General features: G+C 53.8%; 45 protein-coding genes, 1 rRNA gene and 1 riboswitch (1 of these 47 running past the window's edge). Of the genes, 32 read left to right on the top strand and 14 right to left on the bottom strand.

Annotated features, from left to right (window positions below):
* The 4 genes in view from RBI05_RS08105 to RBI05_RS08090 are tightly spaced (at most 37 nt apart) and all read left to right on the top strand, a layout consistent with a single transcriptional unit that may run on beyond the window.
* Positions 1-83: the end of a hypothetical protein gene (locus tag RBI05_RS08105; RefSeq protein WP_150459430.1), read on the top strand. Its footprint begins 262 nt before the window's first position; 83 of the gene's 345 nt are visible here — the last part of the coding sequence; the start codon falls outside the window, past its left edge; its stop codon occupies positions 81-83.
* 37 nt (positions 84-120) lie between these two features.
* Positions 121-2,316 carry a peptidase domain-containing ABC transporter gene (locus tag RBI05_RS08100; protein ID WP_310550720.1) on the top strand — a complete coding sequence of 732 codons (2,196 nt, stop codon included), beginning with the start codon at positions 121-123 and terminating at the stop codon, positions 2,314-2,316.
* Positions 2,317-2,330: 14 nt separating this feature from the next.
* Positions 2,331-3,986 carry an HlyD family efflux transporter periplasmic adaptor subunit gene (locus RBI05_RS08095; RefSeq protein WP_310550719.1) on the top strand — a complete coding sequence of 552 codons (1,656 nt, stop codon included), beginning with the start codon at positions 2,331-2,333 and terminating at the stop codon, positions 3,984-3,986.
* A gap of 16 nt (positions 3,987-4,002) precedes the next feature.
* Positions 4,003-5,286, top strand: a complete 1,284-nt coding sequence (locus tag RBI05_RS08090) for a TolC family protein (RefSeq protein WP_310550718.1) — start codon at positions 4,003-4,005, stop codon at positions 5,284-5,286.
* A 399-nt stretch (positions 5,287-5,685) separates the two neighbouring features.
* Here the strand turns inward: RBI05_RS08090 and RBI05_RS08085 are convergent, their stop codons facing one another.
* On the bottom strand, positions 5,686-6,177 hold the full coding sequence (locus RBI05_RS08085; protein WP_150459426.1) for a DinB family protein: 492 nt from the start codon (positions 6,175-6,177) through the stop codon (positions 5,686-5,688).
* 117 nt (positions 6,178-6,294) lie between these two features.
* Between RBI05_RS08085 and RBI05_RS08080 the strand changes: the two genes are divergently transcribed.
* On the top strand, positions 6,295-7,245 hold the full coding sequence (locus RBI05_RS08080; RefSeq protein WP_310550717.1) for a helix-turn-helix transcriptional regulator: 951 nt from the start codon (positions 6,295-6,297) through the stop codon (positions 7,243-7,245).
* A 240-nt stretch (positions 7,246-7,485) separates the two neighbouring features.
* Here RBI05_RS08080 and gcvPB read toward each other — a convergent pair whose 3' ends face one another.
* The 3 genes from gcvPB to gcvT are packed head-to-tail and all read right to left on the bottom strand — an operon-like array spanning position 7,486 to position 11,448.
* Positions 7,486-8,961, bottom strand: coding sequence for an aminomethyl-transferring glycine dehydrogenase subunit GcvPB (gene gcvPB, locus RBI05_RS08075; protein WP_310550716.1), 1,476 nt, complete (start codon positions 8,959-8,961; stop codon positions 7,486-7,488).
* The gene (gcvPA, locus tag RBI05_RS08070) at positions 8,958-10,310 is read right to left on the bottom strand and encodes an aminomethyl-transferring glycine dehydrogenase subunit GcvPA (protein ID WP_310550715.1); all 1,353 of its coding nucleotides are present in this window, start codon (positions 10,308-10,310) and stop codon (positions 8,958-8,960) included. The genes gcvPB and gcvPA overlap by 4 nt, the downstream gene beginning before the upstream one ends.
* Positions 10,311-10,317: 7 nt before the next feature.
* Positions 10,318-11,448, bottom strand: a complete 1,131-nt coding sequence (gcvT, locus tag RBI05_RS08065; RefSeq protein WP_310550714.1) for a glycine cleavage system aminomethyltransferase GcvT — start codon at positions 11,446-11,448, stop codon at positions 10,318-10,320.
* Positions 11,449-11,710: 262 nt separating this feature from the next.
* Positions 11,711-11,812, bottom strand: a riboswitch (glycine riboswitch).
* Positions 11,813-12,058: 246 nt separating this feature from the next.
* On the opposite strand from gcvT, the gene gcvH reads away from it, so the two are divergent.
* Complete coding sequence (gene gcvH, locus RBI05_RS08060) at positions 12,059-12,451, top strand: glycine cleavage system protein GcvH (protein WP_310550713.1); 393 nt, start codon at positions 12,059-12,061, stop codon at positions 12,449-12,451.
* Between the two features lie 158 nt (positions 12,452-12,609).
* Here the strand turns inward: gcvH and RBI05_RS08055 are convergent, their stop codons facing one another.
* Genes RBI05_RS08055 through RBI05_RS08040 form a run of 4 tightly spaced genes read right to left on the bottom strand, consistent with a single transcriptional unit; the run spans position 12,610 to position 16,449 of the window.
* Positions 12,610-13,350 (bottom strand): class I SAM-dependent methyltransferase, encoded by a 741-nt coding sequence (locus RBI05_RS08055; RefSeq protein WP_310550712.1) that lies wholly within the window; start codon positions 13,348-13,350, stop codon positions 12,610-12,612.
* Positions 13,340-14,713, bottom strand: a complete 1,374-nt coding sequence (locus tag RBI05_RS08050; protein WP_310550711.1) for a nucleotide sugar dehydrogenase — start codon at positions 14,711-14,713, stop codon at positions 13,340-13,342. The genes RBI05_RS08055 and RBI05_RS08050 overlap by 11 nt, the downstream gene beginning before the upstream one ends.
* Positions 14,714-14,744: 31 nt before the next feature.
* Positions 14,745-15,755: a polysaccharide biosynthesis protein gene (locus RBI05_RS08045; RefSeq protein WP_310550710.1), complete on the bottom strand. Its 1,011-nt coding sequence runs from the start codon at positions 15,753-15,755 to the stop codon at positions 14,745-14,747.
* Complete coding sequence (locus RBI05_RS08040) at positions 15,748-16,449, bottom strand: glycosyltransferase (RefSeq protein WP_310550709.1); 702 nt, start codon at positions 16,447-16,449, stop codon at positions 15,748-15,750. The genes RBI05_RS08045 and RBI05_RS08040 overlap by 8 nt, the downstream gene beginning before the upstream one ends.
* A 271-nt stretch (positions 16,450-16,720) precedes the next feature.
* Between RBI05_RS08040 and RBI05_RS08035 the strand changes: the two genes are divergently transcribed.
* Positions 16,721-17,524: a GT-D fold domain-containing glycosyltransferase gene (locus tag RBI05_RS08035; protein ID WP_310550708.1), complete on the top strand. Its 804-nt coding sequence runs from the start codon at positions 16,721-16,723 to the stop codon at positions 17,522-17,524.
* Between the two features lie 114 nt (positions 17,525-17,638).
* Here RBI05_RS08035 and RBI05_RS08030 read toward each other — a convergent pair whose 3' ends face one another.
* Positions 17,639-18,529, bottom strand: coding sequence for a flagellar motor protein MotB (locus RBI05_RS08030; protein WP_408638317.1), 891 nt, complete (start codon positions 18,527-18,529; stop codon positions 17,639-17,641).
* Complete coding sequence (locus tag RBI05_RS08025; protein ID WP_150459416.1) at positions 18,526-19,308, bottom strand: flagellar motor protein; 783 nt, start codon at positions 19,306-19,308, stop codon at positions 18,526-18,528. The genes RBI05_RS08030 and RBI05_RS08025 overlap by 4 nt, the downstream gene beginning before the upstream one ends.
* 213 nt (positions 19,309-19,521) lie before the next feature.
* Between RBI05_RS08025 and uvrB the strand changes: the two genes are divergently transcribed.
* Together uvrB and uvrA are read left to right on the top strand one after the other, a co-directional pair.
* Positions 19,522-21,513: an excinuclease ABC subunit UvrB gene (uvrB, locus tag RBI05_RS08020; RefSeq protein WP_310550707.1), complete on the top strand. Its 1,992-nt coding sequence runs from the start codon at positions 19,522-19,524 to the stop codon at positions 21,511-21,513.
* 42 nt (positions 21,514-21,555) lie between these two features.
* Complete coding sequence (uvrA, locus tag RBI05_RS08015; RefSeq protein ID WP_310550706.1) at positions 21,556-24,417, top strand: excinuclease ABC subunit UvrA; 2,862 nt, start codon at positions 21,556-21,558, stop codon at positions 24,415-24,417.
* A 188-nt stretch (positions 24,418-24,605) separates the two neighbouring features.
* Here uvrA and rfbC read toward each other — a convergent pair whose 3' ends face one another.
* On the bottom strand, positions 24,606-25,163 hold the full coding sequence (gene rfbC, locus RBI05_RS08010; protein ID WP_310550705.1) for a dTDP-4-dehydrorhamnose 3,5-epimerase: 558 nt from the start codon (positions 25,161-25,163) through the stop codon (positions 24,606-24,608).
* 37 nt (positions 25,164-25,200) lie between these two features.
* A complete protein-coding gene (gene rfbA, locus RBI05_RS08005; RefSeq protein WP_150459765.1) occupies positions 25,201-26,079 on the bottom strand; it encodes a glucose-1-phosphate thymidylyltransferase RfbA in 879 nt (292 codons plus the stop codon).
* A gap of 231 nt (positions 26,080-26,310) precedes the next feature.
* Between rfbA and RBI05_RS08000 the strand changes: the two genes are divergently transcribed.
* The 3 genes from RBI05_RS08000 to RBI05_RS07990 all read left to right on the top strand — a co-directional run bounded on the left by RBI05_RS08000 (position 26,311) and on the right by RBI05_RS07990 (position 31,200).
* Positions 26,311-28,866: a U32 family peptidase gene (locus RBI05_RS08000; protein WP_310550704.1), complete on the top strand. Its 2,556-nt coding sequence runs from the start codon at positions 26,311-26,313 to the stop codon at positions 28,864-28,866.
* A gap of 179 nt (positions 28,867-29,045) precedes the next feature.
* Positions 29,046-29,936: a UTP--glucose-1-phosphate uridylyltransferase GalU gene (galU, locus tag RBI05_RS07995; protein ID WP_150459763.1), complete on the top strand. Its 891-nt coding sequence runs from the start codon at positions 29,046-29,048 to the stop codon at positions 29,934-29,936.
* Positions 29,937-30,033: 97 nt separating this feature from the next.
* A complete protein-coding gene (locus tag RBI05_RS07990; RefSeq protein WP_310550703.1) occupies positions 30,034-31,200 on the top strand; it encodes a glycerol dehydrogenase in 1,167 nt (388 codons plus the stop codon).
* A gap of 154 nt (positions 31,201-31,354) precedes the next feature.
* Here RBI05_RS07990 and RBI05_RS07985 read toward each other — a convergent pair whose 3' ends face one another.
* The gene (locus RBI05_RS07985) at positions 31,355-34,006 is read right to left on the bottom strand and encodes an O-antigen ligase family protein (protein WP_310550702.1); all 2,652 of its coding nucleotides are present in this window, start codon (positions 34,004-34,006) and stop codon (positions 31,355-31,357) included.
* A gap of 320 nt (positions 34,007-34,326) precedes the next feature.
* Between RBI05_RS07985 and rfbB (RBI05_RS07980) the strand changes: the two genes are divergently transcribed.
* From rfbB (RBI05_RS07980) to RBI05_RS07935, 10 genes are read left to right on the top strand one after another with little or no spacing between them, the layout of a single operon-like run.
* On the top strand, positions 34,327-35,337 hold the full coding sequence (rfbB, locus tag RBI05_RS07980; protein ID WP_310550701.1) for a dTDP-glucose 4,6-dehydratase: 1,011 nt from the start codon (positions 34,327-34,329) through the stop codon (positions 35,335-35,337).
* Between the two features lie 29 nt (positions 35,338-35,366).
* Positions 35,367-35,912, top strand: coding sequence for a GNAT family N-acetyltransferase (locus tag RBI05_RS07975; RefSeq protein WP_310550700.1), 546 nt, complete (start codon positions 35,367-35,369; stop codon positions 35,910-35,912).
* Position 35,913: 1 nt separating this feature from the next.
* On the top strand, positions 35,914-37,539 hold the full coding sequence (locus RBI05_RS07970) for an HAD-IIIC family phosphatase (protein WP_310550699.1): 1,626 nt from the start codon (positions 35,914-35,916) through the stop codon (positions 37,537-37,539).
* Complete coding sequence (locus RBI05_RS07965) at positions 37,533-37,925, top strand: VOC family protein (protein WP_310550698.1); 393 nt, start codon at positions 37,533-37,535, stop codon at positions 37,923-37,925. Before RBI05_RS07970 ends, RBI05_RS07965 begins: the two co-directional genes overlap by 7 nt.
* A 1-nt stretch (position 37,926) precedes the next feature.
* On the top strand, positions 37,927-38,145 hold the full coding sequence (locus RBI05_RS07960) for an acyl carrier protein (protein ID WP_310550697.1): 219 nt from the start codon (positions 37,927-37,929) through the stop codon (positions 38,143-38,145).
* A 35-nt stretch (positions 38,146-38,180) separates the two neighbouring features.
* On the top strand, positions 38,181-39,314 hold the full coding sequence (locus tag RBI05_RS07955) for a DegT/DnrJ/EryC1/StrS family aminotransferase (protein WP_310550696.1): 1,134 nt from the start codon (positions 38,181-38,183) through the stop codon (positions 39,312-39,314).
* Positions 39,315-39,323: 9 nt separating this feature from the next.
* Positions 39,324-40,109 carry an ABC transporter permease gene (locus tag RBI05_RS07950; protein WP_310550695.1) on the top strand — a complete coding sequence of 262 codons (786 nt, stop codon included), beginning with the start codon at positions 39,324-39,326 and terminating at the stop codon, positions 40,107-40,109.
* A 12-nt stretch (positions 40,110-40,121) separates the two neighbouring features.
* On the top strand, positions 40,122-40,874 hold the full coding sequence (locus RBI05_RS07945; RefSeq protein ID WP_310550694.1) for an ABC transporter ATP-binding protein: 753 nt from the start codon (positions 40,122-40,124) through the stop codon (positions 40,872-40,874).
* A gap of 13 nt (positions 40,875-40,887) precedes the next feature.
* Entirely contained in the window at positions 40,888-41,742 is an 855-nt protein-coding gene (rfbD, locus tag RBI05_RS07940) for a dTDP-4-dehydrorhamnose reductase (protein WP_310550692.1), read from the top strand.
* A complete protein-coding gene (locus RBI05_RS07935; protein ID WP_310550691.1) occupies positions 41,735-43,510 on the top strand; it encodes a glycosyltransferase family protein in 1,776 nt (591 codons plus the stop codon). The genes rfbD (RBI05_RS07940) and RBI05_RS07935 overlap by 8 nt, the downstream gene beginning before the upstream one ends.
* A 68-nt stretch (positions 43,511-43,578) precedes the next feature.
* On the opposite strand, the gene RBI05_RS07930 is transcribed toward RBI05_RS07935, so the two are convergent.
* On the bottom strand, positions 43,579-44,658 hold the full coding sequence (locus tag RBI05_RS07930; protein WP_310550806.1) for an acyltransferase family protein: 1,080 nt from the start codon (positions 44,656-44,658) through the stop codon (positions 43,579-43,581).
* Between the two features lie 189 nt (positions 44,659-44,847).
* Here RBI05_RS07930 and rfbB (RBI05_RS07925) point away from each other — a divergent pair, with 189 nt between their 5' ends.
* From rfbB (RBI05_RS07925) to RBI05_RS07880, 10 genes are all read left to right on the top strand, one after another.
* Entirely contained in the window at positions 44,848-45,873 is a 1,026-nt protein-coding gene (gene rfbB / locus RBI05_RS07925; protein ID WP_310550690.1) for a dTDP-glucose 4,6-dehydratase, read from the top strand.
* Positions 45,863-46,747, top strand: a complete 885-nt coding sequence (gene rfbD, locus RBI05_RS07920; protein WP_310550689.1) for a dTDP-4-dehydrorhamnose reductase — start codon at positions 45,863-45,865, stop codon at positions 46,745-46,747. Before rfbB (RBI05_RS07925) ends, rfbD (RBI05_RS07920) begins: the two co-directional genes overlap by 11 nt.
* A 78-nt stretch (positions 46,748-46,825) precedes the next feature.
* On the top strand, positions 46,826-47,785 hold the full coding sequence (locus RBI05_RS07915) for a glycosyltransferase family 2 protein (RefSeq protein WP_310550688.1): 960 nt from the start codon (positions 46,826-46,828) through the stop codon (positions 47,783-47,785).
* Between the two features lie 107 nt (positions 47,786-47,892).
* On the top strand, positions 47,893-48,846 hold the full coding sequence (locus tag RBI05_RS07910) for a glycosyltransferase family 2 protein (protein ID WP_150459283.1): 954 nt from the start codon (positions 47,893-47,895) through the stop codon (positions 48,844-48,846).
* A complete protein-coding gene (locus RBI05_RS07905) occupies positions 48,843-50,243 on the top strand; it encodes an undecaprenyl-phosphate glucose phosphotransferase (RefSeq protein WP_310550687.1) in 1,401 nt (466 codons plus the stop codon). The genes RBI05_RS07910 and RBI05_RS07905 overlap by 4 nt, the downstream gene beginning before the upstream one ends.
* A gap of 290 nt (positions 50,244-50,533) precedes the next feature.
* Positions 50,534-51,256 carry a heptaprenylglyceryl phosphate synthase gene (pcrB, locus tag RBI05_RS07900; RefSeq protein WP_310550686.1) on the top strand — a complete coding sequence of 241 codons (723 nt, stop codon included), beginning with the start codon at positions 50,534-50,536 and terminating at the stop codon, positions 51,254-51,256.
* Between the two features lie 43 nt (positions 51,257-51,299).
* Positions 51,300-53,663, top strand: coding sequence for a DNA helicase PcrA (pcrA, locus tag RBI05_RS07895; RefSeq protein ID WP_310550685.1), 2,364 nt, complete (start codon positions 51,300-51,302; stop codon positions 53,661-53,663).
* 123 nt (positions 53,664-53,786) lie between these two features.
* Positions 53,787-55,808, top strand: coding sequence for an NAD-dependent DNA ligase LigA (gene ligA, locus RBI05_RS07890; protein ID WP_310550684.1), 2,022 nt, complete (start codon positions 53,787-53,789; stop codon positions 55,806-55,808).
* Positions 55,805-56,692 (top strand): aldo/keto reductase, encoded by an 888-nt coding sequence (locus RBI05_RS07885; RefSeq protein ID WP_150459278.1) that lies wholly within the window; start codon positions 55,805-55,807, stop codon positions 56,690-56,692. Before ligA ends, RBI05_RS07885 begins: the two co-directional genes overlap by 4 nt.
* Positions 56,693-57,494: 802 nt before the next feature.
* A 16S ribosomal RNA gene (locus RBI05_RS07880) occupies positions 57,495-57,671 on the top strand; the annotation flags it as partial.

The raw sequence follows: 57,671 nt of genomic DNA, 5'->3' as shown, positions 1-57,671 counted from the left end.
AGGTGGTTGACCTGCTGCTATTCGGTGTTGGGCTTGCTTTAATGTTCAATCCCCTTATTCGAAGCATATCTAAAAAGAAGTAACGATCTATCGATAATTAGAGTTTTGGAAGCGGCGGTGATGGAGCTGTTCAACAAGTATATTTGCATCAAACAACATGATTACAAAGATTGCGGTGCGGCTTGTCTGGCAACAGTCTGTAAGCAGTATGGACTCAAAATTCCGATTTCCAAAATACGGGAAGTCGCAGGAACAGACAATCAAGGTACCAGCGCCTATGGCCTGGTTAAAGCCTCTGAAGAATTAGGCTTTACCGTAAAGGCGGTTAAAGGAAATCGAGAGTCTCTGTTCAGCGAATTCCCGTTGCCGGCCATCGCCCACGTAGTAGTCGATGAACGGCTGCTGCATTATGTAGTCATCCATAAAGTTGATAAAAACCTGATCACCCTGGCTGATCCAGCGAAGGGAATACTGAAGCTCCCGCCGGAGGAGTTTCTCAAAATCTGGACTGGCGTTCTTATATTAATGGTTCCTACCCCTCAATTCCAGAAGGGGAACCAGACTAAAGGGCTATTCTCCCGTTTTTTTGGGCTGTTAATCCCGCAGCGGCGAATGCTCTTTGGCATTTTTCTTTCTTCAATGCTGTTTACGGTACTGGGGATTTTATCGGCGTTTTATTTTCAATTGCTGATCGATGAAATTCTTCCTTATAGCCTAAGCAGAACGCTGCACATTGTGTCGATTGGTGTAATTGTATTGTTTATATTCAAGGTTCTTTTGAATGCATTTCGGAGTCATATTTTGCTTACCCTCAGTCAAAATCTGGATATTTCGCTGATTTTGGGCTACTACCACCATGTCCTTAAGCTGCCCATGAATTTCTTCGGAACTCGCAAGACCGGCGAAATTATATCTCGGCTTATGGATGCTTCCAAGGTAAGGGATGCGATTTCTACCGCTACGCTAACGGTGATGATCGATACCATTATGGTTGTGGCCGGTGGGGTTATCTTATATGTCCAGAGTCCGCTTCTTTTTGGCATAACCGTACTGATGATTCCGTTGTACCTTTTGTTAGTCTGGGGATTTCACAAGCCTTTTGACCGTCTCAATCGGGAACAGATGGAGAAGAATTCTCAATTGACTTCTTACATCGTAGAGTCGATCGAGGGCATCGAGACCGTCAAAGCTTACCGTGCCGAAGCACAGGCTGGATTTGAGACCGAACAGAAATTTGTCGGTTTTCTGAAATCCGTTTTTCGGCTGGGGTTAATCAACAATATCCAGAGTTCTTTAAAGGCGACTGTGCAGATGATTGGCGGAGTGATTATTCTCTGGGTAGGCGCTGTCCAGGTTATTCAAGGCGATCTGTCCATCGGACAATTAATTGCTTACAATTCGCTCCTGGCTTATTTTCTGGAGCCTATTCAGAATTTGATCAACCTTCAGCCCACCCTTCAGACGGCAGTCGTAGCTGCAGACCGTCTAAGCGAAATTCTGGATCTCGAAGCGGAGAAACAAAATGACGAGGACAAAAAAATACGGCCGGAGCGTCTAAGGGGAGATGTTGATTTTCGAGGAGTCAGCTTCCGGTATGGAACCCGTTCTCTGGTCCTTGAGGATATTAGCCTTACCATCAATCAGGGAGAGAAAATTGCGTTGGTTGGTGAAAGCGGCTCCGGCAAGACCACTCTGATTAAATTGCTGATGCAGTTCTATTTGCATGAAAAAGGAGATATCCTGATTGGCAATTACAACATCAAGGATATTCATTTGGATCGATTAAGAGACCGGATTGCTTATATCTCGCAAGAGACCTTCTTCTTCAGCGGAACGATTCGGGAAAATCTCTGCCTGGGCGCTGCGGCAGACTATAATCTGGAGCAATTAATAGAAGCTTGTGAAATTGCACAGGCACATGAATTCATTAATCAACTGCCATTACGGTATCAGACGATTCTGGAGGAGAATGGAGCCAATTTATCCGGGGGTCAAAGACAACGGCTGGCGATAGCCCGAGCTCTGTTGCGACAACCGGATATTCTGATTTTGGATGAAGCGACAAGCAATTTGGATTCGACTACCGAAAAAGCCGTGTCCGAAACGATAAATAGCCTGGATGATATGAGCATGATTATTATCGCGCACCGGCTCAGTACCATTATGCGTTGCGACCGTATCTATGTTATGGATAAGGGACGGATACTGGAGGCGGGGAGTCACCATCAGCTTTTGCAGTGCCGAGGGAAATATTACAGTCTTTGGAAAGATCAGTTGCCGGAGAATGAACAGAAGCTTGTGCTGGCGGGCGGATAAGGTGGCCGAATAGAATGGACATAAAAATAAGAGAGCTTAGCGAAATGACAGACAGTCGGGAGATGCTTGAATCTAAGACACATCCCTTCATAACCGTTTTTCTGGTTATTGTGATGCTGCTGCTAGGGACGGTCTTGGTGTGGTCCTATTACGGCAGTATTGATGTGACTGCTAAGGCTGCGGCTGTGGCAAGATCCAATGAGAAGGTCAGCACCGTCCAGTCTGCTTCGCTGGGAAAAGTCACCGTTGTTAAAGTGAAAGAAGGCGAACAGATCCATAAAGGCGATGTGTTACTTGCACTTGATACCAAGGATCTTGCTCTTCAACTTCGCAACCAGAGCGACGAGGCGGACAAATGTATCCAGAAGCTGAACTTGCTTAAACGCTATCGTCACAGTATCGATAACCTGCACAATGAATTTTCGGAGTCCGATCCGGCAGAAGATGAGTATTACGACGGTGTAGAACAGTTCTTGCTGGAGTACCGCCAATTGCAGGACAGTCTTGCTGCCTCAGCGCTAGAAATAGAATCGGCTATCCACACTAACGAGAGCTCCCGAGCTCTGCTAAACAATGATCTGCAGACCAGCCAGGCTAAGCGGAGCGAGCAGGAATCCGAATTACAGCGTAAAATCAGTTGGCTCGAGACGGAGTTGACGCGGGAGAAACAGTTGGCTCAGTCTGTGAAAAGTAATCAAATTATCATCGAGACGAAGGATGCGAAGCGAAATCAGCAGTATGCCACCTATGCGGAAAAGCGTAAGCAATTGCTCAAGAATGCCGAGGAGAAAACGACTGACTTCAAAATACTGGAGAGTCTGGGGGAACGCCTCGTTTCAGGCGAAGAACTGATGAAGGCTCAAAGAGATATGGAGGCGGCCCAAGGACAGATACAGCAGCTGTATGAAGAAGAACTTTCAGGTATTGAGAACAATGTTGCAGATATGGAAGCTCAGTTGATTGAGATGAACAGCCAGTTGAGTACACTGAGACACCAAGCTTCGAGTAAATCCGAAATCGAAATCTATCATCTCCAAGAGGACAAACTGGGCAAAGAACTGGAGGATCTGAACAGCCAGCAAGTGATGGCTATGAACGCTGAAAATACTGCATTAAGTAAACTAAAGGCAGATCGAATTGTTCAGATCCAGAACCTCATTCAGGAGGAAGAGACCAAGCTAACCGCTCTGCAGAGCAATGTGGATCAACTCAAGCTGGAGATCGGAAATCATACGCTGGTGTCTCCTATTGACGGAACCATTAAGGTGATCAAAGAAATCAACGCAGGCGATGTAGTACAACCCGGAGAACCTTTAATGGCGGTTATTCCGATGAATGAATCCATGTATAAGATGAGTCTGGCAGTGCCCAATTCAGAAGCCGGAAAAATAAAGGTAGGCGACCCGGTGAAGTTTAATTTTGCAGCATTCCCCAAACAAAGCTTTGGTTCTTTAAGTGGAACGATAACTTCAATAGGAACCGACTCCGTTATTCAACAGGATGGGCTGAGCTATTATCTCGTTGAGGCGGCTCTGCCAAACAAATACTTGAAGAATCATAAAGGAGAACGGGGGGAAGTCCGTCTTGGTATGGAAGCACAGGCTTATATTTTGACAGATACCAAGCGGGTTATCGATTTTGTTCTGGAAAAAATCAGTTTCAAGCAATAGCAGGGGAGTGATAAAAGTGATCCGGCCGAGCAGGAGAACGAGTATATGGCTCTGTCTGATTCTGCTGATCGTGTTCTCGTCCAGCGCATATGCCGAGGAGGGGACGATCCGCAAGCTGTCGCTAGACGAGGCGACTCAGCTCGCACTTCAAAGCTTCAGCGAAATGAAGCAGACGAAATGGGAGTTGGCCGCAAGTGAAGCGGAGATGTCTTACGTTCAATCCGAGAAAAACAAGCTGGCATCCGCTAATGTGGAGACTAAGGCACCCCTGCTTACCGTAAATGCGGATGACTATTTTGCAGAAATCAAAGACTGGGACGACCTGGAGGAAGAAGAGCAAAATGCAATTCTTCAGTCGATAAATCTTCAAATTGCCATTAACCGTTCCATTAATCAGTGGATTCAATATCAGAATGGAATACAGAACGCGGCGAATCAACAAGAGAAGAATCAACAGCTGGAGACCTACGATGCACGGCTTCGAGAGTTGAACTGCAACCAGTCTTTGGCTTCTTTGGCTGTAATGAAAGCAGAACCGTTAATCCGCTATAAGGTAAAGCTCCAGTATATTGGGTTGAAGATGGCCTCGTCTGAAATGGAATTTGTCCAAGAGAGCTTTGAAGACAGCCAGAAGCTAGCTTCGGATGCGGCTGTCCTCTACAAAGCGGGAAGATTGTCCAGAAGCGGACTGGAGAAAATACAGCGCCAGGCCAGGGCCAAACAGGGCGAGCTTGAGTCCAAGAGGAACTCTTACCAGATCCAACTCTCTCAATTTAAGCGAGGACTCGGAATGAATGCCGATCTTCCGCTTGAATTGGACAACTTAATCATTGCCAATCCCTCCTCGCCTGATTTGAAGATTGCTGTTGATCTAGACCGAAATTATGACATCAAGCAAATGGACGCTAAAATCAAACTGGCAAAGAGTAATTTGGATGCTGCCGGGAAGGGGACAACAGAAATGAAAAATTATTATACAGTCCTTTGGTCTCAAGCAGTTGAGCAGAGAAACACTCTTAGAGTTGAATTGGGAAGTGCAGTGGAGGCATACCAGGCAGAAGCGGCCACCCTTTATTATCAATTTCAAAATGCCTCCTCAGAAGCAGAGGATGCTTCTGAGGAGGCTCAGGATGCCTACCGCTTGTATGTCTCTAAACGGATATCGTTTGCCAAACTGGAACAAGCGAATCAATCGCAGCGTGAGGCTGAGTATAAACTGGATCAATTCCGCTATCAATATCTGCTTCAGACAGAGAGAATGAAGCTGGCTGCTGAAGGAGTGATCATTTCGGAGAAGTGATGACAGACTCTATATTATGCCATGATGTGTCTGAACCTGCAATATCCTGCCGGGACCTTTTGCTTCTGGACCGAAGCGTTCACAATGGAGCACAGGGCGCAGCCTGCTTTGCAGGAGGGGAAGAGAAATCAAGAGAACGAGCCGTCACACCGTTGACCGATTCTCTGTCCTATCGTTGGGATTGCTCACGGTGATCGCGGTGAGGGAAGCGGTTCGGCTGCGCTGACGGTACCCGCTGTCTTTAAGCCGCTTATCGTTTAGCTTCGCCAATCGGTCTTCAGGTTACCATCGCGGCACAGATCAAGAGACCCGGACCTTGTCGTCCGGGTCTTTTGATTTTAAGATGCTTGAAGGCTATCTGGAATCCCAAGGCAAGGGGTATGACAAGGATAGGGATGCTTAATACAAGTCGGACATGCTGACCGGATAACCGAGCAGCTTCATCCGGTCGAAGAGCTGCGCCCGGTGATGCTGGGCGTGGGTAATGATTTCAATCAGCCACTTGGCCTGGACCGTGGGATGGTTCACATAGAACGGAGCCGTGGCTTTGTGCAGGAACTCGTCGTCGCTTAAAGCGTTCATGTAATCTTGAAGCAGGGCGGCTCCGGATTCGAACCGGGCGGTCAGCCGGGCGGCATCGGTGCCGGTGCTCGCTTCGATCTCCGCTTCCAGCGCCCGGACCGGCTCGGCCGGGCTTTCGCGCAGAATCAGCAGATCGACTTCGGGGATGGCGACCAGGTGCTGGGCCAGTTCGCGGAGGGTGCGCATATTCTCCTGCGGCCGCTGTTCCCAGTGCTCGGCTGAAATCCGGCTCAGCAGCTGGCCGGTGGTACGGATGATAAGGGACAATTCTTCAAATAAGAGAGCCTGAATTTCCTGAACGGCTTGCATGTGCAGTCACGCCTTTCCTGAATGGGCTGAGGGTGAAGGGGATGCCTTCCCTATCAGTGTAGCCTATAATGGTGACAAGTATAGTCATAATTGGGCAAAAAGAAAGAAGGGATTGCGATGTCCAAGTCCAAACGGCTGCTGGAGCTGATGCTGACCGTTAACCGCAAACGGAAGTTCACGGTCAAGGAATTGGCCCGGGAATTCCGGGTGTCGCCCCGGACGATGATGCGGGATCTTCAAGAGCTGGAGGAGCTCGGCGTCCCCCTGTATTCCGAGGTCGGGGCCCACGGGGGATACCGGGTCCTGAATGAACGGATTTTGCCGCCGATTGCTTTCACGGAGGAGGAAGCCGTCTCGCTGTTTTTTGCCAGTCATGCGCTCCGGCATTACACCGCGGTTCCGTTCCGTGCGGAAGCTTCCTCGGCTTTGGGCAAATTCTATCACTATATGTCCGCCGATGTCCGGGAGCGGATTGACCAGATGAGGAACCGCGTGGATTTCGTCATACCGCCCAGGCAGGCGGAGGCGCCGCATCTGCCGCTTCTGCTGAAGGCGGCCATCTCGTCGAAGGTGCTGCGGATCGGGTACCGTTCTTCGGGTCACACGGCGGAACGCGACATCCAGCCCATCGGCATCTATGCCAACAGCGGGCTGTGGTACTGTCCGGCGTACTGCTTCCTGCGGCAGGGCGTCCGCCTCTTCCGCTGCGACCGGATAGAGACGGCCCGGGAAGTAGAGGACGGGCCTGTGTCTCTTGATCTCAGGGAAACTCATCTCGGCAACTGGCATGAGGTCTCTGGCGGAGAGGGAGCGCTTCTTCGCTGCCGGGCCGAGCTTACGGAGGAAGGGGTTCGTGTCTGCCAGGCCGAGCTGGGCGCGCGAGGGGGAGTTACGGTTCGCCAAGACGGCAGCGGCCTGCTGGACAGCGAGATACCGGGCAGCGAGCTGGACTACTTCGCCCGCCTGTTTGCCGGCCTCGGGCCGAGCGCTCTGGTGAAGGAGCCGCCGGAGCTGATCGCGGCCGTCCGGCGCCTTTTGCTGGAAACGCTGGAACGATATAAGAAATAGGCCGAAGGGAGGGGACGGAATGATACTCCGATTCGTGGAACTCATCATTCCCTTTGCCGCGCTTGCGCTCTGGGTGTATTGGATGTGGCGGCTCATAAAATGGCTGCGCGGCAGACGGTGAGAGGGCACCGGGAATCGCCTGCCCGGCATGAATCACAAAGGACCGTCCGGGGGACGGTCCTTTTGCTGGAATCGGAAGGAGCCGGCATTGGCTGAATTCCCGTGCAGTTGTCCCCGGCCTCAGCCGCAGGAACAGTTCAGCACCGGCTTGCGGGCAGCCTGAGTCTCGTCGAGCCGGCTGATTTCGGTCGTATGCGGGGCGTTCCGCACCCTCTCGGGGTTCGTTCTGGCTTCCTCGGCGATGGCAATCAGCGTGTCGATGAAGCCGTCGAGCGTCTCCTTGCTCTCGGTCTCGGTCGGCTCGATCATCAGGCACTCCTCGACGGTCAGAGGGAAGTAGACGGTCGGCGGATGATAGCCGAAATCCAGCAGCCGTTTGGCGACATCGAGCGTGCGGACCCCGTACGCTTTCAGATTTTTGCCGGAGAGAACGAATTCGTGCTTGCACAGCCCCGGATAGGGCGCATCGAAATGCGGCGCCAGTCTGGCGAGCATGTAATTGGCGTTCAGCACGGCGTTCTCGGAGACTTCGCGCAGGCCGTCCGGTCCATAGGTGCGGATGTAGGTATAAGCGCGGACCAGAATGCCGAAGTTGCCGTAAAAAGCTTTCACCCGGCCGATGGAATCCCGCCCCCCGTGATTCAGCGTGAAGGTTCCGTCCTCCCGGCGGGAGACGGACGGCGCGGGCAGGAACGGAATCAGCTTCGCCTTGACGCCGACCGGTCCGGCCCCGGGTCCGCCGCCGCCGTGCGGGGTGCTCATCGTTTTGTGCAGATTGAGATGCACGACGTCAAAGCCCATGTCGCCCGGACGGGTAATGCCCATAATGGCGTTCGAGTTGGCGCCGTCGTAATACAGCAGGCCGCCGGCCTCGTGAACAATCGCCGCGATCTCGGTAATCTGTGTCTCGAACAGACCGAGCGTGCTCGGGTTGGTCAGCATCAGCGCAGCGGTATCGGGGCCGACGGCGGCGCGCAGCGCCTCCAGGTCCACCATGCCGGCCGCATCCGAGGCAATTGTAACGGTCGTCAGGCCCGCCGCCGAAGCGCTGGCGGGATTCGTGCCGTGCGAGGAGTCGGGCACAATTACCTTGGTCCGCTGCTCGCCCCGGCTCTCGTGGTAGGCGCGGATCATCATGAGTCCGGTCCATTCGCCGTGGGCCCCGGCTGCGGGCTGGAGCGAAACGGCGTCCATGCCGGTCAGCGCGGCGATATCGCGCTGGAGCGTATGCATCAGCTCAAGCGCGCCCTGGAGCGTCTCTTCCGGCTGATACGGGTGAATGCGGGCGAAGCCGGGGAACCGGGCGACATCCTCGTTGATCTTCGGATTGTATTTCATCGTGCAGGAGCCAAGCGGATAAAATCCGTTGTCCACGCCAAAGTTCCGGCGGGACAGCGCCGTGTAATGCCGGATAACATCGACCTCCGACACCTCCGGCAGCGCGGCGGGGGCGCTGCGCATAAGCTCCGCCGGAATCAGCGACTCCAGCTCCTCCTCCCCGGGAACATCGCAGACGGGCAGGGAATACGCCGTCCGTCCGGGCTTGCTCAGCTCGAAGATCAGGCTCTGTTCGGGTTTCTGCAATTCCTTACTCATAGACAGCCCTCCAATGCGCTGGCAAATTCATCGATTTCAGTCCGGGTCCGCTTCTCGGTGACGGCAATCAGCATATGGCCGGCAAGCTCGGGGTAATCCCGGCCCAGATCATAGCCGCCCAGGAAGCCCGCTTGGGCGAGCTTCGAGCCGACGGCGGACAGGTCCGTGCCTTCCGGCAGCTTCACGGCGAACTCGTTGAAGAACGGAATGTTGAAGGCCAGAGTCACGCCGGGGACGGCGGATAGCCGCTTGGCGGCATAATGGCTTTTGCGGATGTTCAGCTCGCACGCCTCCCGCAGCCCTTCCCGGCCCATCACCGACAGATACACCGAGGCGCAGAGGGCGAGCAGGGCTTGGTTGGAGCAGATGTTGCTGGTCGCCTTCTCGCGGCGGATATGCTGCTCCCGCGCCTGGAGCGTCAGCACGAAGCCGCGCTTGCCGCTGCGGTCGACCGTCTGGCCGACAATGCGGCCCGGCATGCGCCGCATCAGAGGCTCGGCGATGGCGAAGTAGCCGCAGGTCGGTCCGCCGAGCGAGGCGCTGATGCCGAGCGGCTGGGCGTCGCCGACGACGATGTCGGCGCCGAGGCGGCCCGGCGCTTCCAGCAGGCCGAGCGCCAGCGGGTTCGCGCTGACGACCAGCAGCGCCTTGGCGCGGTGCGCCAGCTTCTCCATGGCGGCGAGATCCTCGATGCCCCCGAAGAAGTTCGGGTACTGGACGAGGACGGCGGCCGTCCGGTCGTCGATCGCTTCAGCCAGCGCTGCGGCATCGGTGACGCCGTCCGCGGCCCGGACGGGGACGATCTCCAGGCCCAGCCCGCGGGCGGTCGTGGCCAGCACGCCCCGGGCCTCCGGATGCACGGCGTCGGAGATGACGATCCGCGTCCGCCGGGTCTGGCCCGAGGCGAGCACCGCCGCCTCCGCGAGCGCCGTCGCGCCGTCGTACATGCTGGCATTGGCGACCTTCATGCCGGTCAGCTCGCAGATGTAGGACTGGAATTCAAAGATCGCCTGCAGCTCGCCCTGGCTGATCTCCGGCTGATACGGCGTGTAGGCGGTATAGAATTCCGAGCGGGAAATGACATGGTTGATAACGACCGGGATGTGATGGTCGTACAGTCCGGCTCCCAGGAAGCTGACATGGGAATCGAAATGGGCGTTGCGTCCGGCCAGCCGGTTCATATGGCGCAGCAGGGCGTATTCATCCAGCGCTTCCGACAGGGGAAGCCTTCCTTGGTAGCGTACGGCCTCGGGAATATCGGCGAACAAATCGTCCACGGTCTGAACCCCGATGGTTCCCAGCATGGCGCTGCGGTCTTCTTCGGTCATCGGCAAATAACGGTGTCTCATGCAGGACTCACTCCTTGGATCGAATGGATGGAACAGGCTGTGCCCGGTAAAAAGGGGTCTTCACGACTTCCGCCTTCAGGCGTCTGCCGCGGATCTCCACCTCGACGGCGCTGCCGATGGCGGCATAGGCGGCCTCGATCAGCGCCAGCCCCAGGCTGCGCTTCAGGGTCGGCGACTGGGTGCCGGTCGTCACCTCGCCGATGCGCCGGCCGTCCGCGTAGACCGGATAATGGCAGCGCGGAATGCCGCGGTCGATCATCTCCAGACCGACCAGGCGGCGGGGCGGGCCGCCTTCCTTCTGGGCGGCGAGCGCCTCGCGGCCGATGAACTCGCCTTTGCCGAGCTTGACGAACGGGCCGAGGCCCGCCTCCAGCGGAGAGATGTCCGGCGACAGCTCCTGTCCGTAGAGCGGCAGCCTGGCCTCGAAGCGGAGCGTGTCGCGGGCGCCGAGCCCGGCCGGCAGCAGCCCGTGCTCCCGGCCGGCTTCCAGAAGGCCGGTCCAGAGTGCGACGGCTCCGGCGGCCGGCGCGTACAGCTCGAAGCCGTCCTCGCCGGTGTAGCCGGTGCGGGAGAGCAGGACGGGGACGCCGCACACCGTCGCCCCCTCCAGGAAGCGGAACGGCTTCAGGGCGGCGGGGTCGGCGTCCGTTACGGCCGAGAGAATCGCGGACGCCGCCGGACCCTGGAGAGCGAGCAATGCCGTCTCCTCCGAGGCATCCCGAAGACTCGGGCCTCCCTCCGCCGGGAGATGGAGCTTCAGCCACTCGAAATCCTTGACGGTATTGGAGGCGTTCACGACCAGCATATAGCGGCCTTCGCCCAGACGGTACACCAGCAGATCATCCACGGTGCCGCCGTCCGGGTAGCAGAGCAGCGAGTATTGGGCCTGCCCGTCTTCAAGCCCGCTGACATCATTCGTGGTCATCCGCTGAAGGTACGCTTCCGCGCCTTCTCCGGTAACGAGGAACTCGCCCATGTGCGAGACGTCGAACAGCCCGGCAGCGGTGCGAACCGCTTCATGTTCTTTCTGGATGCCGACGAACTGCACGGGCAGCTCCCAGCCTCCGAAGTCGATGCACCGGGCATCCGGGAAGGCGTCGGCCTGCGCGCGCAGGGGCGTTTTTTTCAGGTGGTCCATGTGTTCACTCTCCTCCGCGATTTAGAATGGCATGCCAAAAAGGACAGGCAAAAGAAGGAGGCGCCTCTGGCGCGCTCGCGCTTCTTTCGCTCTGTCCCTTGTACCTGAGAGTTGCCCCGCTGCCTCACGGCCCCTGCCTGCCGGACGCTCTGCGTCCGGGCGGGCAATCGGCTCCGCCTGGCATAGATGCGGGTTTCCCCGTTGGTGACCGCTTCTCCCCCATGCCTAAGGCTGCATCGGGCGGCGGTGCTCTCCAGAGATGCGTCCGGTACAGGTCCTTTTGCCTGAGAGATTCACCCGGCTTGCATCCGGGCTTACTCCTTCGGCGCCGCCTTCAGCAAGCGGTCTCTCCCTGCACCCTCATTCGCCTGACCTATGTGATTCTTCTCACTCCATTAAACCCGCCTTTCCCGTATGCTGTCAACGAGAAGAGGAGAAATGTTCGTGATTTTTTTGTGGTATCCGCTTTCAATCAGCTGAATCGCACAAGGTCTGGCAGCTGCCTGTCAGCTTTTCCGTACGTTATCCGGGCGTTGACGGTTGACACGGCGGAAGGGTATCCCGTAGTCTTAGTTTGATGAAATTCACGAGTGAAGGGACGGCGTAGGAAATGAGCGAAGTGTTGGATCACCTCCGGTACAGCGAAGAACACGAGTGGGCGCAGCAGGGCGAAGGACGGACCGTCCGTGTAGGCATCACCGACCATGCCCAGCATCTGCTCGGAGATATCGTATTTGTCGAATTCCCGGAGGTCGGCGCGGCGGTGACGGCGGGCGACAGCATCGGCAGCATCGAATCGGTCAAGACGGTCTCCGAGCTGTATACCCCGGTATCGGGAACGGTGACCCGGATCAACGAGGAGCTGGAGAACCGTCCCGAGCTGCTGAACGAGCAGCCTTACGGCGAAGGCTGGATCTATGAGCTGGAGCTGGACGGGGAGTTTGAGGCGGCGGTGGCGTCTCTTCTGGACGCAGCGGCCTACAAGGAAATCATCGGCGAATAAGACGCGGATCATCACGGAAGAAGGCTTCGGACCCGGAGAGTGCGGGACCGAAGCCTTCTTGGGAGGGAGAAGGAACTGGATGGCGTGTAGAAGGACTGCCGCCGGGGCGCGGTTTCGGGAGACGGGGAATGAAGGCGCAAGGCGGTGTCGCCGTATGCCTACTCGTCTCTCTCTTCGAGCTGCTTCAGGCGGGCGGCGGCTCTGTCGAGCGCGGCTTTGCGCTGGTTCATCCGGCGCTGCTGCTCCTGCTCGATCCGCAGGAACTCGGCTTCGTCCAGCTCCATCCACCGGCGCAGCCGGTCCGCTCCCGGAGCCGGAGGCGAAGCCGGACGTCCGCGTTTGGCGCCTGCGTAGCAGAGATACTTGTGCCTCACTTCCAGCGCGCACTCGCGGAACTCCGGGTAGAGCAGGCGGGAGAGGCTGCCCGCGTAGAACGTCTGCTTGTGGTCATGATAGGGATGGTAGCCATAGGGCACGGTGACGATCAGCTTGCCGCCTCTGGCCAGCAGCCCGGAGGCGCGGGCGATCAGCCGCCCGGGGTGGGCAAAGTGTTCGAGGATTTCTCCGAGAATCACGGTATCGAACCGGTGCTCCCCGGCCGTGAAATCCAGAATGCTGGCCAGCTGGAAGGCGACATGATCGCGGACCGGCTTCGATTCCCGGGCACGTTCGGCTCTTGCGAAGCGGAGACTGGCTGCGTCGAGATCGATGCCGGTGACGGAGAACCCCTCCCGGGCGAGCAGGATCGAGGCGATTCCCTGGCTGCAGCCGACATCCAGAACCCGGCTGCCCGAAGCTTGGGCGCAGATCCAGTGGATGCGGGATCGCGTAGCTTCATGCGAATCCTCGGAGTTGATCTGTCCGTAATAGCGTTCGCTGACCCGGTCGTTATTGGGCATGGTTCTCCTCCCCGCCGGCGCGTCCGCCGCCCAAGAGAACGATCCGTCCGCCCCGGCAGCCGCGCGTGGCGTTGCGGGTATCCAGGATAAGCGGCGCATGATCGGCCATCGCCTGGTAGTCGACTCCGCTGTGATCGGTCGTAATGACCACAAGATCGGCATCGGCCCAGACGGCGGGGCCGCCCTTCAGCGAAGCGAAGGTCTTCTTGCCGAGCCGGAACGAGGCGACATAAGGGTCCGCATAGGAGACGGCGGCTCCCTTCCGGCGCAGCAGCCGGAACAGGTCCAGAGCGGGAGATTCCCGCACGTCGTCGATATCTTTTTTGTAGGCGATCCCCGAGAGGAGGATGTGCGCTCCCCGGAGCTTCAGACCCCGTTTCTTCAGCAGTTCCTGAATCCGCCGGACAAGGCGGTGAGGCTGTCCGCGGTTGATCCGGTCCGCCAATTCGATAAAAGCAACCGGCAGGCCGAGCGACTTGGACTTCCAGGAGAGGTAGAGGGGGTCCACCGGAATGCAGTGGCCGCCGATGCCGGGACCCGGATAGAAGGGAAGGAAGCCGAACGGTTTGGTCGCGGCGGCATCCAGCACCTCCCATACGCTGATTCCAAGCCGTTCGCACACGGGCGCAAGTTCATTGACGAGTCCGATATTGACGCTGCGGAAGGTGTTCTCGAACAGCTTGGCCGTCTCGGCCACAGCCGGAGAGCTGACCGGAACCACCCGGTCCAGGAAGGAAGCGTAGAAGGCCGTTCCGGCTTCCAAGCAGCGGGCCGTGACGCCGCCGACGATTTTGGGCGTATTGGTGACGCTGTAATGAAGACTGCCGGGGTCCACCCGCTCGGGAGAGTAGCAGAGGCAGTAGTCCTCTCCCGCCTTCCAGCCTCTGGCCCGCTCAATCGCCGTCCGGATCAGCTCGTCGGTCGTACCGGGATAGGTGGTGCTCTCCAGAACGACGAGGCATCCGCGGCGCAGATGGGGAATCGCTCCGTCCAGCGCGGAGCGGATGAACGAAATGTCCGGGCGGTGCCTTCCGTCGAGCGGGGTAGGCACGCAGAGAATCGCGATATCGGCTTCGGCCAGCGCGGCAAAATCGGTGCCGGGCCAAAAGCCTCCCCCGGAACCGGGGGATTGGCCGCCGTCGGCGGCCAGGACGGAGACCAGCGCCCCGTCGCTGACATCGAGACAGTAGGAATGGCCGCTGCGGAGCGCAGCGACCTTGCCGGCGTCGATATCGACGCCGCGCACCCGGTAGCCCGCCCGGGCGATGGCCGCGGCCATCGGCAGTCCGACATAGCCGAGCCCGATTACGGCTGCGACGGCGGAGCGGCCCCGGATTTTATCTTGAAGCATGTCGATTGTCATGTTGAAGACCTCCTGTCGGTTTACTTCAGGACTAGCGCCGGGCCTGGCGGATGAATCCTTCGGCCCGCAGCAGGGCGGCGATTTCGGAACGGTTCATCAGCCGGCCGTCCGAGCGGTACTGCGGGAAGCCGGCCTTCGGCAGTCCGCCGTAAGCGGCTGTCAGGGCTTCGCCCGGCGACGGGGGCAGGATGACGAAATAACGGCTGTCATAGATCCGGGCCGACGGCGCCTCATAGGGCGAGATCAGCACCTCGTGCAGCTTCTCGCCGGGGCGTATGCCCGTCTCGCGGACCGGCAGCCCGGCCGCTCCGTCTCCGGCGGAGGCCTCTGCGAGCACGGCGGCGAGGTCGGCGATCCGGCAGCCGTTCATCCGCATGACGAAGGTCTCGCCGCCGACCGAAGCCTCGGCCGCCTTCAGCAGCAGCCCGATCGCTTCGGTCAGCGTCAGGAAGAACCGCGTCATGCCGGCGTCCGTTAGCGTCAGCTCCTTGCCCTCGGCGATCTGGCGCAGGAACAGCGGCACGACGCTGCCGCTCGTGCCGAGCACGTTGCCGCCGCGGATGCAGACGAACCGGGTTCCGGGGCTCCAGCCGTTCGCACGGATGGTCAGCTTCTCCCCGATCGCCTTCGTCATGCCGTAGACGTTGACGGGATCGACCGCCTTGTCGGTTGAGACGTCGATCACCTTACGGACGCCGCAGTCGATGGCGGCCCGGATGACATTCTCCGTGCCGAGCACGTTGGTCTTAAGCGTCTCCTGCGGCTGGAATTCGCAGACCGGCACATGCTTCAGCGCCGCCAGGTGGAAGACATAGTGGACGCCCCGGCAGGCGTCCAGAACCGCCTGGGCGTCGCGGACATCGCCGATGATGAACTTCAACCGGGGATCGCCGCCGAAGGCGCGGTTCATTGCAACCTGGGCGCTCTCGCCCCGGGAATAGATCCGAATTTCGGCAGGCTGCCGCTCCAGCAGCGCGGCCGCAAGCTTTTGCCCCCAGGAGCCTGTCCCCCCTGTAATCAGAATCGTGGACCCTCTAAACACATCCATCCCCTCCCATGAATGAGGCCAGCACGGCCTGAATCTCCTCCGGTGCCAGCCGGCCCTTGGCCGGAACCTTCTTGCGCGAGACGTTGGCCCCATGCACGACATTGACGTAATTGCGCGGCGTCAGAATCTCGTGCGGAAGCTTCGGCACATTGCCGTGTCCGCCGCCCGGAATGATAATGCGGTGGCCGGCGGCATAGTCGGAAGACGAATAGAGAAATACATAGAACTGCGGGCAGGGATGGAAGATAGGGGCCATCGCTCCCTCTTCCGCGTCCCACAAATACCCGTTCTGGTTGATGAGCGCGACCGTTCCGGGCTGCGGTTCATACTCGCAGAGCTGCCGGATATACGTCTTGTGGACGAGATCGTCGGAATCCAGCCGCGCAATGAACAGCTCGTCGGTCCCCGCGGCATACGCGGCGACGCGCCGGGCGCATTCCCGGGTTTCGGCGAACAGGAAGGAATCCGGCAGACCTCCGGTGGCGGCCAGCTCCGCACGGACGGCTTCTCCGCTGCCCGCGGCCACCTTGCCGGTCACCAGAAATTCCTGCTCCTCCTGGGCCAGCAGACTCTTCAGCGTGAACCTCCTGAATATTCCGACCCGCTCCGCAATCCACTCGCGCGTCAGCCGGTTCGGATTCATGCCGTAATTGTTGAAATTGATCTCAACGACAACTCGGCGCCTCATGCGCATCCCTCGCTTTCAGTAGGATCACAGCCAGCATATGAAGAGTTGAGAGATTCGGCATGTACGAATGCACGCGAAGCAGAAAGAAGGCGCCGAAATGAGCAGCCGCACACGAATGCCCGAAGGGTCTTTCATAGAATAGGGAGACGACAAAAGGGAGGGATGCGCATTGAAGCCGTGGACCGTGCCCGGTCAGGAACCGGGCGAAAGAGAGCGCCCAGGCGCGGACAAGGAAGGAGAGCAGAGGCCAAGGTCGGAATCGGAGTCTGAGATGAAGAGCGGGATAGAGGCCGAGATGAAGATAGAGGCCGAGATAGAGAACAAGATAGAGACCCGAATAACGGGAATAGAGAAGAAGACGGAGGGGCCGGGAATCTATCTGGAGCTTGCGGACGTGCTGGATGTGCTGGAACAGGCGCTGGAGCAGAGGACCCCGCTGTCTCTGGTGCGGATCGGGGACGGAGAGAATCTGGTGCTCGCCCAGGATACGGTGTGGCCGCTCCGCCGGGTGCTGGCAGAACGCTGGGCCGTGAAGGCGAACCGGGGCCAGAAGGGGCTGACGCTGCCCAATCTGCGGCTTCGGGACGAGGTGGCGGAAGCGGTCCGAAGAGCGGATGTGGTCGGCATTCTGCCGGAGGACGATGATACGATCAAGGCGCCGGCCGACCTGAAAAGAGCGCTGACCGACCGTGTCTTCGCCCATCACCGCCTGAACCCGCCCGTCGCCTGCCATGCCTGCGTCAACCGCGAGCTGGCCGTCACGCCCCGGTTCTGGGAGCTGCTGCGCGGCCGGAGGGTGCTGATCGTGACCGCGCTGGCCGAGGAACTGCGCGCGCTGCTGGCGGCGGAGCCCTACGGGCTCGATGTGGCCGGCACCTATGTATTCACCGGCAATGCCCAAATGGAGGAGGCTCTGGCCTTCATCGAGGCTGCGGCCGAAGACTTTGACGTTGCGCTCTTCTCCTGCGGCGTTAATGCCGTTGTGCTCGCCCAGCAGACGGCCGAGCGGACGGGCAGGGTGGCCATCGACTTCGGGAAGGCGATCCGCATTCTTTTGTACGGCAAACCGAATTGAGGAAGAGAGTGGCCCCTCTCCCCGGGAGTTCTTGATTGGTTATTGGACCCGGTTATATTCATACCAAGAAGCCGGGGCCAAGTCGATGGGATGACTTGGCCCCGGCTTCTCGTTCTATTCCTCCTGCAGCTGCCGCAGCACGATGATCTCGACGCGGCGGTTCTTCTGCTTCCCTGCCGGCGTGCCGTTGTCGGCGGCCGGGCGGGTGTCGGCGTATCCGGCGTATTGAAAGCCTGCGGGGTCCAGCCCTTCCCGCTCCAGAAAGAAGCGAAGCACGGACAGCGCCCGCGCGCCGGACAGCTCCCAATTATCCCGGTAAGGGGATGAAGCCATCACCGGCGTATTGTCGGTATGGCCTTCAATGCTGACGATGGCTCCAAGACCCCGGAACAGGCCCGACAACTGGCGGAGCGCGGGATAAGCGCCGCTCTTAAGCTCGGCCTGGCCGCTGTCGAAGAGGAAGCGGTCGCTCAGCGTAATGGCAATGCCCTGCGGCTTGTCCTGCACAAAGATCTCGTCGCCCAGATTGTTGGCGTTGATATATTGGGTAATAACCCCCATAAGCTCGGCCAGCTTCTCTTCCTGCTTGCGAAAAGCCAGCTCCCGCTCCGTCGGCGGAGCGGAGCCCCCGGCAGCGGCTCCGCCGCCCGTTCCGCCGCCTGAACCGGCAGCGGATGAAGCGCCCGGTCCGTCCGAGGCCGCGGGAGCGCCCGAAGCGCTGCCTCCGGCTCCCGGCTTGCCTTCCAGCACGCCGTCTCCGCCGTCCAGCACGCCGGTTCCGGGATTCTGAAAGGTATCCTGGAGCGAGGCGACGACGCTGCTGTATTTGCGTTCATCCAGGCTGCTCATGGCATACAGGATGAGGAAGAAGATCAGCAGCAGCGTGATAAGGTCCGCGTAGGTGACCATCCAACGGTCGCGGCCTCCCCGCCCGGCGCGCATTTCACCCCGGTTCCCCCGCCGCGTTCCGGCCTGCCCGTCCAGTCTCCGCCCGCGCTGCCTCATGGCCGGCTCCGCCGTTCAGCGAAGTCTTCCGCGGCGCTTCCGGTCAGAAAGGAGGCGAGCTTGCGCCGGACGAGCTGGGGATGGTCGCCGTTCTGGATGGCGAGAATGCCCACAACGAGCATTTCCATGCCGTGCAGCCGGCTCTGGCTACGCGCCTTGATCTTCGAGGCAATCGGAAGGAACAGCAGATTGGCGCTTGCCACGCCGTAGAGCGTCGCGGTGAAGGCAACCGCAATGGAAGGTCCAAGGTTGGACGGGTCGGTCAGACCGCCGAGCACCTGGATAAGTCCCATCACGGTCCCGATAATGCCCATCGTAGGGGCATAGCCGCCGGCAGCCTCGAACAGACGGGCGTATCCGTCATGCTTCAGTTCTTCGGCGTCCATCTCCAGCTCCAGAATTTCCCGGACCTGCTCGGGCTCGGTCCCGTCCACTACAAGCTGGAGCCCCTCGCGGGTGAACGAGTCGGGATGCTGATCCGCCCGCTGCTCCAGCGCAAGAACGCCGCTGCGGCGGGTAATGGCCGCCAGGGCGACAATCTCTTCAGCCTGTTCTTCCAGGTCTAGAGAGGAGCGGCCGAAGGCCATCTTCAGAGCTGCGCCGACGGTCCGGAGCTTGGCGGCGGGGAAGCTGACGAGAACGGCCGCTAACGTGCCGCCGAATACAATGAGGGCGGCATTGAGCTGCAGCAGACCGGCGAGCCGGCCGCCTTCCCAGAGAAATCCGCCGAGCAGGGCGGCGAAGCCGATAATAAGACCAATGACCGAAGTAATGTCCATAAGATCGAGACTCCTTGTCCATCAGAATAGTAAGGAAAGAAACGGAAAAATCGGTTTGCACGACGCTGAATGAACATGTATAATGACGAGGATGGGAACAAATATTCTTATTCAATGAACGGTATGAATACAGGCAAGTTGGACAACGCTGGATATAATTGAAGTTTGATATAGTTAGAATCTATTCTAGTCGATTTGAGGGGAGACGGGCAAATGAGCGACCTTGTCGTCAGTACGAAGACTTTTCAGCTGGAGTCGGAGTATACACCCCAGGGCGACCAGCCCCAGGCGATAGAGAAGCTGGTGGAGGGCATCCGCCAGGGTAAGCGGCACCAGACATTGCTGGGAGCAACCGGCACAGGCAAGACCTTCACCATCGCCCAGACCATAGCGAAGGTAAACCGGCCGACGCTGGTCATTGCGCACAACAAGACGCTCGCGGCACAGCTTGCCAGCGAGTTCAAAGAGTTTTTTCCGCACAATTCGGTTGACTACTTCGTCAGCTACTACGATTACTATCAGCCGGAGGCGTATATCCCGTCTTCGGATACCTACATCGAGAAAGACTCCAGCATTAATGAAGAGATCGACAAGCTCCGCCACTCGGCGACCAGCTCCCTGTTCGAACGGCGCGATGTCATTATTGTAGCGAGCGTATCGTGCATCTACGGTCTCGGTTCGCCGCAGGAGTACGGAAGCCTGCTGCTGTCGCTGCGCGTGGGCATGGAGAAGCCGAGGAACCAGATATTGGGCCGCCTTGTCGATATCCAGTACCAACGCAATGACATCAACTTTGTCCGCGGCACCTTCCGGGTCCGGGGCGACGTCATCGAGATCTTCCCGGCTTCCCAGGGTGAGCATGCGATCCGGGTGGAGCTGTTCGGCGACGAGATCGAACGGATAACCGAGATCGATGTGCTGACCGGAGAACTGATCGGGGAGCGGGAGCATGTCGCCATCTTCCCGGCCTCCCACTTCGTTACCCATGAGGACAACATGCGCCGCGCGCTGGTCAACATTGAGCGCGAGCTGGAAGAGCGCCTGGCCGAGCTGCGGGAAGCGGGCAAGCTGCTGGAAGCGCAGCGGCTGGAACAACGGACCCGGTACGACATCGAGATGATGAAGGAAGTCGGCTTCTGTTCCGGGATCGAGAACTACTCGGGCCCGCTGACCTTCCGGGAACGCGGCGCGACGCCGTATACGCTGATGGATTATTTTCCGGACGATATGCTGATTGTCATCGACGAATCCCACGTTACCCTGCCGCAGATCCGCGCGATGTACAACGGCGACCAGGCGCGCAAGACCGTGCTGGTGGAGCATGGCTTCCGCCTGCCTTCGGCCCTCGACAACCGGCCGCTGCGCTTCGAGGAATTCGAGGATAAGGTCAAGCAGATCATCTATGTCTCGGCTACGCCGGGCCCCTATGAACTGGAGCACTGCGACACGATGGTGGAGCAGATTATCCGGCCGACGGGTCTGCTCGACCCTGTGATCGAAGTGCGGCCGACGGAAGGACAGATCGACGATCTGATCGGCGAAATCCGCGAGCGCCTGGAGCGCGACGAACGCGTGCTGATTACGACGCTGACGAAGAAGATGGCGGAGGATCTGACCGACTATCTCAAGGAGATCGGCATCAAGGTGCGCTATCTGCACTCCGATATCAAGACGCTGGAGCGGATTGCCATTCTGCGCGATCTTCGTCTGGGGACCTTCCATGTCCTGGTCGGCATCAATCTGCTGCGGGAAGGACTGGATCTGCCCGAAGTATCGCTCGTCGCTATTCTGGACGCCGACAAGGAAGGCTTCCTGCGTTCGGAACGGTCGCTGATCCAGACGATCGGCCGGGCAGCCCGCAACTCGGAGGGCAAGGTGCTGATGTACGCCGATTCGATCACCGATTCGATGGATAGAGCAATTACGGAGACCCAGCGCCGGCGTTCGCTGCAGATTGCCTATAACGAGCAGCATGGAATCACCCCGCAGACGATCCGCAAAAAAATCCTAGAAGTCATCGAGGCGACGAAGGCGGCGGAATCGAAGGCGGATTACCTGACCGATGCCGCCGGCAAGATGAGCAAGAAGGAGCGGCAGAGCCTGATGCAGCGCCTCGAAGCCGAGATGAAGGAAGCGGCCAAGAACCTGCAGTTCGAGCGGGCGGCCGAGCTGCGCGATGCCTTGCTGGAACTGAGAGCGGAATAATTCAAGACCGGCCCGTTGTCCACTGATAAGGAGAGATGTCCGTTGGCGAAAGAGAGTATTGTTATCAAAGGCGCTAGAGCCCATAATCTCAAGAATATCGATATTACCATTCCCCGCGACAAGTTCGTTGTACTGACCGGCCTGAGCGGTTCGGGCAAGTCTTCGCTGGCCTTCGACACCATCTACGCGGAAGGGCAGCGGCGCTATGTCGAGTCGCTGTCGGCCTATGCCCGCCAGTTCCTGGGGCAGATGGAGAAGCCGGATGTGGATTCCATCGAGGGCCTGTCGCCGGCTATTTCCATCGACCAGAAGACGACAAGCCGGAACCCGCGGTCAACGGTTGGAACAGTCACCGAGATCTATGACTATCTGCGTCTGCTGTTTGCCCGAATCGGGCGTCCGCACTGTCCGGATCACGGCATCGAGATCACGTCGCAGACTGTGGAGCAGATGGTGGACCGGATTATGCAGTACCCGGAGAAGACCCGGCTGCAGATTCTGGCGCCGGTTATCTCCGGCCGCAAGGGCGAGCATAAGAGCCTGTTCTCCGAAATTTCCAAGCAGGGCTTTGTTCGCGTCCGTGTGGACGGAGAACTGCGCGATCTGTCCGAGGATATTGAGCTGGAGAAGAACAAGAAGCATACCATTGAAGTCGTGGTGGACCGGATCGTAGTTAAGAGCGATGTGGAATCCCGGCTGACCGACTCCATCGAGACGGCGCTGAAGCTGTCCGGGGGCAAAATTCTGGTCGATATCATCGGCCAGGAGGAGCTGCTCTTCAGCTCGAACTTTGCCTGTCCGGTCTGCGGCTTCAGTATGGAGGAGCTGGCTCCCCGGATGTTCTCCTTCAACAGTCCGTTCGGGGCTTGTCCGGAATGCGACGGGCTGGGACAGCAAATGGTCGTCGACCCTGATCTGCTGATTCCCGATCAGACCAAGTCGGTGGAGGAAGGCGCGTTCCTGGCCTGGACCGGAAGCACGTCGAACTATTATCCGCAGTTCCTGAAATCGGTCTGCGAGCATTTTCATATTCCGCGCGATGTGCCGGTCAGTCAGCTCTCGAAGGAGCATATGAACAAGCTGCTGCACGGAACGGGCAGCGAGCGCATCCGGTTCCGCTACGAGAATGATTTTGGCCAGCGCAAGGAAGCTATGGTGGCGTTCGAGGGGGTCATACCCAATTTGGAGCGCCGCTACCGCGATACGGCTTCGGAAGGTATCCGGGAATTCATCGAAGGATTTATGAGCGCCAAACCGTGCCCGGTCTGCCAAGGCAAGCGGCTCAAGCGGGAGATTCTTGCGGTTACGGTAAGCGGCAAGAGCATTGCCGATGTGACCGGTTTCTCGATCGGGGACGGTCAGCGCTTCTTCCGCGAGATGGAACTGACCGAGAAAGAACGCTCGATTGCGAATCTGATTCTGAAGGAGATCGACAGCCGGCTCGGATTCCTCGTCAATGTAGGATTGAATTATTTGACGCTCAGCCGGGCGGCGGGCACTTTGTCCGGCGGCGAGGCCCAGCGCATCCGGCTGGCGACCCAGATTGGTTCCAGCCTGATGGGCGTGCTCTATATTCTGGACGAGCCCAGCATCGGGCTGCATCAGCGCGACAACGACCGGCTGATCTCAACGCTCGGACATATGCGGGACCTCGGCAACACGCTGATCGTGGTGGAGCACGACGAAGACACGATGCTGGCCGCCGATTATATTATCGACATTGGACCGGGAGCGGGAATCCACGGCGGGCGGGTTATGGCTCAAGGGACGCCGCAGGAGATTATGCAGGATTCTAATTCGCTGACCGGAGAGTATCTCAGCGGGCGCAGGTTCATCCCGGTTCCGAGCGCCCGGCGCAAGCCGGAAGGCCGGTGGCTGGAGGTGCGCGGCGCCAGGGAGAACAACCTGAAGAATGTGGATGTGAAGATTCCGCTGGGCATCTTCACCGCCGTTACCGGCGTCTCAGGCTCCGGCAAATCGTCGCTCGTCAACGAGATTCTCTACAAGAGTCTGGCGCGCGAACTGAACGGCGCGTACAAGGTGCGGCCTGGACTCCACAAGGAAATTCGGGGCCTGGAGCAGCTGGACAAGGTCATCGACATCGACCAGTCGCCGATCGGCCGGACTCCGCGGTCCAATCCGGCGACCTATACGGGAGTGTTCGACGATGTCCGTGACCTCTTCTCCAAGACCAATGATGCCAAGCTGCGCGGATTCCAGAAGGGACGCTTCAGCTTCAATATCAAGGGCGGCCGCTGCGAGGCCTGCAAGGGCGACGGCATCATCAAGATCGAGATGCACTTCCTGCCGGATGTCTATGTTCCGTGCGAAGTCTGCAAGGGCAAACGGTATAACCGGGAGACGCTGGAGGTCAAGTACAAAGGCAAGAACATTGCCGATGTGCTGGAGATGACCGTTGAGGATGCGACGTCCTTCTTCGAGAACATTCCGCGCATTCACCGCAAGATGAAGACGCTGCTGGATGTGGGATTGGGCTACATCAAGCTGGGCCAGCCCGGAACCACGCTCTCGGGCGGCGAGGCGCAGCGCGTCAAGCTGGCTTCGGAGCTGTACCGCCGGAGCACCGGGAAGACACTCTACATTCTCGATGAACCGACAACGGGTCTGCATGTTGACGATATCGGCCGGCTGCTGGATGTGCTGCACCGTCTTGTGGACTCCGGCGAATCGGTGCTCGTAATCGAGCATAATCTGGATGTCATCAAGACGGCGGACTACATTATCGACATGGGGCCGGAGGGCGGCAGCGGCGGCGGTACCGTTATCGCCAAGGGAACGCCGGAGCAGATTATTGAAGTGCCCGAATCGTATACAGGCCAATACTTGAAGCCTGTATTGCTGCGGGATGCGAAGCGGACGCAGGAGCTTCAGCCGCAGAGCTGAGGATTTTGAGGCCAAGGCCAAGGTGGGAGTGTTCCCGGACAATCTCCGGGGACTCTCGGCCGCTCCGTGCCGGGGCCGCAGTAGTCATGATCGGCTGGGCCTGTCCGCGCAGAGAATCCTCCTCGAGCCAAACAACCTCCGTCATCCGGAAGTGCCGGATGACGGAGGTTGTTTAGTTTTGAAAGGTATTAGCGATAAAGGAAATTCAGGGTGGCGTCTTTCAGCAGCGGCGCCGTCTCATCCTTGGGCGAGAGCACCGGTGTAATCTCAAGCGGCCACTCTACTCCGATATCGGGGTCGTTCCAGCGAATGCCGCCGTCGCAGTCGGGCGCGTACAGTTCATCGCATTTATACTGGACCTCGACGTCTTCGGTCAGCGTCATGAAGCCGTGAGCAAAGCCCTTCGGGATGAGCAGCTGCTTCTTGTTCTCGGCCGTCAGTTCAATGCCGAACCACTTCCCGTAAGTCGGGCTGCCCTGTCGGATATCCACGGCTACATCATAGATGGAGCCGCGCGTACACCGGACCAGCTTGGTCTGCGCTTTGGGTTCGAGCTGAAAATGCAGGCCCCGGAGCGTCCCTTTGACGGCCGAATAAGATTGGTTATCCTGTACGAACGTCAGATTCAGTCCCTGCTCCTTGAACTTGGCCTCGCTGTAAGTCTCCATGAACCAGCCCCGATGATCGCCGAAGACCGCCGGTTCTACAACCAGCACTCCCTCCAGGGGCGTCGCGGTAAATTTCATTGAAATCCCTCCGGTAGATTAAGAATAGGGTGTGCGTTTAATACTGTATTTTGCCGGTAGCGACTTTCATGAGATATTGTCCATATCCCGTCTTGCTCAGCTTGCGTCCGCATTCCATCAGATGGTCCCTAGTGATCCAGCCGTTGATGTAGGCAATTTCTTCGGGGGCGGCAATCTTGATGCCCTGATGATCCTCGATGGTGCGGACAAAATTGGTGGCGTCCACCAGGCTTTGGTGCGTTCCCGTATCGAGCCAGGTGAAGCCGCGGCCCAGCACTTCGACGTCCAGCTCGCCAAGCGCCAGATAGGCTTCGTTGATCGAAGTAATCTCCAGTTCGCCGCGCTGCGATGGTTGAACGTTCTTGGCCATGGAGACGACCCGGTTGTCGTAGAAATACAGTCCGGTAATCGCGTAATTGGATTTGGGCACAGCCGGCTTCTCTTCAATGCTCAGGACTTTGCCCTCTTCGTCGAATTCAATGACTCCGAAACGTTCCGGATCGGGTACATGATACCCGAACACGGTAGCTCCCTGCTTCTTCTCGGCGGCCCGCTTCAGAATCTGCGTCATTCCGTTGCCGTAGTAGATGTTGTCGCCCAGCACCATGGCGACGGAATCTTCGCCGATGAAGGATTCGCCCAGAATGAACGCTTGGGCCAGACCGTCCGGGCTCGGCTGCACCTTATACTGAAGCGAAAGACCGAACTGGGAACCGTCCCCGAGCAGATTCTCGAAGCGGGGCGTGTCCTCGGGCGTAGAGATAATCAGAATTTCCTGGATACCGGCAAGCATAAGGGTGGACAGCGGATAATAGATCATCGGCTTGTCGTAGACCGGCAGCAGCTGTTTGCTCGTTACCATCGTCAGCGGGTAAAGGCGTGTACCGCTTCCGCCGGCCAGAATAATGCCTTTCATTGTTATATTCAGCTCTCCCTGTGTCTATGTAATGGATGCAATGACAGCGAACTCCAGTCATCGATTATATTTTACGCTCTCGGTTCGGGCTTTGTCTATTTGATATGGAATTTGGAGGGAGCTTTCATTTATTCTGGCAAGCTTCACGCCGCTCTGCTATAATTGATGGGTTAATCGTCTGGTAGTCAAGAATTTTAATGATAGAAGCTATCCTAGGGAGGATTCTCATAGATGACAGAGCGGGAAATACGCAGGGAAGACGTCGAGCTGCTGGCTCCGGCCGGCGATTGGGACTGCATGCGGGCAGCCGTCGCGAACGGGGCGGATGCGGTTTTTTTCGGCGTGGAGAAATTCAATGCCCGGGCGCGGGCGAACAACTTCAGAATGGAAGAGCTGCCGGAGATTATGGCTTTCCTGCACAGCTACGGCGTGAAAGGCTTTCTGACATTCAATATTCTGGTGTTCGAAAATGAGCTGGAGGATGCCAAGGAGCTGATCGATGCCTGTGTGGACGCGGGTGTGGATGCGGTTATCGTTCAGGATTTGGGCCTCGTGCAGATGATCCGCGAGATTTCGCCGGACTTCCCGATTCACGGTTCGACCCAGATGACGATTACCTCGCCGGAGGCGGTGGAATTCACGAAGCCGTTCGGTATGGAGCGCGTGGTGCTCGGCCGGGAGAACAATCTGAAGCAGATTCGGAAGATCGGAGAACAGGCCCGTCTGCCGATGGAAGTATTCGTGCATGGCGCTCTCTGCGTCTCGTACTCGGGTCAATGCCTGACGTCGGAGATGTGGGGCGGCCGTTCGGCCAACCGGGGCGAGTGTGCGCAGGCCTGCCGGCTGCCGTATGATCTGCTCGTGGACGGCGTGCCGCAGCCGATGGGCGACGTCGCCTACCTGCTGTCGCCGAAGGATCTGGCGGCCATCGACATCATGCCCGAGCTGATCGAAGCGGGGGTAACGTCCTTCAAGATTGAAGGGCGGTTGAAGAGTCCGGAATATGTGGCCAATGTCGTCGGCAAGTACCGGAAGGCGATTGACGGGTATTTTGACGGCAAATGGGCGCAGCCCTCGGCGGAAGAAATGCGGGAGCTGCAGCAGAGCTTCTCGCGCGGCTTCACCCACGGCTTCCTCGAAGGCACCAACAACAAGAAGCTCGTGGACGGTACGTTCCCGAAGAGCCGCGGCGTCTACCTCGGGACCGTGGAGCAGATCCTCCGCGACGGCGTGGTATGCCGCCTGAATGCCCCGCTCAAGCGCGGCGACGGCATCGTGTTCGATGCGGGCGACCCGACGAAGAAAGAAGAGGGCGGGCGCGTCTACGACCTGCGCCGCAAGGGTGTGAAGCTGGAAGGCGAAGCGGGCGAAGGCTGGGTGATCGACATTGTGCCGGGACGCAGCGACGTCGACCTGCGCCGTCTTCATGTCGGGGACCGCATCTGGAAGACGAATGATCCGGCGCTTGACCGCAGCCTGCGGCAGACGTACGAGACCGAGAAGCCGTACCGGGTCTTCCCGGTGCAGGTCAAGGCATCGGGACGCGCGGGCGAACCGCTGGCGACCTGGTGGACGGACCTTCATAAAGGCGTCACCGTCCGCGTCGACTCCGAGCTGCCGCTGGAGCCTGCGCTCAAGCGTCCGATGGACGCAGCGCTCTTAGAGGAGCAGTTCGGCCGCCTCGGCGGCACGCTGTTCCAGCTCGACCGGCTCGACGCCCTCCTGGAAGGCGACGTCATTGTGCCGATGCGCGAGCTGAACGGCATTCGCCGCCGCGCCGTCGAGCTGCTGGCCGGCGAGCGCCCGAAACCGCCCGTCTACGTGAAACGGGCGGTTGACCCTTACGGCGACGCGTACCCGCAAGGGTCCGCCGCCGCAGGCGCCCGGCCTGCCGCCTGGGCGGGGCCGGCCGGCGAAGCGCCGCGCGGCGCTTCGCTCACCGCGCTGTGCCGCAGCCTGCCGCAGGTGCAGGCTGCGCTGGAAGCGGGCGTCGGCTTCATCTACGCCGACTTCGAGTTCATCAAGCAGTTCCCGGCAGCGGTCGAAGCCGTCAGAGCTGCGGGCGCGAAGATTGCGCTGGCGACGCCGCGCATTCACATGCCCGGCGAGAACGGCTATCACGCCAACATCCTGCGCCTTCAGCCGGATGCTGTGCTGGTGCGCAATACCGGCGCGCTGTATTATTACTTGCGCCGCCGTCAAGAGGAGCCGAATGCCGTCCATCCGCAGCTGATCGGCGATTTCTCCCTGAATATCGCGAACCACAAGGCGGCCAAGGTATTCCTGGAGGCCGGCTGCGACCGGATCACGCCGTCGTATGATCTCAACATCCAGCAGATGGTCGACCTCCTCGAGCGCAGCGATACGTCGCGGACGGAGGTTGTCATTCACCAGCATCTGCCGATGTTCCATACCGAACACTGCGTGTACTGCACCTTCCTTAGCGAAGGCACGGATTATACGAACTGCGGCCGGCCGTGCGAATCGGGGCGGGCTTCGCTTCAAGACCGGATTGGCATGAGCCACCCCGTACGGGTCGATGAAGGCTGCCGCAACACGGTGTACAATGCAATCGAGCAGTCCGGCGCCGAGTACCTGAGCCATTTCCAGAGCCTGGGCGTGGCTTCGTTCCGCGTAGAGTTTCTGGAAGAGACTCCGGAGCAGGTCATTCAGGTGCTGGATCTGTACAACCAGGCTCTGCGGGGCGAAATTTCCGGTACCAGCGTCTGGAGGACACTCAAGGCCACCAACCAGCTCGGCGTAACGCGGGGGCAGCTGGTAAAATAGCTGGTGTAGTGCAGCTCATTCTTTATAGAGAACGCCCTGTCGATCCGACGGAGCGTTCTTCTTTTATTCCGACTTTTGCCCAATTCCTCTTAGAACTGCTATAATAGTAGCAACTCATATGTTCTTTAAAAAGCACGACTCGTCGCTTGCGACGAAACGACCCCAAGGAGCTGATTTCATTGAAGATCCGCAAAGCGATTATCCCGGCCGCCGGGCTGGGTACCCGCTTTCTGCCCGCGACCAAGGCGATGCCGAAGGAAATGCTGCCGATCGTGGACAAGCCGACGATTCAATATATCGTGGAGGAAGCCGTGGCCTCCGGCATTGAGGACATCATTATCGTAACCGGCAAAGGCAAGCGGGCGATCGAAGACCATTTTGACAATTCGTTCGAGCTTGAGTTCAACCTGGCGGAGAAGCAGAAGTGGGAGCTGCTCGACTCGGTCCGCAAGTCCTCCGAGATGGCCGACATTCATTATATCCGGCAAAAAGAGCCCAAGGGACTGGGCCACGCCATCTGGTGTGCCCGCAAGTTCATCGGCAACGAGCCGTTTGCCGTGCTCCTGGGGGACGACATCGTCGAGGCGGACAAGCCCTGCCTGAAGCAGATGATCGACATCTACGATCAATACAAATCTTCCGTGGTCGGCGTACAGCCCGTCCCTTGGGAAGAAGTGCACCGCTATGGCGTCGTAGACGGGACGGAGCTGGCTGACCGTGTATTCAAAGCCAATCGCCTGGTGGAGAAGCCTAAGGAGAACGCGCCTTCCAATCTTGCGATTCTCGGCCGTTACATTCTGACGCCGCGCATCTTTGACATGCTGGAGGAGCAGCAGGTCGGAGTCGGCGGCGAAATTCAGCTAACCGACGCCATTGCCCGGCTGAGCGAAGTGGAGCGCATCATTGCTTACCATTTTGAAGGCAAGCGCCATGACGTCGGCGAGAAGATGGGCTTCATCCAGACGACTATTCATTATGCCCTGCAGCATGAAGAACTGCGGGAAGACCTGCTTCAGTATTTGAGAACCATCGTCTCGGAGAGCGAGTCTCCGCAGACGACAACCCGCTAGTTCCGGGAATGGAACGCGGGGATCACCGGAGAATCGGCCTCTGCCCCGCCTGCATGGACGGCGGCAGAGGCTTTTTATGAAGGAGCGGATAGAGAACATGGCCTATTTACTGAAATCGCCGTCCCGTTATATCCAAGGACCCGGTGTCATGGACCGGCTGCCCGGTCTCTGCACTCAATTGGGCGGCGCACGGGCGGCTGTGCTGGTGGACGGGTTCATTTGGGAGCGGCACGGAGAACGGCTGGAGGAACTCTTTAAGAACGGCGGCCTGCCGGTCCAGGTGGAGGCTTACCGGGGAGAATGCACCGAAGCGAGAGTGAAAGAATACGCCGGACGGCTGGGCATTCGGGACGGGCGGACCTTACTGGTTGGAATCGGGGGCGGCAAAACGCTGGATGCGGCCAAGGCAGCCGCCCATTTTACCGGATGTCCGCTGATTGTGGCGCCGACCGCCGCCTCCACCGACGCGCCGTGCAGCGCCCTCTCGGTGCTGTATCAGGAGAACGGCGAACTGGACCGTTACTTGGAGCTGGACCGCAGTCCGGATATCGTGCTGGCCGACTCGGAGTTCATTGTCCAGGCCCCTGCGCGAATGCTGGCTGCCGGCATGGGCGATGCGCTGTCCACGTTCTACGAGGCGCGGGCTTGCCGGCGCTCCGCGGAGCAGACCGCAGCAGCGTCGAGACTTACGGGACCGGATACCGGGCCGGAGGCGGGAGATGGACCCGCCGCGCCAGAGAGAACGGCACCCTCCTTGTCCGCCTATCTGCTCGCCGAGGGGTGCCTGCGCACCGTGCTGGGATACGGAGAGCAAGCTTTCTGCGACGCACGGGCGGGTCGTCTGACGGATGCGGTGGAGCATATCATTGAGGCGAATATCTATATGAGCGGCATCGGGTTCGAGAGCGGGGGCCTGGCTGCGGCTCATGCCGTCCACAACGGGCTGACCGTTCTGGAAGAGACGGGAAGCGTTATGCACGGGGAAAAAGTAGCCTACGCCACGGCCGTTCAGCTCTGCCTGGAGGAAGCGCCGGAAGCGGAGATCCGGCAGATTCAGGCGTTTTGCCGGAAGGTAGGGCTTCCGGTTACCCTGCGCGAGCTCGGCCTCAGCGCCGACCGGCCGGACCGGCTGGCTCTTGCTGCCGAGGCCAGCTGTGCGTCCGGCTCTCCGATGGCACATATGCCTTTTGCTGTGACCCCGGATAAGGTGCTGAGCGCCATGCTGGCAGCTGACCGTCTTGGCGGGCAGGACGCACTCTCCTGAATCGCGGCTGCCTTGCTCTCTGGGCCGAAACGGACGATTAACCATTCCTCATAACCAAAAGGCTGTATGTCCCGTGGGAGGACATACAGCCTTTTGCTATTGCGTTTCAGTTTGAATCGTACAGCTTGCACCGTGCAGCTTATACTGGATCAGCTCACATCTTAACTACATCATCAATCTGGGCCGCTTCATTCGGATCGGCCGCGATGAGCTTGTTATACACGTCCTGATCCTGCATCTGGTTCGCTTTCTTCAGCGCCCCCAAATACCAGCGGGCGAGTTCCCGATTGACAGCGTCGCTGTAATCTTCGCCAAGCTTGCCTTTGAAGGTATTGATCGCTTCCTGGAAGTCGCCGGAGAGAAGCTGGATCTTTCCGGCCGCGAGCGCAAGGGAAGCGGGAAGCTCGGATTCCTTGCCGCCGGCATCGTTGAGCGCGTAGCCGTAAGCTTGAAGGCCAATGCCGAAGTTAGCTTCCATCGTGGCTTCTTCCGCGTCGTCGTTGATCCCGTCGCCGATCTGCGCGCGGGAGGCCTGCCCGAGTTCCAACGCCCGGGCGGCCACAGCGCTGTACCAGTCCGGAGACCAAGGCTCAGGCTGGGACGCCAGATCCGCGTAGCTGCCGGTGAAGCCGGTCTGCAGCAGCTCTGCGGCTCCGGCACTGTCGCCGGACAGCTCCTTGATTCTGCTGATGCTCATGCCAATCAGCGGAGTAACATCGAACGGGCGCCCCTGCAGCTGTTCCTTCGGCAGCGTTTTGATATGGGCGATGCCGGCTTCCACCTGATCGTAAGCGGTCAGAGCGTCCTGGAAGTAGGTTTGTTCCTTGGCGCTGTCCTTCTTCGCGCGGGCCTCGCTGCCAAGCGCAGAGGCGCGGCTGATGAGCTGTTCATACCAGTTAATGTCCCACTTGAACCGGTAGCTGTTATCCAGCAGAACCTTATAGGCCAGTTCCGGCTCTTTCTTCAGATCATACAGATTCACCAGCTGATTCAGAAGCTGTTTGTTGCTCGGCTCTTTCTTCAAAGTCTTGGCCAGCAGTGCGTGAGCTTTCTCGGCGAACTCCTCCTGTCCGGTCTGCTTATAGATCTGTTGATCCAGCGCAGAGAGGAGAAGGACCGATTCCGGATGGGTCGGGCGGAGCTTCAGCGCCTTCTGCAGGGGAGAAGCAATCTCCTCATAGGAAGTGCTGTACCGGACGAGCCCTTTGGCTTCTACTGTCGACGCATTGGAGCTGAGCGAACGGCCCGATACGGTGAGGACCGTCACAGCGGCGACAGTCAGCACGGCCAGGTAGCCGTAACGGATACCGTTGCCCTTCAGCGCAGGCTTCACTTCCCGGCTGTCCATGGCATCTGCCATGCCTGCCAGACCCAGGAACACCAGGATGCCCATGAAGCCATAGCTGAGATTGAAGTCGAGCGTGCTGTGAAGCAGGATTGACAGCGTGAGAATGAGATAGAAGAAACCGTTCGAATAATCATCCAGCTCGTTCCGGTTCTTGATGTAACCGCGAATGTATTTATAAAAGATATACAGAATGAAGCCCATGAATACGAGGAAGCCCACAATGCCGACTTCGATAAGATACTGCAGGAAGAAGTTGTGCGCCTGGCGGCTGACGTACGGATTGTTCTGGTACTCTTCGTACAGCGAAGCCCAGCCTCCGCCGCCGGTACCGATAACCGGGTGATCCTTAACCACCTTCAGGGCATCCTTGTAAAATGTAATCCGCTCCAGCACGCTGTGCTGCTTGAAGTTGATGTTCTCCAGCCGGGTCTCCACGTTGGCCGGCAGAATGCTGCGCAGACCGGTTCCGATCAGCAGGAAGGCGACGAGGCCTACGAGCACAGTGGAGCCGATCGGCAGCCACAGGCCGCTCAGCCTGCGCTTGGTCCAGCCTTCCAGCTTCCCGTCCAGCCAGGGAGCCAAGTATTTCTGGATAACCCAGCTAAGCGCCGCAGCTGCTGCCGACCCGATCACCAGCCAGCACCAGCCCCGGAAGGCGGCACCCGCGTCCGGAACCTTGCTCAGCCGTTCCCCGATATTTGTTACCGGGCTGGTTATAGCAAGAGATACAATGCCGGCAATTCCGAGATGCAGAATCCAGAGAATCTGCCGGGCCGGCTTCAGGAACAGCAGCAGCAGAACAAAGACAACCGGAAGCATGACGAGACCGCCGCGCGACAGCGTCAGCAGCAGGGAGACGATGATCGGCACAAGCATGAAGGCGTGCGTCAGCGTGCCGTACCAGCGGCGGGAACGAATCAGAGCGAAGATGGCGACGAACAGAAAAGCCATCAAAAAGGCTGCATATGTATTGGCGTATTGGAATACCGCGGTCAGCCGAAGGCCGTTCGCATCCGTCATTACAGCGTCCAGATAGCGTCCGCCTTTGACCGTGTCGGAGAACCAGCCGACCATGCCCCCGGCTACGTTCCAGGCTCCAAGCCAGTTCAGCATGCCGAACCAGACAAGGACGTAAGCAACTGTCAATACCGCGTTTTGTATGGTAACATTGATTTGTTTGTGTCGAAGGAGGTAGAGCGATACGATAAATACCGCCGCATACATCGACTGAATCAGCAGCAGATTGACCGCCATATAGTGGGACGCGGCTGCAAACATCGACAGCAAATAAGTCAGCGGAAGCAGCAGTACCAGCACCGCGAGCAGGTCGCGTTCATCGTTCAGGCGGAACTTCGTGAAGAAGATTCCGATCCAGCCGATCAGCAGCAGGCAGCCGAGCAGAACCGCGATATAGATCGGTTTCTCGAAGTCGATCTGCTGTCCGTTAAATAATGCCACTTGAAACGGAGTCCATACCAAAAATACAATAAAGCCAACAACCAATGTCCACAGCGCGCCCGACAACTTTTCCGCATTTCTCGACGGGGCCGCCTTTTTACCGTATACTGGATTCGACACTTTATAATCTCCTTTTCCTGTAGATACGAGGATATTTTAGCATAAGTTGACGGACATGGACCAGACTATTAATCATTATGCAAAGGAATCCGGGGATCGTACCATTGAGCGTTTGGTTGTATAATCATGAAAGTTCGATTATTAATTTCAGAGACAAGTGTTCTAGAGACAAGTCTTGAATATCCAACGAGGAGCTAACCATGAACATATTGATTACTGGCGGAGCAGGATTTATTGGAGGAAACTTTGTTCATTACATGCTAAAAAAGTATCCAAACTATAAAATAATCTGTGTTGATTTACTTACATATGCAGGGAATATGTATACGCTGAATCAGCCTTTAAACAATAAGAATTTTTCTTTTATTAAAGCAGATATAGCTGAACAGGAACAGATAAACCGCATTTTTGCAGAGGTCCGGCCTCAAATTGTAGTTAACTTCGCAGCAGAAAGCCATGTTGATCGCTCTATTCTAGATCCTGGAGCATTTATAAAAACAAATGTGGTAGGAACCCAAGTATTACTTGACGCCTCCCGTAAGTACCAAGTAGAACGTTTCCACCAGGTGTCAACGGATGAGGTCTATGGAGATCTACCATTAGACAGACCTGATTTATTTTTTACAGAGTCCACTCCGTTGCATGCATCATCACCTTACTCGGCATCCAAAGCAGGAGCTGACTTGTTAGTTCAAGCGTATCATCGAACCTATGATTTACCTGTCACAATATCGCGCTGCTCAAATAATTATGGGCCTTACCATTTTCCTGAAAAGCTGATTCCACTTATGGTTGTGAATGCTCTGACAGGGAAGAAGCTTCCGGTATACGGGGACGGTAAAAATGTTAGGGATTGGCTTTACGTTGAAGACCACTGCAGTGCTATTGATCTAATAATACATAAGGGTAAAGTGGGAGAAGTCTACAATGTCGGTGGACACAATGAAAGAACGAATCTTGAAGTCGTTCAAACCATTATTTCAGAGCTTGGTGCTGGGCAAATTCAATTTGTTGAGGATCGAGCAGGGCATGACAGAAGATACGCAATAGACCCGGATAAAATAAAAAGCCATTTGGGCTGGTATCCGGAGACTTCCTTCGAAGTAGGCCTGCGTAAAACGATTGAGTGGTATAAGCGGAATTCGGATTGGTGGCAGCTCATTTTAAATGATGAGTATAAACTATATAATAAAAAGTTCAGCGGAAGCTAACAGACCGATTGGGAGGGAGTTCTGATATAATGGCTTGCATGGAAGAAATTCGTGGAGAACTGGTGGAATTAAAATGTGCGGATGAGAACGATGCCCAGTTTTCTTTAGATATACGTAATGATCCGACGCTCACCCAATTTATCCCCAAAGTGCAAGGGTCGCTCAATGGCCAGATTAATTGGATTCTTAACGAGCGAAAACGTCCGGATTCCTTCTTTTATATAATCCTTAATAAAGAAGGAAAACGTCTTGGTACTGCTTCTCTCTATGATATAGACAAAAAACAGAGTCAGGCAGAGTTTGGAAGGTATATTTCTTACGGAAATGCACTGGAGAATGTGGAGGCTGCCTTGCTTATTCTGGATTTTGCTTTTAACGATCTTGGTGTGGGTACTGTTTTATTTAATAATGATGAAAGAAACTCTAAAATAATTAGCTTCTGGAAACGTTTTGGTGCGCAGTTACAACAAATTGTTGAGATGAATGGTTGGAAGGCAGCTCAATATTGGCTCGAGAAAGAGAACTACTTTAAACAAAGGGAGAAAATTATCGCTTTGCTTGCAAGGAGGAGTTAGTATGCTTGCAGTTCTTTCAAATGTGAATTGTGATACGATTATTAAAAAATCAAAAAAGTTTACCGAAGTAGTGGATCCCAATGGATACGGGAATATATTGGGGGAACTGCTCCATCCCTCGTCTTCTGCTAATGATAGTTCGGTAGAGACGGTCGTTATTATTGTCGATGTCCAAGACTATCTTAAGGATTCATTGGATTATAAACCACTAATTGATGATTTTTTCCAGACTTTGAGACAAGGCATTCAACCTGATAAACGGTATTTCCTTAATGATTGCGATTTCTATTTGGCTGCAAATCCGGATTATAAAGCTGAGTCTTCGATTCTAAAGATTACGCACTATTGGAACCAGTGCTTGATTGAACTTTGTGAGGAGAGAAAAGAATGTTTCTTGTTCCCGTACAGTGAATTGATTAGAAAATGTGGAGCATCAAACTTCTATTCTCCAAAAGCTTGGTATCTGGGAAGCGTAAGGCACAGCCTAGAGGGTTCTAAAGAGATTTGCGGCGAAATTGAACGAATTATAAAAATATCAAGAGGAGAATTGAAAAAAGTTCTTGTCCTTGATCTAGACAACACACTATGGGGGGGAGTTGCAGGCGAAGACGGCATTGAAGGTATTAAACTGGCCGATAGTGGATTAGGAAGAGCATATAAAGATTTTCAGCAGCAGCTTCTTCGAATAAAAGAAAGTGGAGCGTTGCTTGCAATCTGTTCTAAAAATAATGAACAGGACGCCTGGGACATTATAGAAAATCATCCTCACATGTTACTGAGAAGAGCGGATTTTGCTGCATCTCGTATTAACTGGTCAATCAAATCGAGGAATCTGCAAGAAATTGCATCGGAGTTAAACGTAGGGATTGACTCTTTGGTATTTATTGACGACAGTCCTACTGAACGTGAAGAGGTTAAAAGCGCTTTGCCTGCGTTGGAGGTGCCTGAGTTTCCTGGTTATCAGGAAGAACTTGCCAACTATGGGGCAGAACTTATGAAACGCTACTTTAAAAGAATGATTATTACCGCGGAGGATCGAAATAAAACTCAGCAATATGCAGCCCGAAGGCAAGTGGAGGAATTTAAAAGTCAGGCTTCTGATTTTGCAGGGTTTTTGAAAGGATTAAAGATTCAGGTACGACGCGTAGAGGCCGAGAATTTTCAAGAGCGTTTAATTCAATTGCTGCAGAAGACCAACCAGTTCAACACCACCCTCAAGCGGTATTCACCCGGTGAAGTTTTAAATATGTTTGAAAGTGAAAGTTGGAGATTCTATTTCTATGAAATTTCTGATAAGTTTGCAAACCATGGTTTATGCGCTTTGGTTATCGTGAATATAGAAAGTAACATTCCAGTGATTGATAATTTCGTAATGAGTTGCCGTGTTATGGGGAGAAATATTGAATTTGGTATTCTGGAACATGTAGAGAATGATATCAGGGGAAGTGGTTTCACCTCCTTAAAGGCTGAATATATTCAGGGACCTAAAAATATGCCAGTGGCCCGATTATACGAAAGAGCTGGCTATGAGTTGATTAACTCCCCTCAACCAGATCATGTTTCTTACAAGAAGAACCTGGAGAACAAAGAGGCTCTTCCTTTTTTCGGGGAGGTATATGAATGTTAGTTCATCATGTTGGCTACCTGGTTAAGAATTTGGCTCACGCCCTTGAGGAATTTAAAAATTTAGGGTATACCCAAACGAGTGTTACCACGTATGATCCTCATAGAGATATAGATATTTGTTTCTTAGAGAACAATAAACACGTGGTTGAATTAGTTGAACCTAAAAGCGAGACATCCGTTGTCTACAAAATGCTGAAAAAGCTAGGGATTTCACCTTACCACATTTGTTACGTAACTTCCTGTATAGAAGATACAACTAGACAGCTTATTGAGGAAGGATATGTAATGACTGCACAGCCTGAGATTGCTCCTGCTATCGACAACAAAAGAGTTGCCTTTTTTTATCACAAGCATGTTGGACTAATTGAAATATTGGAGGAAGCATAAAATGAGTAAAGAAGAACAACTGTTGAAATTATTCTCTGAGGTGCTTGAAGTAAAAGAGAATGATCTGAAATTATCCACTAAACCTGAGGAGATAAGTGAATGGGATTCTTTGGCCACGGTTCAACTTATTGCAGAAATCGAGGAAACATTCAAGTGCAAAATTCCTTTTGAGGAAATAGAAAATATTAAAGCGATAGAGGATTTTTTGAAGTTTATTTAACAAAAGAGGAATTCACATAAAAAGGAGATTGAATAATGACTATTCAAGTTTTAAAGCCTAAATTTCGTGTAGAAGAGTGCTTGGAAGAAATTCGAGAGTGTTTGGAGAAAGGCTGGACAGGCCTTGGTTTTAAGACGGTCCTTTTTGAAAAACAGTGGAAAGAGTATTCAGGACATACGAACGCTCACTTTCTAAATTCCGCTACCGTCGGACTTCATTTGGCTGTGGAGATTTTGAAGAAAGAGAACGGATGGGAAGACGGCGATGAAATTATCACTACTCCTATCACTTTCGTATCAACAAATCATGCTATTTTATATGAAAAACTTGTTCCGAGATTTGCTGATGTGGATGAGTATCTGTGTCTCGATCCAGAAGATGTAGAGCGTAAAATCAATGAAAAGACGAGAGCAGTGATGTTCGTTGGATATGGCGGAAGAGTAGGTCAGTTGGAGAAGATTATTGATATTTGCAAACGCAGAAATCTGAAGTTAATTCTGGATGCTGCACACATGACGGGCACACGAGTTAATGGAGTGTTTCCGGGTACATGGCCAGGTGTAGACGTAACTGTCTATTCATATCAAGCTGTTAAAAATCTCCCAACGGCAGATAGTGGTATGATTTGCTTTAAAGAGGACTCATACGATGAGATTTGCCGCAAGCTAACTTGGCTGGGAATCAACAAAGATACATACCAGCGGAGTTCTGATAAGGGTACCTACAAGTGGAAGTACGATGTAGATTACCTTGGTTATAAAGATCATGGAAACTCGATTATGGCTGCTATCGCATTGGTGCAACTTAAATATGTGGATGAAGATAACTCCTATAGACGTACCCTTGCTTCTAAATATGATGAGATGTTCCAGGGAATCAAGAACATTCAAATCATTGATACACCTAATAAGGGGGAAAGTTCGCATCACATTTATGAGATTGCCGTGGGAGACCGTGATGGACTCATGGCAAGACTTGAAGAACACGATATCTATGCGGGCGTTCATTATCGTGATAATACAGAGTATAGTATGTACTCTTATGATTATGGAACCTGTCCTTATGCACATAAAATTTCCCAGCAAATCCTTACGTTACCCCTTCATTTAGAGTTGAATATTGAGGATATTGAAAAAATAGCTAAGATTGTAATTGAATACGTGAGTTAGTGAGGGATTATGAATATATTCAAACGGTTTGTTACTGATATAAAGTCGAGCAGATACGTTTTAAGTAATTTTGTTAATCAAGAGTTAACTGTAAAGTATAAGAGAAGTGCCCTTGGATTCTTCTGGTCTCTGCTCAATCCGGTTGCAACTATGATTGTTAGCTCAGTTGTATTTGGCAGTATCATGAGATTTGAACTTAAGGACTTTGTTGTTTTCCTGTATGCCGGCCTTCTTCCTTGGAACTTCTTTGCGGTTACACTTGATTTTAGTGGGGTCTCTATTCTTAATAATGAAGGCTTCATTAAAAAAATATATCTACCTAAGGTGTTATTTCCCTTTTCAATTGCCTGTGCCCAGTTTATAAACATGTTATTTTCAATGGCAGCTTTATTCTTTTTCATGGTTATACTCGGCGCGAAAATATCAACAGCCCTATTCTTTCTACCCTTTGCATTTATGTTGATATTTGTTTTTACAGTGGGTCTTTCCCTCATTCTGGCTACAATAAATGTGTATTTTAGAGATATGAGATATATTATGGGCGTTATAATGAATGCGTGGTATTACTTGACTCCTATCCTCTATCCGATTGATCGAATTCCAAGCTACTTAAAACCTGTATTTTACTTAAATCCTTGTTATTACTTGGTAGAAATGTTCAGAGCTCCAATATACAGAGGGAAATTCCCTGATCCGCAATTTATACTTGTAGCAACGTCAGTTTCAATTTTCTTTTTTGTAATGGGGCTCTTCTTCTTTTATCGTAAAGAGAGAGACTTCGTTTATCGGTTATAGTGGGGGAGAATTATGAATAATAATGCATCCATAGAATTTAAAGATGTGTCCTTACGATTTCGAATATATAGTGATAAGGGCTTATCCATTAAAGAGTCTATTATTAATCGGGTAAGAAGAAAAAACTATGCGGATAAGGTTAAAGAATTCTGGGTACTCCAACATCTCAATTTGTCAATAGAACACGGAGACCGGTTGGGGATCATTGGAAATAACGGGGCTGGTAAGAGTACTATGCTTAAGCTTATTTCTAAAATTTACGAACCGACACAAGGAACGATAGATGTTTCTGGTCGTGTTGTACCGCTTATTGAGCTCGGAGCAGGGTTTAATCCAGAGTTAACGGGAAGAGAAAACATTTACTTGAATGGTGCTGTACTGGGTTACACCAAAGAGGAAATGAAAAGCTTGGAGAAGAATATCATAGAATTTTCAGAACTTAAAGATTTTATTGATATTCCAATCAAGTATTACTCGACTGGTATGTATGCTCGGCTGGCTTTTACGGTGGCTACTGAAGTTCAACCTGAAATACTTATTATTGATGAGATTTTTGCTGGAGGAGATATTAATTTTGTAGATAGGGCTGTTAAAAGAATCAATAACTTAATAGACTCTGCACAAATTGTCATTATGGTATCCCACAGTCTCGGGCTCATCAAGGATGTTTGCAATCGCTGTATTGTAATTGCAGATCATGGAGTTGCCTTTGATGGCAAGGTTGATGATGCAATTAAATACTACCAATCCACTAATGGCCATTAAATGAGGTGTATCTTTGAAAATTGTTATAACGGGAGCGGAGGGGAAACTGGGGAGGGCATTAATGAAAAAAATGCCCTCTCATCATCAAGTCACTCCACTTAATACAAAGTTATGTGATGTCAGGGATACAAGAGTTGTTTCGGATTTAATTACAGAATTTAGTCCTGATGTCGTTATACATTGCGCTGCCTATACTGCCGTAGACCAAGCTGAGACCGAAAAAACTCTATGTTGGGATATTAATGTGAACGGCTCTATCAATGTAGCGAAAGCTTGTGAAGCGATTAAGGCGAAAATGATACTAATAAGTACGGATTATGTCTTTGATGGAGAAGGAACGGAGCCCTATGGAGTATTCCACCCAACTCGTCCGTTAAATGAATACGGAAAAAGCAAAGCCGAAGCTGAAATAGCAGTAAGCAGGATCGTGAGTAACTATTTTATAGTAAGAACTTCTTGGATGTTTGGAGACGGCGGTAATTTTGTGCGTACGATTCGTAGAATCGCCCAGGATAATCACAGAGCCACAGTAGTTACCGACCAAATTGGTTCCCCTACATATTCAGAGGATTTAGCCGATCTTTTAATTGACATGGCTGAGACAGAAGCATATGGAACCTACCATGTCACCAACGAAGGGTTTTGTAGTTGGGCTGATCTGGCTGAAGAAACGATGAACCAATTAAATATCGATGCTGACATACTACGAGTGACTAGTCCTAACTTTCCAATGTCTGCCAAACGGCCGCTTAACTCTCGGCTTTCCAAAGACTGTTTGGACAATAACGGATTTTATAGACTGCCGTCTTGGCAAGATGCGTTACAACGGTATCTAAAAGATCATGAGGGAGCGTTGAAGCTTGTCTGACAGACTTAGAGTATTGGCGATATTGGACCGACTAATTCCTTCAAATATTATTGGGCTTATCAAGCCAATGTTAGCTATGCAGAAGGCAAAAGAAATTTCATTTCGCATGAGATATACTTGGTTTTACGCGGAAAAGGATATTCAAAATTGCGATGTTTTGTTGTTGTGCAGAAATATAAGCCCCAAGGACCTGAAGCTTATTGAACTAGCTAAGAAGCATGATAAGGCTATTATCTTTGACATTGACGATAACTTCTTCGAACTTCCGGTAGAAACACCGATTGGAAAATTTCATCGAAATCCGGTCCATTTGTTTGTAGTCAGCGAGATGCTTAAACAAGCAGATGCAGTAAGAGTTTATTCAGCTCCTATGCTTGAAATTTCCAAATCTCTAAATCCAAATAGTTTTTTGCTGAAAAGTTATTTTGATTTTTCTATGTTGGAAAATGTAAAGCGAGAGAACCACAAGCCAATAAAAATTGTATATGCGACTAGTCGTGTAGCTGCAGATGACTTTTTAGCTAGTACCTATATACCTGCTTTAATAAGAATATTGGAAGAATATAAGGATCGGGTTGAGTTTTATTCCTTTGGAACATTGCCTCATCAGCTTCTCGAGTTCCCCAATGCAAAGAAGCTCCCCTATCAACATAATTATACATCTTTTATTAAATTTTTTTATTCCCAAGGTTTTGACATTGGTCTGGCTCCATTGCTTGATGATGTTGTTCACAACTCAAAAACAAACAATAAATTTAGAGAATATGGAGCAATGGGAGTATGTGGAATCTATTCTAATGCTCAAATTTATCGAGATTGTGTAAACCACAAAGAAAATGGTATCCTGACGGATAATACAGTAGAGGGCTGGTATGAGTCTTTACGCCTTCTTATTGAGAATGAGAATAATATTAGAGCTAAAATTGCTTCTGCCGCTGAGAAAGATGTGAAGTCTAACTATTCCTTCGAGGGAACTGTTGATGACTGGAGACATCTTTTGAGCATGGTCTCTTCCGCTGAGAATAGAAAAGAATATAACAATATTATGAATTTGAAATTACTTATTGTGATGGATGATTTCTTCTTGCCCACTATTGATCTGAGGTTTGAGCCGCTCGCGCAACTGATGGGCTTTACGGGAATTTATAATGATCGTATCCGAATTTTTGAGGCCACCTCAGAGAAGTTAAGTCAATATGACGTCGTTGTTTACTTCCCCAAAGATAATGGGAAATTAGATATAACGATTGAGTACTTAAGCAAGCTTTGTTCTCATTTAATTGTGGACACGGTTAAGCCATATAGTTGTGAACATAAACGGGACAATGTTATTTTTTCTAACTCTATCGAGTTGATCTCTAATCAGCAAAGGATAGCAGATCTCAGTTATAAGGAAAATGTGGATATTCTAAAAGCCGCATATGAAAAGATACTTATTGATGATGAAAGTGATAAGATTTCTGATGTTATTTTTTCTGCCTTTCAGAAAAAGCAGAACTTATCAGAACACTATTACTCGCGAGAATCTTCTATTTTTCTCTGGGCTAATCTTCTTCAGCCTTACAAGGGCAGCTTAGGATTGCATCATGTTTCTTTCCTGGCTAGGTTACTTAATGCTCTTCTCAAACCGTTCAAAAAGGCAGGGAGAAAATTACTTAGAGTTATCCGTCCCGTTACTACTAAGCTTAGATTAATACGCAGTAAATCTCATATTCTTTTCGTTGTTTTACTGGATTATTTTAAAATCAATGTCAAGAAAAATTATTGATAAATTTAGAAAAAAGGCTCCTGTCACTGAGCATAGTGGCTGGAGCTTTTTTAATGGGCTTAATGGGTTTAACTGCTGATTGTTTTTTGTGGAAGAACTGATTTCGTTATGGTGTTCTTGTACAGGCGTAAAAAAGGATATTCTACCAATAAAGAGACCAAATAGGAGACGATTAGGCTCATTAATAGCCAGAAATAACGGTTGGATGATATTCCGATATTAGCCAAAAGAATGTGAAACAAATAAAGAGGGTAGGAAAGTCTGGCAATTGCTGAAATCAAAGCAGATAGGTTAAAAGAGCGAATTTTAATTGCATACACTGACATAAGCAAAGAACTAAAGGCTATAGACAACCATACAGGATAAATAAGAGTTTCATAGGTCATTTTAGCAGGCTCATAGAAAATTGAAGGGTGAAAGCGGAAATATAAGTAGAACGCAGATAACATCAAGATACCTAGCCCCATCAGAACACCCTTTGTATTAGTAGTAATTTTGCAATTTCTTACAATCCAAGCTACAATAACACCTCCTACCAGTTCGTCGTATCGAGAATGAGGCCGTATAATATGGGCAAAGAACCAATTGTAATCGTCTGGAAGGACATTTCTAGTCACATACAAGCGAACAAATGTGGTACTTAAATAAATAATAATTAGCATAATCAGTACACGTTTAAATGAGCGCAAACTTTTTAGAAGTATAAGGAGGAATAACGGAGCCAGTAAATAGAAAAACCATTCTATAACAAGAGACCAACTGCCTCCAGCTGTATAAAGAGGATCCCAAAGATCACCTTTGAACAGATAAGGAATATATGTCTGTAAAAAGAAGAGATTAATAATTAATTGCTTAGCCAATCTGGATAAATTGAATCTCATATCATCGTTTATAAGGAAATTGGACAATATAGTGACTAAAGTCGCAAAGAGGTAGACAGGGTATATACGGAGAATTCGATTTTTATAGAAACGTCCAAAAGAAAAATTCCCTTTATTTTCATATTCAGAAAAGATAGCTCCTCCTATTAAAAAGCCTGAGAGAACAAAGAACAAGTCTACTCCAACCCAACCAATTCTAGATATAGAATCATACAAAAGACCACGGTAATGGAAGACTACGACACTCATAACCGCAAAGCATCGCAGTAAATCAGCCCCCTGATATTTACTCCTTTTAGTAAGATATTGGTAGTGTTCATTAATATAGCGAATAATAGGTTATTCACTCCCTCTATACTCAGGTTTCTTCCTCCGATAATTATACACATTTTTTGAACAGCTTGAATATTATGATCATCAGATCGCTAATCAAAATTTGAAGTGTAGGTGGGAGATGTGAAACTTCTTATTACAGGTGGCGCTGGGTTCATTGGAAGTAACTTTGCAAAATATATACTTCAGCGTTACCCGAGCTATCAAATTATTAATGTAGATGCTTTAACGTATGCAGGTAACCTAGATAATTTAAACTCACTTATCAACAATCCTAATCATACCTTCGTTGTAGGTGATATTACAGACAATAAGAAAATGATGGAGCTCGTGGGTGAGGGAGTTGATGTAATTGTTAATTTTGCTGCTGAATCGCATGTAGATCGTAGCATTGTAGACCCGGGTATCTTTATAAAAACAAATATACAAGGTACACAATCTTTGCTGGAGGCGGCATTAAAGAATAAAGTCAGTAAGTTTATTCAAATATCTACAGATGAAGTTTATGGTTCGCTGGGTCCCCGGGGGCTTTTTACTGAAAATACGCCTCTAAATCCCAACAGTCCCTACTCGGCTAGTAAAGCTGGAGCGGATCTTCTGGTTAGAGCTTATCATGAGACCTACAACCTTCCTGTGAACATTACGCGTTGTTCTAATAACTATGGTCCGTATCAATTTCCTGAAAAATTAATTCCACTGATGATTTTTAAGGCTATTGCTAATGAAAAACTCCCCTTGTATGGAGATGGATTAAATATCAGAGATTGGCTCTTTGTTGAAGACCATTGCAGTGCCATAGATCTTGTGATACACAAAGGTAAAGCTGGAGAAGTTTATAACATTGGCGGCAGTAACGAGCAGACGAATATTCAACTTGTTAAAATTATTTTGCAAGAGCTTGGTAAACATGAGGATTTAATTATGTATGTACCAGATAGGCTAGGGCATGACAGAAGATATGGAATTGACCCGTCCAAAATTATGACTTTGGGTTGGAAAGCTAATTATAATTTTAATCAAGGAATAAAGGAGACGATTCATTGGTATTTAAATAATAGTACATGGTATGAGAGAATTCGTTCGGGAAACTATAAACGACACTCTTACTCTGAGAGTACCGATTTGGAGTTGAACTCCAATGATGAATAGAGTTATCGTTACGGGAGCTGCAGGACAACTGGGCAAAGATGTAGTAATTGCTCTAAGACAGAATGGATTTGTCACCCTGGCAAGTGAACGGACGGACATGGATATTACCAACATAGAGCAATGCATGGCTGTTGTTCAACATTTTAACCCTGATGTAATTATTCATTGTGCTGCTTACACGGCGGTAGATAGGGCCGAGAGTGATATTGAAACGGCCTATGCTATTAATTCAGCGGGAACAAGAAATATAGCTGTGGCAGCAGAGAGAGTTAGGGCGAAGCTGGTCTATATAAGTACGGATTATGTCTTTGATGGCTTATCAGAGACCGCTTATCATGAATACGAGTGCCCTTTACCTCTTACGATTTACGGAAAAACTAAACGAGCAGGGGAAATTTTGGTCCAAACGTTATCTTCCCGCTATTTCATTGTTCGTACTTCATGGGTGTTTGGTAGGTATGGAGATAATTTTGTTAAAACTATGCTAAGATTAGGTCAAGAAAGACCGAAGCTTCACATCGTGGACGACCAAAGGGGCTCTCCTACGTATACAGTGGATCTTGCGCAATTTCTCATAGATTTAATAAGTACAGAAAAGTATGGGGTTTATCACGCTTCTAACAGCGGCTATTGCACTTGGTTTGAATTCGCTTCGGCGATTTTTGCTGAGGCCTCTGAATTGTTGAACCTTCCTTTTTCTGCAGAGTTGGTGCCTATAGTGACGCAGGAACTTAAAAGACCAGCTCCGCGTCCTAGAAACTCAGTAATGGAACATACATTTACTAAAGCCAGCGGCTTTCAAGAGTTGCGGCCTTGGCGGGAGGGACTGAGGGCTTTTCTATCTGAAATAAACAAGCCGTCTGAAAAGAGTTAAGGCTTACTTTGTCCCCTAAGAGCAATAAAAGTCTTCGGGGACAAAGAGCTCTGCCCGAACCATGAATTTGAAAGAAGAATGAGGGACTTAGAACGAATGAAAACTATAGTTAGTGTACATATAGTAACATACAACAGTGCTTCAGAAATTAGTGATTGTCTGAAGGCGATTCACTCTCAAATAGGTTTGGTGAGCCAAATTCTTATTGTGGACAATGCTTCTTCTGACACAACGATTGAGATGATTGAGAAATACAAGGGAAATTCAATTAAACTACCGAAGGTCGAGGTGACTCTTAATCCCGTCAACACCGGCTTCGCCCCCGCTCACAATCAGGCCATCGCGGCCAGCGATGCCGATTATGTTCTGGTATTGAACCCGGATGTTACACTAGCGCCGGATTACGTGTCGCGTCTGGTTGGTGTCATGGAGGCCAATCCGCGGATCGGCAGCGCTACAGGCAAGCTTCTGTCCAAGGCTGACCCGAACATTGTCGACAGCACCGGCCTTGTTATGAACCGGATGCGCCGGGCGTTCGACCGGGGGATGGGAGAACCGGCCGGGAACTGGACGGAATCCGGCGAGGTGTTCGGCGTCTCCGGGGCGGCGGCGATGTACAGCCGCCGGATGATTGAGGAGATCAGCATCGAAGGGGAGTTCTTCGACGGGGATTTTTTCGCGTACAAGGAAGATGTGGACGTGGCCTGGCGGGCGCAGCTGCTCGGATGGACCGCTTACTATGATGCCGAAGCCATCGCCTACCATGAACGGGGGTGGAAGACTTCGGGCCGTACGGCCAAGCCGCTCTTTGTCCGCCGAACGTCCTATATTAACCGTTATAAAATGCTGGCCAAGAACGAACCGGCACGCAGTCTTCTGACGACTCTGCTGATCTCGCTGCCTTATGAGCTTGCCGTCCATGGCTATATGCTGCTTCGAGAACCGAAAGTACTGACAGCTTGGGGGAGTTTCTTCCGGCAGTGGCCTGTCCTGCGGCGGAAACGGAAGCAGATCCATGAACGCCGCAAAAAAGTTTGAATATCCTATAATTTACTTTCATTGTCCGCAAAAGAGAGCCTTTTGCGGGTGTTTCTATGTTATAATATTTGTCGATATTACTAGATTTCAGTCAGGAGCGTTGCAAGGTGAAGCCCGATGTCAGCATTTTGATTCTGAATTACAATACGTGCCGCCTGACGCTGGATTGTCTGAGGTCGGTCTATGATTCGGCTACGGCGTATCGTTATGAGGTCATTGTGGTCGATAACCATTCCAGCGACGGTTCGGTGGAAGCGATCCGGCGGGAGTTTCCGCAGGCGGTGCTGATTGCCAATGAGGAGAATGTCGGATTCGCGCGAGGCAACAATCAGGCGATGAAGATGGCCGCCGGGCGTTATGTGCTGCTGCTGAATTCCGACACTGTGGTTATGCCGGAGACCTTGGATACCATGATTCGGTTCATGGACGAACGGCCGGATATCGGAGCCTCTGGATGTAAAATCATTCTTCCCGACGGAAGCCTGGATAAAGCCTGCAAACGCGGCTTTCCGACGCCGTCGGCGTCGTTCTACTATGCGTTCGGAATCAGCAAGCTGTTCCCGGACAACCCCCGCTACAACGGCTATCAGCTCGGCTACCTCGATCCCGATCAGGATTATGCCGTCGATGCGCTGGTTGGCGCTTTTATGATGGTCCGCCGGGAGACAATCGCAGAGGTAGGCGGACTCGACGAGGAATTCTTCATGTATGGGGAAGATTTGGACTGGTGCTATCGTATCAAGGAGGCGGGTTGGGGCATCTGGTATTACCCGCGTACGTCGATCATCCATCTCAAAGGCGGCAGCGCACGCCGGAGACCGCCGAAGATTATCTACGAGTTCCACCGGGCGATGATCCTGTTCCACCGCAAGCACTACCAGGCTAAATATAATGTTATGGTCAATGGTGCCGTGTATGCGGGGGTAGGAGTTAAACTGGCAGCCGCGCTGCTGCGCAATGCCCTTGCGCCGAAGCGGCCAGATGCAACACCGGTTCCGAGCCTAGCGGCGGCGGAGCAGACGGGCGCGCGAAGTGAGACGAAATCCGAGGTGAGATTATGATCCGCCGGAATCAGCGGTTTCTGACTCAACTGTATATGGTGGCCGACTTTCTGGTCATTCAGGCGTCGTTCCTGCTGGCCTGGTGGATTAAGTTCCGCAGCGGCTGGCTAACGTACTACAACCCGCTGCCGATTGAATCGTACAGCTACTGGAGTCTGGTATACAGCGGCATCGCCATTTTGTCAGGGATTGTACTGTCGCTGTATTTGCCGAAGCGAAAGAAGCGGTTCGCCGACGAGTTCCTGAAGATCTTTCAGGTGCACCTGATTTCCGGCTTTATCCTGCTCGGCGTCATGTTCTTCGTAAAAGAAATTAACGTATCCCGCCAATACCTGGCGATCTATATCGGAATCATCATGCTGTCCACGATGCTGTACCGCTTCGTGCTGAAGAAAATGCTGAAATCGCTGCGGCAGAAGGGCTTCAACCGCCAGTTCATCCTTATTCTCGGAGCGGGGACGCTGGGGAAGCGAATTCACGACAACCTTGCGCAGTATCCGGAGCTTGGATATGAAATCTTCGGATTTCTGGACGACTATCAGAACTGGAATACGCTTGAAGCCAAGCATTACAAGCCGATTCTGGGCACGATTGACGATCTGCCTGAAATTCTGGAGAGCCAGATGATCGACGAGGTCGTGCTTGCCCTGCCGCTGGATGTGCATCATAAATTCCCGGTCATTATCGGGGCCTGCGAGAAAGCGGGAGTACGGACATTGATTATTCCCGATTTTTTCGATTATTTGCCCGCCCGGCCGTACTTTGACAACTTCGCGGGGATGCCGATGATTAACGTCCGCGACATCCCGCTCGATATGGCCGGCAACCGGCTGGCCAAGCGGCTGTTCGATGTGGTCTTCTCGATCTTTGCCATTCTCGTAACGCTGCCCGTGATGGTCCTGGTGGCTATCGGAGTGAAGCTGACGTCGCCGGGGCCGGTTATTTTCAAGCAGGAGCGGGTCGGGCTGAACCGGCGGAACTTCACGATGTATAAATTCCGCTCTATGCGAATGCAGCGGGACGATGAAGAAGATACCGGCTGGAGCACCAAGGAAGATCCGCGCCGGACCCGGTTCGGAACCTTTATCCGGCGGACAAGTCTGGACGAGCTGCCGCAGTTCTTCAATGTGCTGCTCGGCCATATGAGCGTGGTAGGTCCCCGGCCTGAACGGCCCTTTTACGTGCAGCAGTTCAAGAGTGAGATTCCGAAATATATGGTCAAGCACCATGTGCGGCCCGGCATTACCGGATGGGCGCAGAGCAACGGTCTTCGCGGCGATACGTCGATTGAAGAGCGGATCAACCACGATATTTTCTACATCGAGAACTGGTCGCTGCTGTTCGATATCCGCATTATTCTGAAGACCATCCGCAACGGGTTCAAGAATGCCTATTGATAGTGAACAGGGCGCCGAGTCCTGCTGAAGAACCTGGCAGTTCCTGTATCAAGGAGCTGCGGGTTCTTTTTCTTTTGCAAGGATTAAGCCGGATACAGGAGACAGGGGGGCATCCGTTCGGAAAAAGGCGAAAAAACGTTCGCTTTTTTAGCCTTCGGCAAATTGACAGCGTACCCCTGCTATTTTACAATCGAAGAAAGAATCCGTGGAACAGGAGAAGGCCCGCCTCTGCACAAGAGGCGGCTTCTCTTGCTTCATGAGGCAATGGCGATCCAGAAGGATGAAGACCTATGACAACGGCGCGGGACCGCGTCCCGGCTTGGAGACATGTGTTCAAGCTGGACCCCGATCGACCGATCGGAGACGAAGAACTCGGCAGGATCTGTACATCAGGCACCGATGCGATTATGGTCGGCGGCTCTACCGGAGTGACGTATACCAATACTTCAGAACTGCTCGAACGTATCCGGAAATATGAGATTCCCTGCGTGCTTGAGGTGTCCGAACTTGGAGCGGTGGTGCCGGGCTTTGACCGGTATCTGATTCCGATGGTACTGAACAGCTCCAATCCGGCCTGGATTGTCGGCCAGCACCGGCAGGGGATTGAACGCTACGGCGATTATATGCCCTGGGATCTCCTTTTGGCAGAGGGTTATATTGTACTGAACGGGGATTCTGCGGTGGCCCGGCTGACCGAAGCGGATGTCAGGCTGGATGCCGAGGGAGCGGCAGCTTACGCCCAGGTGGCGGACAAGCTGATGAGGCTGCCGATAGTCTATGTAGAGTACAGCGGAGCCTTCGGAGATATGGAGACCGTAGCCCGCATCCGGGAGAGCGTGGAGCATGCCGCGCTCTTCTACGGCGGCGGAATCTGCGGTCCGGAAGAGGCGCGAAGGGCGGCTGCGGTCAGCGATACGGTTGTCGTAGGGAACATTGTATACCGGGATCTGGAGGCGGCGTTGGCGACGGTAGAAGCTGTGCGGACGGAAGCGTCTGCGGAGTGGAAGAATTGAGAAGAAACATCGCAAGAAGCGAACAGAAAGGAGCATGACCTTCATGCAATCCGTTAATATATACGACGCCGTGGCCCGGCTGAACCCGCCGCAGCGGCAGGCCGTCGAGGCGACCGAGGGACCGCTGCTGATTATGGCAGGAGCGGGAAGCGGGAAGACGCGGGTGCTGACGCACCGAATCGCCTGGCTGATTGCCAACCGCAAGGCTCCGCCTTGGGCGATCCTTGCGATTACTTTTACGAACAAAGCCGCCCGTGAAATGCAGGAACGCGTGTCAAAGCTGGTAGGACCGGAGGGGCGGGACATCTGGGTCTCCACCTTCCACTCCATGTGCGTGCGGATTCTCCGCAGAGACATTGAGCGGATCGGCTTCACCTCCAATTTCTCGATTCTGGATTCGACGGATCAGTTGTCCGTCATCCGCAACATCATGAAGGATCAGAACATCGACACGAAGAAATTCGAGCCGAAGGCGATCCAGGCCATGATCAGCAACGCCAAGAACGAGCTGATCACGCCGGCCAAGTATGAGGCGAAGATCGGCGATTATTTTGAAGGCATCGTGGCCAAGGTCTATACCCAGTACCAGAAGCGGCTCAAGAGCAACAATTCGCTTGATTTCGACGATCTTATTATGACGACGATCCAGCTCTTCCAAGAAGTGCCGGACGTGCTTGATTTCTATCAGAAGAAATTCAAATATATCCATGTCGACGAGTATCAGGATACGAACCGGGCCCAGTATATGCTGTGCCGGATGCTGGCCGACCAGCATCACCGGATTTGCGTCGTCGGAGACAGCGATCAGTCCATCTACCGGTGGCGCGGAGCCGACATTACGAACATTCTTAACTTCGAGGAAGACTACCCGGAAGCGAAGACGATTTTGCTGGAACAGAATTACCGGTCGACTTCCATTATTCTGGATGCCGCCAACGGCGTCATTGCGCTCAACACCGGACGCAAGCCGAAGAAGCTGTGGACCGATTCCGAAGAAGGCGAGAAGATCAAGGTGTACCGGGCGGATTCCGAGCATGACGAAGGTTATTTCATTACGGGCGAGATCAGCAAGAGCGTCAAGCAGGGCAGACGGTATCAGGACCATGCCATTCTGTACCGCACCAACGCTCAGTCCCGCGTAATCGAAGAGATTCTCATCAAGTCGGATATTCCGTATCAGATCGTGGGGGGCATCAAGTTCTACGAACGTAAGGAAATCAAGGACCTGCTTGCTTACCTGCGGCTGCTCTCCAACCCGGACGACGACATCAGCCTGACCCGGATCATCAATGTGCCCAAAAGAGGGCTCGGCGACACGACGGTCGCCAAGCTTGCAGCGGCAGCCGCTTCGCGGGGCGTCTCCATCTTCCGTGTGCTGGAGACCGTGGATGACCTCGGCTTCGCCGGGCGGACCCGGAACGCGCTCGTCGAATTCTACGACATGATCGAGGCGCTGCACCGGATGGTGGAGTTCCTATCGGTGACGGAGCTGACCGAGAAAGTGCTGGAGCTGTCCCAGTACCGGCTGGAGCTTCAGAACGAGAACACCCTGGAATCGCGCTCGCGGCTGGAGAATATCGACGAGTTCCTGTCGGTGACGATGGAATTCGAGAGGAACAATGAGGACAAGTCGCTGGTCGCTTTCCTGACCGACCTCGCGTTGATTGCCGATATTGACAGCATGAACGAGGAGGACGACGAACGCGGGGATGCGGTGGTTCTAATGACGATGCACAGCGCCAAGGGACTGGAGTTCCCGAACGTGTTCATTATCGGCTTAGAGGAAGGCGTCTTCCCGCACAGCCGGGCCTTCCAGGACAACGAAGAGCTGGAGGAAGAGCGGCGGCTGGCGTATGTCGGCATTACGCGCGCAGAGAAGCAGCTCTTCCTGACCTGCGCCCGGATGCGCACGCTGTTTGGCCGGACCACGGCCAATCCGCCGTCCCGCTTCCTTGAGGAGATTCCCGAGGAGCTGAAGGAAGACGCTTCTCCCGCCGGGTATGACCGCTACCGGCGGGGCTCAGGCGGCGACCTGGGCGGCGCCTACGGCGGCCGCGGCTTCGAGGGCGGCGGCCGGGGCAACTTCGGCGCCCGCGTGACGGGCGGCACCGGAGGAACCGGCGGCGGATATGCGGCCGGCGGTGCGGTCCGGGGAGGCGGCGGCAGCACAGCGCCCGCGGGATCGAGCGCCCGCGCGACCGTCGTATCCGGCGGGCCGGCGCAAGCCTCCGGAGCGGCCGGCGGCTTTAAGGCGGGCGACAAGGTATCCCACGGCAAATGGGGCGTCGGCACCATTGTCTCGGTCAAGGGCGAAGGCAACGACATGGAACTGCAGATTGCCTTCCCTGCTCCGGTAGGGGTGAAGAGACTGCTCGCGGGCTTTGCCCCGATCAGTAAAGTGGAATAGCGCGAAGGAACGGTTCGTGCGGGTGGCACCGATGTTTAGAAACGCCCGCACGCGTACATAGTGAAGGTGACGTATTTGATGAAGCAAGCCTAATACAGCAAGCCACGGAGGGATAAACCCCGCATGGATGAGATGCACAAGATGGAAGAGCTGGTGGCAGAGCTGAACCGGCTCGCCTACCATTACTACACCCTGGATGCCCCGCTGGTCAGCGACAAAGAATATGATGTGCTCTATGACAAGCTGCTGCAGCTGGAGGCGGAGAGCGGCCTGGTGCTGCCCGATTCGCCGACCCGCCGGGTCGGAGGCGAACTGCTGAAAGGTTTTGTTCCGCACCGCCATCTGGCTCCTCTGTGGAGCCTGGACAAAGCCCAGAATATTGAGCAGCTGCGGCTGTGGGAAGCCCGTGTGCTGAAGCTGGTGAACGATTACAACGCCAAGAACCCGGATACGCCGCTGCCGGCTCCGTGCTATGCGGTGGAGCTGAAGTTCGACGGGTTGACGCTTAACCTGACCTACCGCGACGGTGCCCTCGTGCAGGCGGCCACCCGGGGCAACGGCGTAACCGGCGAAGGGATTCTGGAGCAGGTGAAGACCATCAAATCCGTCCCGCTGTCCATTCCTTACCGGGAAGGCGTGATCGAGGTGCAGGGCGAAGGCATCATGAATCTGTCCGTGCTCGCCGAGTACAACCGGAGAGCGGCGGACCCGCTGAAGAATGCGCGCAACGGCGCCGCCGGAGCGCTGCGCAACCTGAACCCGAAGCTGACCGCCGAGCGTCGGCTGAACGCTTTTTTCTATAACGTCGGCTATGCGGAAGGAACCTCCTTCTCGAACCATCAGGAAATGATGCAGTTCCTGCGGGACAACCGCTTCAAGGTCAACCCGTACTTAACCTATTTCGACAGCTTCGACGGGGTCACGGAGCAGGTCGCCGAGATTGAAGCCAAGCGCTCGGGCCTGGACTATCTGATCGACGGAGCCGTTATCAAAATCACCGATTTCCGCACCCGCGAGGTGCTCGGCTACACGGACAAATTCCCCCGCTGGGCCGTCGCCTACAAGTTCGAGGCGGAGGAGACGACCACGATTCTTCAATCGGTAAGCTGGAATGTCGGCCGTACCGGCAAAGTAACGCCGCTAGCCCGGGTCGAGCCGGTCGAACTGGCGGGAGTGACCGTTCAGAACTGCACGCTGAACAATGTCGGCGATATCGAGCGCAAGAACCTTAAGTTTGCTCTCGGAACCCGGGTCTTTATTCGGCGTTCCAACGATGTCATTCCGGAAATTCTGGGCAAAGTAACCGAAGAGAGCGACGGGGGAGAGATCGTGTTCCCGGCGGAATGTCCGGCCTGCGGGTTCCCGCTGGAGATGCGGGGAGCGCACCTGTTCTGCAACAACAAGCTGAACTGCAAGCCCCAGATTGTCGCACGGATCACCCATTATGCGTCGAGGGATGCGATGGATATCGAGACGTTCAGCGAGAAGACGGCAGGACAGCTCTATGAAGAACTGTCGGTTCGGGAAGCGGCTGATCTGTATGATCTGACGCTGGAACAGCTGGTGAAGCTGGAACGCTTCGGGGAGAAGAAGGCGCAGAATTTGCTGCAAGCACTGGAGGACAGTAAGCACCGGGATCTCGCCTCCTTCCTGTTCGCGCTGGGCATTCCGAATACGGGCAAAGCGACCACCCGAATGCTGGCGGAGCACTTTCGCAGCCTGGATGCCGTTATGGCCGCCACTCCTGAGGAGCTGGAGGCGCTGCCTGATATCGGAGGCATAGTCGCCGAGAGCATTACCGGATACTTTGCCGACCCGTTCACCGTGAGCGGCATCCGGCGATTGCTGGAGCACGGCGTTGTGCCCGAAATGCCCGACGCACCCGCAGCAGTGAACGAAGATTCGTTCTTCTTCGGCAAAACGGTGGTCCTTACCGGCACCCTGCACCGGTTGACCCGGGATGACGCCGCAGCGCGCCTCGAGGCCCTCGGCGCCAAGGTGAGCGGCAGCGTCTCCAAGAAGACCGACCTCGTCATTGCCGGCGAGAAGGCCGGGAGCAAGCTGGCCAAGGCCCAGGAGCTCGGCATTCCGGTGATCGACGACGAAGAAGAGCTGCTGCGGCTGCTGGGAGGACAACCGTCATGATGGAGCGGGCCTTTGGCAGTACAGGATTACAGGTAAGCGCGCTGGGCTTTGGAGCGGGCCATATCGGTCAGGATACGATGACGGACCGGGAGGCCGCGCGCATTCTGAACGAGGCGCTGGACGCAGGGATTACCTTGATTGATACCGCCCGTGGATACGGGCTGTCCGAGGAACGGATCGGCAAGCTGATCGGACACCGGCGGCAGGAATTCGTGCTGTCCACCAAGATAGGCTATGGCATTCCCGGTTTCGAGGACTGGACGGCGCCCTGTATCCGAGCAGGCATTGACGCCGCTCTGAAGCTCATGCGGACGGATGTACTGGATGTTGTGCACCTGCACTCCTGTCCAAGAGAGATTCTGGAGGCAGGAGAGGTAACCGAAGAGCTGCATCGCGCGGTGGAAGCGGGTAAGGTAAGAGTAGCGGCCTACTCCGGGGAGAATGAAGCGCTGGAAGCCGCTCTTCACAGCGGCAGCTTCGGAAGCATCCAGTTGTCTGTGAATATTTGCGACCAGGCATCTTTGGAGTCGGCCCTTCCGGCCGCGCGCGAAGGGGGCATCGGCGTCATTGCCAAACGGCCGATAGCCAATGCGCCTTGGCGCTATGCAGAGCGGCCGGTGGGCGAGTACGTAGAGGACTACTGGGTTCGCTTCCGTGAAATGGGCTGGCATAAAGCGGAACTCGGCATGAATTGGGATGAGCTGGCGCTTCGGTTCGCCGCATTTACGCCGGGGGTCCACTCCTGCATTGTAGGCACCGCGAATCCGGAACGGCTGCGGCATAACGCACGTCTTCTGGAGAAGGGCCCTCTCCCGGAGGAGCTGGAGAAGAAGCTGCGAAGCGACTTTCATTCTCATGGAGCAGACTGGGTAGGACTGGTATAAAAGCAGGACGGGCATAAAAGAACGGTGCAGAAATCACTAAATCCATTGACAACACCGCAAGCCGTTCCAGCATAACTGCCGGACGGCTTGTTACGGGTTTGGCGGGATATGGCTTACCCGCTATCCGAGCCGCTATATCCGTCTGACTCCGGCATCCGGGCGACTTATCATAGCCGCTCGGTTCCCGGTGACACGTGTGTCCCCGGAGATCAGTTCAATTCAGCCACTTCACCAACTTGTACACGTACGTCTTCGGTACAATCCGGGGGAGCGGATTAGAACTTTACCATAACGGCGCCGGGTTGAACGCCGGCCAAATCCGAGAGCCAAGACAGTGCAAGACCGGCGGTAACAGGGAATCCATTGAGCCATAAGCGTATTTCATTCAGAGGGCAGTGCCCTTATCCGTTAGAGCGGGTTATTGAATACCGAGGTTCTTGAAATCTTCCACCCAGACGGCGATAATTTTAGTTATTAAAAAAGGTTGCTTTCTTGCTTGGGACATGATATATTATTTCTTGTCGCTCGAGACGGAAGTCGCCGCGAGGTTGTGGGTGAATGAAATCGACAGTTGACGAAGAAGTTCAAGTGTGATAATCTATAATTCCTGTCAAGATATATAATCTTGCAGGGCAAGTTCTTTGAAAACTGAACAAATGGACGCGTTATATTATGACAGATTCATTTTATTGAATCGTCAGCTTTATCTTATGAGCAAGTCAAACGAACTTGTTCGTCCGCAAGAATCGGCTCAGCTGAGATCGATACCTTTCGGACGTTCAGCTCGACGAAGGTCGAGCCTTTTATGGAGAGTTTGATCCTGGCTCAGGACGAACGCTGGCGGCGTGCCTAATACATGCAAGTCGAGCGGATTCATTCAGAGAGCTTGCTCTTTGAATGAATTAGCGGCGGACGGGTGAGTAACACGTAGGCAACCTGCCCTTCGGACCGGGATAACTACCGGAAACGGTAGCTAATA

The sequence above is a fragment of the Paenibacillus glufosinatiresistens genome, from assembly GCF_031470375.1.
Classification (GTDB): domain Bacteria; phylum Bacillota; class Bacilli; order Paenibacillales; family Paenibacillaceae; genus Paenibacillus_AQ; species Paenibacillus_AQ glufosinatiresistens.
This window is presented reverse-complemented; position numbering and strand designations above follow the sequence as displayed.

Bases quoted from the DNA above. Each gene is read 5' to 3' on its own strand.
- RBI05_RS08100 (WP_310550720.1), top strand. From the start codon at position 121: ATGGAGCTGTTCAACAAGTATATTTGCATCAAACAACATGATTACAAA.
- RBI05_RS08095 (WP_310550719.1), top strand. From the start codon at position 2,331: ATGGACATAAAAATAAGAGAGCTTAGCGAAATGACAGACAGTCGGGAG.
- RBI05_RS08085 (WP_150459426.1), bottom strand. From the start codon at position 6,177: ATGCAAGCCGTTCAGGAAATTCAGGCTCTCTTATTTGAAGAATTGTCC.
- RBI05_RS08080 (WP_310550717.1), top strand. From the start codon at position 6,295: ATGTCCAAGTCCAAACGGCTGCTGGAGCTGATGCTGACCGTTAACCGC.
- gcvPB (WP_310550716.1), bottom strand. From the start codon at position 8,961: ATGAGTAAGGAATTGCAGAAACCCGAACAGAGCCTGATCTTCGAGCTG.
- gcvPA (WP_310550715.1), bottom strand. From the start codon at position 10,310: ATGAGACACCGTTATTTGCCGATGACCGAAGAAGACCGCAGCGCCATG.
- gcvT (WP_310550714.1), bottom strand. From the start codon at position 11,448: ATGGACCACCTGAAAAAAACGCCCCTGCGCGCGCAGGCCGACGCCTTC.
- gcvH (WP_310550713.1), top strand. From the start codon at position 12,059: ATGAGCGAAGTGTTGGATCACCTCCGGTACAGCGAAGAACACGAGTGG.
- RBI05_RS08055 (WP_310550712.1), bottom strand. From the start codon at position 13,350: ATGCCCAATAACGACCGGGTCAGCGAACGCTATTACGGACAGATCAAC.
- RBI05_RS08050 (WP_310550711.1), bottom strand. From the start codon at position 14,713: ATGACAATCGACATGCTTCAAGATAAAATCCGGGGCCGCTCCGCCGTC.
- RBI05_RS08040 (WP_310550709.1), bottom strand. From the start codon at position 16,449: ATGAGGCGCCGAGTTGTCGTTGAGATCAATTTCAACAATTACGGCATG.
- RBI05_RS08035 (WP_310550708.1), top strand. From the start codon at position 16,721: ATGAAGAGCGGGATAGAGGCCGAGATGAAGATAGAGGCCGAGATAGAG.
- RBI05_RS08030 (WP_408638317.1), bottom strand. From the start codon at position 18,529: ATGAGGCAGCGCGGGCGGAGACTGGACGGGCAGGCCGGAACGCGGCGG.
- RBI05_RS08025 (WP_150459416.1), bottom strand. From the start codon at position 19,308: ATGGACATTACTTCGGTCATTGGTCTTATTATCGGCTTCGCCGCCCTG.
- uvrB (WP_310550707.1), top strand. From the start codon at position 19,522: ATGAGCGACCTTGTCGTCAGTACGAAGACTTTTCAGCTGGAGTCGGAG.
- rfbC (WP_310550705.1), bottom strand. From the start codon at position 25,163: ATGAAATTTACCGCGACGCCCCTGGAGGGAGTGCTGGTTGTAGAACCG.
- rfbA (WP_150459765.1), bottom strand. From the start codon at position 26,079: ATGAAAGGCATTATTCTGGCCGGCGGAAGCGGTACACGCCTTTACCCG.
- RBI05_RS08000 (WP_310550704.1), top strand. From the start codon at position 26,311: ATGACAGAGCGGGAAATACGCAGGGAAGACGTCGAGCTGCTGGCTCCG.
- RBI05_RS07990 (WP_310550703.1), top strand. From the start codon at position 30,034: ATGGCCTATTTACTGAAATCGCCGTCCCGTTATATCCAAGGACCCGGT.
- rfbB (WP_310550701.1), top strand. From the start codon at position 34,327: ATGAACATATTGATTACTGGCGGAGCAGGATTTATTGGAGGAAACTTT.
- RBI05_RS07975 (WP_310550700.1), top strand. From the start codon at position 35,367: ATGGCTTGCATGGAAGAAATTCGTGGAGAACTGGTGGAATTAAAATGT.
- RBI05_RS07970 (WP_310550699.1), top strand. From the start codon at position 35,914: ATGCTTGCAGTTCTTTCAAATGTGAATTGTGATACGATTATTAAAAAA.
- RBI05_RS07965 (WP_310550698.1), top strand. From the start codon at position 37,533: ATGTTAGTTCATCATGTTGGCTACCTGGTTAAGAATTTGGCTCACGCC.
- RBI05_RS07960 (WP_310550697.1), top strand. From the start codon at position 37,927: ATGAGTAAAGAAGAACAACTGTTGAAATTATTCTCTGAGGTGCTTGAA.
- RBI05_RS07955 (WP_310550696.1), top strand. From the start codon at position 38,181: ATGACTATTCAAGTTTTAAAGCCTAAATTTCGTGTAGAAGAGTGCTTG.
- RBI05_RS07950 (WP_310550695.1), top strand. From the start codon at position 39,324: ATGAATATATTCAAACGGTTTGTTACTGATATAAAGTCGAGCAGATAC.
- RBI05_RS07945 (WP_310550694.1), top strand. From the start codon at position 40,122: ATGAATAATAATGCATCCATAGAATTTAAAGATGTGTCCTTACGATTT.
- rfbD (WP_310550689.1), top strand. From the start codon at position 45,863: ATGATGAATAGAGTTATCGTTACGGGAGCTGCAGGACAACTGGGCAAA.
- RBI05_RS07915 (WP_310550688.1), top strand. From the start codon at position 46,826: ATGAGGGACTTAGAACGAATGAAAACTATAGTTAGTGTACATATAGTA.
- RBI05_RS07905 (WP_310550687.1), top strand. From the start codon at position 48,843: ATGATCCGCCGGAATCAGCGGTTTCTGACTCAACTGTATATGGTGGCC.
- pcrB (WP_310550686.1), top strand. From the start codon at position 50,534: ATGACAACGGCGCGGGACCGCGTCCCGGCTTGGAGACATGTGTTCAAG.
- pcrA (WP_310550685.1), top strand. From the start codon at position 51,300: ATGCAATCCGTTAATATATACGACGCCGTGGCCCGGCTGAACCCGCCG.
- ligA (WP_310550684.1), top strand. From the start codon at position 53,787: ATGGATGAGATGCACAAGATGGAAGAGCTGGTGGCAGAGCTGAACCGG.
- RBI05_RS07885 (WP_150459278.1), top strand. From the start codon at position 55,805: ATGATGGAGCGGGCCTTTGGCAGTACAGGATTACAGGTAAGCGCGCTG.